A 50,293-nucleotide genomic window follows, 5' to 3' on the forward strand; every position below is an offset into this window, starting at 1 on the left:
AGCTTGGCAGCGCGCTTCGTTCGGGACGAAGAGGTCGTGGGTTCAAATCCCGCCACCCCGACAGCCGAAACAGCAGGTCAGGCCTGGTACTGAGAGATCAGTACCAGGCCTGATTTGCTTTGCGGCCCCATTTCGGGGGCCATTTGGGGGCCATTGGGGGGCCATTGGGGGGCCGACTTCGGGGAGCGGCTCCCTGCGCGAGGTGTTCCGCCTTCGAGCACGGCGTGCACTCTGCAAGAGAAGCCGACCCGGTCACGTCGGACAGCCCCATGCCCAAGCAGGATGGGAAGTGGCAGGCGGAGATCACTGGCCCGGGGCGCTTCCACCTGGAACACGGCTATCACCCGGACCGGCCGGAACCAGCTCAGCACAGACAGCGGTCAACGGACTCCGGCGAACGCAGCTCCGTCGGCCTCGCGTGGTAGGCCCAACGCTCGCCGATCTCGATGTGCCCATTGAGCCAGGCCCGTTGGACCCATCACTGGGCGTTTGCCATAACTACCGGCGCGAGTTGCTCATCAGCGGGTTGACGGCGCTCTGCGAGGCATCGCGCGAAATGGCTTCGCCCCGGCGGGGACCGCAAGGAGGCACAGCGGCACGTCCGGCCATCCGTGCTGTCCCTCGCAGCGCTTCTCACCGGACGACGCTCCCTCCACGGACGGGGCTCAGTGACTCGCCGACCGGTTCACCGGTCGGGGACTTCGTCGCGTTCCACCTGGAACCCGTGGCCCTCCTCCGGAGAGACCCTCACACATAGTCACAGTATGGTCACGAGGTGGAGTATGCGGTGATCAAGTGGCTGATCAGCAAGAAAATGTCACTCTACGTTTGCCGGGAATGTCCGGTGCCCTGTGTGCTGGGGAGCCTCAGGGGCGAGGGGGTGGGGAATGACTACTTACCGTTTCAATCCGCCGCCGGGTTGGCCTGTGCCACCCGCGGGATGGATGCCTCCGCCGGACTGGCGGCCCGACCCCACGTGGCCCCCGATGCCGGCGGGATGGCAGCTGTGGGTTCCTGAGGCCGGCTCCGACAGCGACGCCCTCGCTGTCGGCCCTGCCACGGTCGCTGCCGGGAGCACGACCGCGGTGCCGGCGCCTCGGAAGGGGGGGCTGTTCGGGCGCCGGCGTTCGGATGCCGTGTCCGAGGCCGAAGAACTGCGGGCGTGGATCGAGAGGACACAGGGGCTGGATGCCGTGCGGGTCGCCGGTCTTGTGCGGCAGACCGAGGCGGAGGCCGCTGCACTGCGTGAGCAGATGTCCGCCGAAGCCGCCGAGGAGGCCGAGGGGATCCTCAAGGACGCCCGTGAGACGGCGAAGGAGATTCTCGGCGACGCGCGCCGGACGGCGAAGGAGACCGAGCGGGTCCGCAAGGAGGCCGACCGGCACCGCAAGGACGTCTTCGACGCCGAGCGGCGGCTTGCCGAACTGCAGGCCCGGATCGTCAACGCCGACGAGACCGCCATGCTGCAGGAGGCCGGGATCTATGCCTACCGGCATGCGCTGCACGACGCGATCGCCTACCGCAGCCGGCTCGACACGCTGCAGAACGAGATCAAGGCGCTCGCCCGTGCGGGCCGCGCCGTGCAGGCGGCCACGGACTGGACGGTCAACGGCTCCAAGCGCGAGGGCCAGAAGATGGTCCGCGACTTCTCCAAGCTCATGCTGCGCGCCTACAACGCCGAAGCCGACTACGCCGTGCGGTCCATGCGGCCGCACCGGCTGAGCTCCCTCGTCGACCGTCTCTACAAGAGCCGCGAGACGATCGCCCGGCTCGGTGCCACCATGCGCATCCGGATCACGGACGAGTACCACAACGCGCGCGTGCGGGAGTTGAAGCTGACCGCCGACTTCCTGCAGAAGAAGGAAGAGGAGAAGGAGGCCCAGCGCGAGGTGCGCGCCCGGGAGCGTGAGGAGGCGGCGGTCCAGCGGGAACTCGACCGGCAGCGCGAGAAGCTGAACAAGGAACTCGGCCACTATCAGTCAGCCCTTGACCGCCTGCGCGAGCGCGGTGACGACGCGGGTGTGGCGGAGATGGAGGCCAAGCTGGCCGAGATCGAGAACGCTCTGCAGGACGTCGAGTCCCGCGCGGCGAACATCCGCGCCGGCTATGTGTACGTCATCTCGAACATCGGCGCCTTCGGCGATCGCATGGTGAAGATCGGCATGACCCGGCGGCTCGAACCTCTGGAGCGCGTCTACGAGTTGAGCGGCGCGGCCGTACCCTTCCGGTTCGACGTGCACGCGCTGATCTTCAGCAAGGACGCGGTCGGCCTGGAGACGGAACTCCACCGCCAGTTCGCCTCGAAGCGGGTCAACCAGGTCAACAGCCGGAAGGAGTTCTTCTATGCCACCCCGGCGGAGGTGCGCGATGCGCTGCAACGGTTCGCCGGACAGCACCTGATCGAGTTCACCGAGGAACCCCAGGCGCTGGAATGGCGGGCCGGCAGGCGAACGGGCGGAGCCGGTACGCCCGTCGCAGGCGCAGCATGAGCTGCCACCGGGCATCACTACGATCACCGTCATGGACTGGCTGGAGCGGGCCGCGAAGCTGAGGCAGTGGAGTCGGGACGGGGTGCGGGCGCCGCACAAGCCGTTGCTGCTGCTGTACGCGCTGGGCCGGTTTCAGGCGGATGCCGCGGACGAGCTGCCGTACAGCGCGGTGGAGGCGGATCTGAAGCAGCTGCTGGCGGAGTACGGTCCGCCGCGCGGGACCACGCCCGCCTATCCCTTCCACCATCGCGCCCCTGCGCGCCGACGCCGGAGCTCCGACTTCCGGAGTGATCCACGTCCGCACCCGGCTCACCGCCGACTTTCCGACGCGGCCTAAGCCGGTGACTGGGTGTGGATGCTGGCAGGATGCGGGCTCGTGGGGACGAGAGGTGACAGTGACGAGGCGTACGTAGTCGGGCTGTGCAACCGGGTGCTCGGGGAGAGGGCGCTGACCCAGCACACGTTCGACTGGCTGCGGGGCGACCCCGGGGTGGGTGGGCGGCGGGCCAGGCTGCCGGTCGACGCGTACTGGCCCGGTCATCAACTCGTCGTCGAGTACCGGGAACTCCAGCACGACCGGCCCACGCCCCACTTCGACAAGCCCGACAGGCTCACTGTCAGCGGGGTCCACCGGGGCGAGCAGCGGGCGCTGTACGACGCCAGGCGTGAGACGGAGATTCCCGCGCACGGACTGCGGCTGGTCGTGATCCGGCCGGCCGATCTCGACGCGGACGGGCGCGGGCGGCTGCGTCGCCGTGACCAGGAGTCGGATCTGGGCGCGCTGGAGAAGATCCTGGCCCGTCCCAGCGACGAGGACCGGGTCACCGACGCCTTCCGTACCTGGCTGCTTGCCGAGGGCTGGACACCTGTCGATCCCACGGACCGGTGGACCGATCTCGAGGCCGTGCGCGGCGACGAGCGGCTGATCTGCGAGGCCAAGGGCCGCACCAGCGAGAAGGGGGTCGACGCCGACATCGCCTACGGGCAGTTGCTGCGGCGGATGACGAGCCAGGAACCCCGCATCCGGTACGCGCTGGTCGTGCCGTCGTCGTCCGTCGAGGCCGTCGAGCGTGTTCCGGCGCAGGTGCGCAGGCTGTTGCGCGTCGACGTGTACGAGGTGACGGACGACAACGCGGTACGCCGAAGGCCGCTCTACGTTTGAGTAACCCGTACGCCGTCGCTGAGCCCGCGTACTCATGAAGCGCCGGACGGTCTCCGCCAGCCTTGTGCTCACACCGACCGAGCACATCGCTGAAGGAGCTTCCACCATGGGCAAGCGCACACGAGCCGCGGTTCTCGCTTCCGGCCTGGCCCTTGCGGCCGGGTTGCTGTCCGCCTGTTCGTTCACCACGGCGGACGCCATCTGCAACACGGGTGAGGACCCGGTCATAGCCGTGGGCAGCACCGGCAGCGCCTGCGTGAAGAGCGGTGAGGCCGCGCCCAAGGGGTACCTGCGCTACCCCGCGGGGAAGGTGCCGGAGCACGTCGGGGACAAGTGGGACACGTACTGGGAGTCCCACACGCTCGACGAGAACGGGAAGATCGTCCCGGCCTCGTAGTCGATGCGCGGCGCATCGGGTCGGATGCCGGGACGTCTCTGCCGTGCCGAGGAGTTTTCGTCCGCGGTAGTCATCGGACCGGTGGGAGACGGCTAGAAGAGGCCTGCCGAAACGTGCTGGGCCAGGTTGTCGTGGATCTCGCGCAGCCAGGGGCTGTGAACGGCCGGCAGGCGGGCCAGGGTGTTCCGGAACGTTCGCGGGTCCGCGCGGAACAGGTATGCGGGGCGCGGCGGGAGCGGGGCGTCGCGGAGGACGTCGGTGGGCAGGCTGCCCGACGCCGGTACCGGCAGGTCCGACCGGGGGAAGGCCATCCACTGCCACACCGCCAGGGGTATCGGCACCTGAGGGGCCGGTACCGGTGCCGCCGGGCTGTCGGGGGTCCAGTTGCGGCCCGTCTGCGGGTGGACCGGGACGAGGTGGATGTCCACGTCGGCGCCGGGGGCGGGCAGACCCGGGCCCGCCAGGGCGACGCGGCGCCGTGGCCCTCCCGTGGGCAGCAGGGTGTCGAGGGTGCGCCGGAACACGTCGGCGACCAGGCCGTCGGGGACGGTCACCGGCCGGCCTTCGGAGGCGGCCAGCAGGTGCGCGAGCGCCCGGCCCGCGGCCGCCTCCCACCGTGGGCTCCACGACCAGAAGTGGTCGGATCCGAACCGTCCGCCCCAGGTGGCGATCGGCTCGTACGGGGGCGTGCTCCGGTCCTCCGCCAGCAACTCCGTCCAGGTGAGCGCTGCAGCGCCGGCGCCCTCGACACGACGACGGCGCACCGCGTCCGGGGCGAGCCACACCGCCTGCCAGAGCGAGCAGTCGTCGATCCTGGTCGCCACGGCCAGGCCGCACGCCTCGCACGCCATGTTGGGACCGTCGGCCCCGTCGAGGCCACAGCAGTAGCCGCTGTCCTTCCCGGGTATCAGCCTGGTTCCGCGGGTGTCCCCGGGTGCGACCACGGTCGCGCCGGGCGCTCCGCCGGACAGGGTGAGGACGGGCGCGTGGATTCCGCGGGCCTCGGCCTCACCCGGGGTGATCTCGTCCCAGGGCCGCCACGGAGGTCCCCACGGGTCGGGGTCCACGGCGAAGGTCCCCGGTTCCATCAGTACCGGCAGCTGGATCCCGTTCCCGTAATGCTGATGGGCGTGGGCCGGAAGGCAGACCTCGGACAGCGGTGCCGTCAGCTCGGCGTCACACCGCGCGCAGACGAAGACGAAGGCGAAGACGAACAAGAACCCTCCGCAGGGGCAGGGGAATCGGCCGCATCGTCGCACCTCGGTCACGTCCGGCCAACGGGTTTTCCCGGCCGGCACCGACGGTCGTCCCCCCCGTGCGCCGGAGCGCCCTGCCGCCGACGACGCCGACGCCGACGCCTGCGCCCCCGCCTGCGCCGTCGTCGGCGCCCGTGGCGGATCTGCGGGACCGGCCCCCTCGGGAATAGCCTGAAGAGGAGAGCGGTACCGGATGGAACGGGCCCTCCAGCGGCATTCCCTTCGCCGAAGGGGAGGTAGAGCGATGCCCTGGAATCTGAACGGCACGTATCTGGAGAGTTGCAACTGCGACGTGGTCTGTCCCTGTACCACGTCGGGGCTCACCGCGCCGGCCGATCACGAGCGCTGCCAGGTGACCTTCGCCTTCCACGTGGACAGCGGGAACGTGGACGGCGTGGACGTCTCCGACCACACCGTCGCCGTCGTCGTCGACGCGCCCCGGGTGATGGCCGAGGGCGGCTGGCAGGTGGCGCTGTATCTCGACGCGTCCGCCGACGACAGCCAGGCCGATGCCCTGGGCAGGGTCTTCTCGGGCGAGGCCGGCGGGCCCATGGCGGCGCTCGCCCCGCTCATCGGCAAGGTGCTCGGCGTGCAGCGCGTTCCCATCGAGTACGGCGACGACGGCCGCCGCCACACCGCGCGGGTCGGCGACGTCATCGACATCGAGATCGAGGACCAGGTCGCCCCGCAGTTCGGCGAGGACGGTCCGGTCATGCACCTGACCGGCATGTTCCACCCGGCGAACAGCACGCTGGCCATCGCCCGGTCCACCCGGGCCCGGGGCGGCGGCGTGTACGGCCGGTCCTGGGACTTCTCCGGCGGCAACGCGCACTCGGCGCCCTTCGCGTGGTCCGCGTGACCGGTCGGCCGGTCACCGTCGGCCGCGGGGCGGCGCCCGCCGGGCTGCTCCTGGTCGCGGCGGCCGCCGCCTGGGTCTGGGTGGTGGCGCGCTGGGGCGGCATGGCGGCGATGCCGGGCACGATGGGCCTGGGCCTCCCCGCCTTCCTGGCCGTGTGGACCCTGATGATGGCCGCGATGATGCTGCCGGGCACGGCGCCCGTCGCCGCGTTGTACGCGCGCACCATCACCGTGCACCGGACGCCGCGCATGGTCGTCTTCACGGTCGCCTACCTGCTCGTCTGGGCCGCGGCCGGGCTGCTGGCGTACGGGCTGGTCACCGGCCTGGGCCGGGTGGCGAGCCTGCCCGCCGCGACGGGGACCGCGGTGGCCGCGGCCGTCTTCCTCGTCAGCGGCGTCTACCAGCTCACGCCCCTCAAGGACCGCTGCCTGGCGAGGTGCCGCTCGCCGGTCGGGCAGCTGCTGCGCTACGCCTCGTACCCGGGGCGCTCCCGTGACCTGCGGGCCGGAACCCACCACGGGGCCTTCTGCCTGGGCTGCTGCTGGTCGCTGATGGTGCTGCTGGCGGCGTTCGGCGTGATGAACCTGTGGGCCATGGTGGTCCTGACCGCCGTGATCACCGCCGAGAAGCTGGCCCCGGCCGGCCACCTGGTGGCCCGTGCCGTGGGGATCGCCTCGCTCGCGCTGGCCGTCGCCGTCTTCTGGTTCCCGGAGCTGGCTCCGGGGCTCACCGGCGGCGGTGCGGGTACGGGTATGACCGGGATGTGATGCCGGGGTACGCATGACCGGTCGGGACCTCCGGCGGCGGCTGCCCGGCGCCACGACGCCGCGGAAAGGTCCGTACCGGATGCGTCAAGGGTTGTAGAAACGGTCCGGTCGTGTGCCGTCCGAGCGGTCGGAAATCTAATGCGGTGGACGGCGGTGGCGCGACTCCAGGGCCGGGATCAGCGGTGTGTCGTCCGCGGGGCCGCAACCCGACCGATTTCGGCTTCAGTTGTTGACGGCCGACGGGGACGGGTCTACAACCCGAGGGAGCGCTCTCACATCTGCCGTTGCTCCATCCCCACGCACGCCGAACCGGCCTGAGGAGACTTCGCATGCAGAGTTCCGTCGGCGCACCCACCCGCAGACCACCGACCGCCGCCGTACTCCCACGTCCACGTCCACGCCCGCGCCCGCGCCTGGCGCTCGGTCTGGTGGCCGCCCTGATCGCCGCCTGCTTCGCGGTCCTCGCCCCGTCGCCCGCGCACGCGGCCGACCAGTTGCTGTCCCAGGGCAGGCCCGCCACCGCCTCCTCGACCGAGAACGCGTCCTTCCCCGCGAGCGCGGCGGTCGACGGCAACACCGGCACCCGCTGGTCCTCCGCCTTCGCCGACCCGCAATGGCTCCAGGTCGACCTCGGCTCCGTCCAGCAGCTCAGCAGCGTCACCCTGAACTGGGAGGCCGCCTACGCGACCGCCTTCCAGATCCAGATCTCCACCGACGCCACCACCTGGACCACCGTCTACTCCACGACCACGGCCACCGGCGGGACCCAGAACCTCGCCGTCACCGGCAGCGGACGCTACGTCCGCCTCTACGGCACCGCGCGGGGCACCCCGTACGGCTACTCGCTGTGGGAGTTCCAGGTCTACGGCCCCGGGTCGACCACCCCGCCGGACGACTTCTGGGGCAGCACCGGTGACATACCCGCGGCGCACAACGCCGTCGAGGTGAAGATCCTCAACCGCACCAACGGCAAGTACCCCGACAGCCAGGTGTACTGGAGCTTCAACGGCCAGACGCACTCCATCGCCGAGCAGCCCTACCTCGACATGCCGGCCAACTCCGCGGGCCGCATGTACTTCTACCTGGGCTCGCCCACCAGTTCGTACTACGACTTCATCGAGTTCACCGTCGGGAACAACGTCTTCAACGGCAACACCACCCGGGTCGACGCCTTCGGCCTGAAACTGGCCATGCGGCTGCACAGCAAGGACGGTTACGACACCGAGGTCGGCGAGAACCGGCAGACCTTCGCCGAGGACCGCGCGACCACGTTCCAGCGGTTCGTCGACGCGGTGCCGTCCCAGTTCGACGTACTGGCCCAGACCCAGGCCCCGTACCGGATCATCGCGCCCGGCAGCGACCCGGGCTTCCGCGCGGACGGCGCCAACGCGAACTACTTCACCTCGTACGCCCAGTCGGTGGGAGTGAACGCCGCCACCTCCGACATCTTCGGCTGCGCGGCCTCCCTGGCGGCCGACCCGAACACCTGCGCCGCCCTCAACCGGCACGTCGCGACCCTGCCGGCCGCCCAGCAGTCCGACCCGGCCCGGTTCTACACGGCGGCCCCCGCCAACTACTACGCCAAGTTCTGGCACGACAACGCCATCAACCACCTCGCCTACGGCTTCCCCTACGACGACGTGGCCGGCCAGTCCTCCTTCGTCTCCCACGCCGACCCGCAGTGGCTCCTGGTGGCCGTCGGCTGGTAACCGCTCCCGAGGAGAAGGGCCGTGGGCCGGGGCAGTCGTCTCGGCCCATGGCCTGAACTCGGCCGCTTTGGCCAGAACCAGTACCGTTTCCCCTGCGTCGTACGGCATGTGTGCCGATGGCCTGACCTGTGGGGGGACCACATGAGCGCCGAGATCTACTTCAGCAACAACTACCGGGACCTGTGCGAGCGGAACGGGACCGGTGCCGGGTTCCAGTTCGAGTTCTCCTGCGCGCGCTGTTACGACACCTGGCGCTCGCCGTTCGAGCCGTACACCGGGGAGCGGGCCGCCACCTGGCTCCGCAAGGGCGTCGACGTGGCCTGGGGGCTGCTCGGCCGTACCGGCACCGGGCTGACGTCGGCGGCCGACGGGCTGGCGGGAGCCGGGTACGGGCGCTCCCGTGACGAGGCGTTCCAGCGGGCGATCAACAACGCGCAGGGGCACTTCAACCGCTGCGCGCGCTGCACCGACTACGTGTGCGGCCGTTGCTGGAACGCGGCCCAGGGCCTGTGCCTGCGCTGCGCTCCGGACACGGCCGCCGAGGCCATGGCGGCCCAGCAGCGCGGCCTCAACGACATGGCCTCGCAGCGCGCGTACGCGGCGGGACAGCAGGCCGGGCAGGGCTACGACCCCAGTACGCCCCGCCAGTTGGTCTGCCCGCAGTGCCGCACCGAGACGCACGGCGCCGCCTTCTGCTCCGGCTGCGGTTACCAACTGGCCCAGTCCGAACGGTGTTCGTCCTGCTCCGCGGACGTACCGAACGGGGCCGCCTTCTGCCCGGGTTGCGGTTCACGCAGGTAGCCGGCCGGCGCCGCGGCAGCGGGTGAGCCGGGCCGTCGGCGTGTGCGCGAGCCAACGGGCGTCGATCTCACGGCCGTTCGGGAGGGTGTGGCGTGGCGGTCCGTCGGCCGCCACGAAGCCGGCCTTCGCCAGGGCACGGCCGCTCGCGGTGTTCGCCGGTTCGTGTCCCGCCCGGAGTGTCTCCAGTCCGAGATGGGCGTGGCCGAGGATCGCGGCGGCCCGGAACAGTTCCGTGCCGAGCCCCAGGCCCCGCGCGTGCGGCGCCAGCCATCCGCCGACCTCCCCGGTGCCGGGGTCCAGCTCCGTGGCCCCGGCGTACCGGCCGTCGTCCAGGCGTACGCCGATCAGCACTTCCACCGCGCCGGGGCCGGGTTGGTAGGGCAGGGACAGCAGGCGCCGTGCCGTCCTGGACGCTCGCAGCTCGCCGGGGTCACCGGGGTGCAGCCGCAGCAGGTCCTCGCGGGCGTGGGCGCCGACGACGTCGCTCACCCTCCAGCCGAGCCAGCGCTGGGCCTCGGGGTCCGAAGCGGCGGCCATCGCGGCGACGAGGTCCAGCATCGTCTCCGGGGTGTAGAGCAGCAGGCGCTCCGTGCGCAGGGTGTGCCGCCGGTGCCCGCACGGGCCGGGCAGCGGAAGCCCAGGGGCGGCCGGCCGCCCGCGCCGGAACCGTGACCAGACCATGCGACTCTCCCCCCAGCAACCCGCGGCCGCGGCGGAGTCTACCCCCGGCCACACGGCCATCCCCGGATACCGTGGCACCACTGGCCAGATACCCTCCAGGGGTATATAAACAGAGGGTCGTGATCGGCTGCGAAGGGCGGACACCATGCACGCGGTCGGGCACGCGCTCTCCATCGCCGGGTCGATGACCTGGGAGATCACCTGGGCGCTGATCCTCGGCTTCACGCTCTCCGCGGTGGTGCAGGCGGTGGTGCGCCGGGAGACGGTCGTACGGCTGCTCGGCGACGACCGGCCCCGTACGCTCGCGCTCTCCGCGGGGTTCGGCGCCGCCTCCTCGTCCTGCTCCTACGCCGCCGTCGCGCTCGCCCGCTCCCTGTTCCGCAAGGGCGCGAACTTCACCGCGGCGATGGCCTTCGAGATCGCCTCCACCAACCTCGTGATCGAACTGGGCGTGATCCTGGCCCTGCTGATGGGGTGGCAGTTCACCGCGGCGGAGTTCGTCGGCGGCCCGGTCATGATCGTCGTCCTCGCCGTGCTCTTCCGCGTCCTGCTGCGCGAGCGGCTGCTGCGGCAGGCGCGGGAGCAGGCGGACGAGGGACTCGCGGGCTCCATGGAGGGGCACGCGGCGATGGACATGTCGGTGGGCGGCGAGGGCGGTTTCGCGCGCCGGCTGTTCTCCCGGGCCGGGTTCACGTCCGTCTCCCACATCTTCGTCATGGAGTGGGCGGCGATCCTGCGCGACCTGGTGGCGGGGCTGCTGATCGCCGGGGCGATCGCCGCCTGGGTGCCGGACGACTTCTGGCAGAGCTTCTTCCTGGCCGGCCACCCGCTCGCGGCGAAGCTGACGGGACCGCTGATCGGTCCCGTGGTGGCCATCGTGTCGTTCGTCTGCTCCATCGGCAACGTGCCGCTGGCCGTGGTGCTCTGGAAGGGCGGCATCAGCTTCGGCGGCGTCATCGCCTTCATCTACGCCGACCTGCTGATCCTGCCGATCCTCAACATCTACCGGAAGTACTACGGCGCCCGGACGGCCGCGTTCCTGCTGGGCACCTTCTACGCCTCGATGGTGGTGGCCGGCTATGTCGTGGAACTCGTCTTCGGGGGCCTCGGGCTGATCCCCGACCAGGCCGACGCGAAGATCCCCGACGAGGGGATCAGCTGGAACTACACCACCTGGCTCAACATCGCCTTCCTGCTGCTGGCCGCCGCGCTGGTCGTACGGTTCCTGCGCACCGGCGGCCCGATGATGCTGCGGATGATGGGCGGCTCGCCTGAGGCCGGGGAGCACTCCCACGGGCAGCACGCGGACTGAGGGGCCGGGGAAGGGGGGAGAACGTCCGGGTCGGACCCATTCACCCCGCATTCGCCGCGGAGCATCGCCGCGGAGCATCGCCGCGCAGAAGGAGATCAGGTTGGACCGCAGCCACGACCTCGCCGTCGCGCCCGCCGTGCGTGCCGTCTACGGGCCGCAGGACCTCAGCTCCGCACCGGCGTTCGCGGGCGGGTTCATCAACTTCGGCCACTGGGCCCGGATCCCGCTCGACCGTCCGCTGACCGCCGAGGACCGGGTGCGCAGCCAACGCGACCTCTACCGCCACCTGTTCGGCGCCCTCGACGGGGCGGACGCCCGTGCCGTCGAGGTCGGCTGCGGGCTGGGGGTCGGCGCCGCGCTCGCGCTGGAGGAGTTCGGCTTCGCCGCCGTGACCGGTCTGGACATCCACCCCGAGCAACTGGAACGGGCCCGCCGGGCCAACGCCGGCCTGCTCGCCCGGGCGCCGGAGCGGCTCGGTTTCGCGCACGGGGCGGCGGAGCGGATGCCGTTCGAGGACGGCCGCTTCGACCGGCTGTACTCGGTGGAGGCCGCCCAGCACTTCCGTGACCTGACCGCGTTCGCCCGGGAGGCCGCGCGCGTGCTGCGCCCCGGCGGCCGGCTGGCCGTCACCAGCTTCTTCCTGCCGGCCGGCGCCGAGGACGCGGGCGGGGAACTGGCCGCACGCCTGGAGAGCTTCGCGTCCGGCCTGGACGTGGCCCACCCGCTGGGGACCCTGCTCGACGCCCTCGGCGGCGCCGGCCTGACCGGCGTACGGGCCGAGTCGATCGGCGACCACGTCTGGCCGGGCCTGGACCGCTTCCTCGCCGGCATCGACCTGCCCGTGCAGTGGCCGCGCAACTTCCTGCCGGCCTACCGCGACGGCCTGCTGGACTACTACGTCGTCACGGCGGACCGCCCGACACCTGACCGCCCCGACGACGACACCTGGCCGTCCCGGCCGCCGACGCCTCACCGACCCGGCCGCCGACGCATGGCAGGCCCGCCGACCGACGCCTGACCGCCCCGACGACGACACCTCACCGTCCCGAACGACCGAGTCCCTACTGAGCGATCAGTGCCGCAATTCCTAATGAGCAGCCGAGTCGTCGTGGGGCGCCGAGCGGCGAATCGGACTAAGCCACAACCACGGCAGACGCCTGAAAGCCACACCCGGCACCCCTGGGTGAGCCAACCCTACGAATGGCTCGCTCATCCCGATCAACAAGGTAGGGACTCCTGACCGTCCTGGCCGCCGACGCCTCACCGTCCCGCCGGTCGGCGCGCGGCTGCGCTGCGCCCGCTCGGGTGGCTCTGTGGTGTGTGCCGCGTGGCTGTCCGGTCGCGGCCGGGCCGACTTGATGATCATCGGTCCGTGACGACCTACGACGGCGCTCGCACCGCCGGCCCCCCACGCCGCACGGCGCCCGCCGTCGCAGCCGCCTCCGGGCACCCGGCCCTCGCCCGCGTCCCCGCCCGTGCCCTCGCCGCGGTCCTGACCCTGCTCTGCTGCTGCCTGCTGGCCGGGCTCTCGGCCGCGGCACCCGCCGCCGCGCTGCCCCGCCCCCGAGCCGTGCCACGCCCCACGACGGAGGCCGAGGCCCGCACGGACGCATACCTGGCGTCGCTGCGGACGGCGGACCCGGACCGCGCCCGGGCCCTACGCGGGTTCTTCCTGAGGCTGCCCAAGGGCGGCGACCTGCACAACCACCTGTTCGGTGCGGTCAGGACCGAGTACCTGATCGAGCTCGCCGCGGAGGACGGGCTCTGCATCGAGACGGCGACGCTGACCGCCGTCGTACCGCCCTGCGGCCCCGGCACCCGGCCGGCCGCCGACGCCCGCGGCGACCGGGACTTCCGCGAGGCGATCCTGCGGGCCTGGTCGATGTACGGCTTCCCGCCCGACCAGAGCGGGCACGACCACTTCTTCGCCACGTTCGACAAGTTCGGGCTGGTGCCCGCGCTGCACCCGGGCGCTGTGCTCGCCGAGGTCGCCGACTCGGTGGCGGCGCAGCACCAGTTCTATCTGGAGACGATGGTCAACCCGGCCTCCGACCGCGCCGAGCAGCTGGCCGACGAGGTCGGCTGGGACCCCGACCTCGCCGAGATGTACGCGAGGCTCGCGGCGGGCGGCCGGCTCGACGAGGTGGCCGCCGAGGCGCGCCGGGCGACGGACGACGCGGAGGCCGGGTTCCGGGCCGCCGCCCGCTGCGGCACCGACCGGCCCCGCCCCGGCTGCCGCCTCACCGTGCGCTACGTCTACCAGGCCTTCCGCGGTGAGTCCCGCGAACGCGTCTTCACCGAGCTGGCCCTCGGCATGCGGCTCGCCGAGACCGACCCCCGCTTCCTCGCCGTCAACCTCGTCCAGCCCGAGGACGGACCCGTCGCGCTGGCCGACTACACCGTGCAGATGCGCATGGTGAGGTTCCTGCACTCGGTCTATCCGAGCGCCCATGTCACCCTGCACGCGGGCGAGTTGCGGCCCGGCCTGGTCGACCCCGAGGACCTGCGGTTCCACGTCCGGGAGGCCGTGGACATCGCCGGCGCCGAGCGCGTCGGCCACGGCGTCGACCTCCGGCACGAGGACGACTGGCAGCGGACGGCCCGCACGATGGCCGCCCGGCAGACCGCCGTCGAGGTGCCGTTCACCAGCAACGCCCAGATCCTCGGCGTGCGCGGCGCCGCGCACCCTTTCGACACGTACCGGGCGTACGGGGTGCCGGTCGTCCTGGCCACCGACGACCCCGGAGTCTCCCGCACCGACATCAGCCACGAGTACCAGTACGCGGCCGAGACGTACGGCCTGACGTACCCGGAGCTCAAGGACCTGGCGCGGGCCTCGCTGGAGTACGCCTTCCTGCCCGGCCGGAGTCTGTGGCAGGGCAACCCCACGCGCGAGGGGTACCGGCCGGTCGCCGCGTGCGCGGGGCAGCTTCCCGGCAGTGGGCGGGCGCCGGGCGCGGAGTGCCTGCGGCTGCTCGGCGCGAGCCCGAAGGCCGCCGTGCAGTGGCGCGAGGAGGCGGCCTCCGTTTCCTTCGAGCGGACCGTCGCAACCAGGCAAGTCGGGCGGTAGAAGCGCCCCAAAGGGGCGCGGGGAACTGCGCGACCGGCCACGAAGGCGCCGCAGTCGACGAACGGCCTGTCCCGGCGCTTCCAGCGGAGCGCCTAGTCTGCACGGGTGACCACCGACACCACCGAGCTCACCCTGCTGACCCGAGTTGCCTGTCGGGGGCGGGAGATCACCGCGCCGCGGCTGCGTGGGCTGTTGGCGCTGCTGGCCGCGGAGTTGCGCACCGGCTGCAGCACCGGGCGGCTGGTGGAGGGGCTGTGGCCGGACGAGTTGCCGGAGCGGCCGGGCAAGGCGGTGCAGATCCTGGTGTCGCGGCTGAGGTCGCAGCTGGGTGCCGAACTGGTCGTGAGCACGCCGACGGGGTACCGGCTGGGGCTCGGCGAGACGCAGGTCGACAGTTCCGCGCTGCTCGTGCACGAGCAGGCCGCCGCCGAACGGGCGCGGGCCGGGGACCACGAGGGCGCCCTCGCGCGGGCCGAGGCGGGGCTGGCGCTGTGGGACGGGAACGTGGGCGCCGGGGCGGACGAGGAGCTGCACGACCCGGTGGCGGCGCTGCGGGCCGAGCGGTTGCCGGCGTACCGGGCGCTGGCGCGCTCGCACGCCCTCGCGCTCGCCCGGCTGGGCCGCTGGGCGGAGGCCACCGCGCCGCTGACCGAGCTGAACCGGGAGCTGCCCCGGGACGAGGAGGTGCTGGCGGAGCTGCTGCGCTGCGAGGCGGCCGGCGCCGGGCGGGCCGCGGCACTGACCCGGTACGACGGCTACCGGCGCCGGCTCCGGGACGAGCTGGGCAGTGATCCGGGGGCCCGGCTCCGGGCCGTGCACCAGGAGTTGCTGAGCGCGGACGCGGCACCGGTCAGGCACGGGGTGCCGCACGAGCCGAACCCGCTGCTGGGGCGGGACGCCGACGTCGTCGCCGTGGCCGGGCTGCTGCGCGGTGCCCGGGTGGTCACCGTCGTCGGCCCCGGCGGGCTCGGCAAGACCCGGCTCGCGCACGCGGTGGGCCGGGCGGCCGAACAGCCCGTCGTGCACTTCGTCGCCCTGGCCGGTGTCACCGACGAGGACGTGGCCGACGAGGTCGCCTCGGCCGTCGGCGGCGTGGAGGGCGGCCGGCTCCCGGGCGGCGGCAAGGACGCGGGGAGCGGGATCGTCGCCGCGCTGGGTCCGGGCCCCGCGCTGCTGGTGCTCGACAACTGCGAGCACGTGATCGCCGGCGCGTCCGCTCTCGTCCAGACGCTGGTGTCGCGGTCGAAGGAGCTGCGGGTCCTGGCCACCAGCCGGGCCCCGCTCGGGCTGACCTCGGAGTCCGTGTACGCCCTGCCGGAACTGTCCCTGGCGACCTCCGTCGAGCTCTTCGGGCAACGGGCGCGGGCCGCCCGGCCCGGCGTGGAGCTGCCCGCGGACCGGGTCGCCGAGATCTGCCGGCACCTGGACGGGCTGCCGCTGGCGGTGGAACTGGCCGCGGCCCGGGTCCGGGTGCTCTCCGTGGCCGACATCGCGCACCGGCTGCGGGACCGCTTCGCGCTGCTGCGCGGCGGCCCACGGGACGCCCCCGAACGGCACCGCACGCTGCGGGCCGTGGTCGAGTGGAGCTGGAACCTGCTGGAGCCGGAGGGCCGGGCGGCGCTCCGCGCGCTGTCGGTGTTCCCCGGGGGCTTCGACGCGGACGCGGCGGAACACGTGCTCGGCGAAACCGAGGGCGAGGGCGAGGGCGGCGACGGGGGCGCGACGGAGCTGCTGGAGCAGCTGGCCGACCAGTCCCTGGTCAAGGTCGGTGAGAGCGGTGCCGGGGTGCGCTTCCACATGCTGGAGACACTGCGGGAGTTCGGCGCCGCCCGGCGGACCGAGGCGGGCGAGGACGAGGCCGTGACGGGCCGGTTCCTCGCCTGGGCCCGGGAGTTCGGCCGCGCCCACCACGCCGCGATGTACGGCGCCGAGGCGCCGGCCTCCTTCGACCGGGTCCGCGCCGAGCAGGACAACCTGGTCCTCGCGCTCCGGCACGCCCTGGCCCGCGCCGACGGGCCGGCCACCGCCGCCGTCACCGCCGTCCTGGCCTCCCTGTGGTCGGTCGGCAACAGCTACACCCGGTTCGTCACCCTCGCCACCGAGACCGGCGGGCCGCTCTCCCACTTCCGGCCGGACCCCGGGCACCCCGAGGACGTGGAGACCGCCCGGAGCGCGGCGGCCGTGTGCGCGGCCGGCCTCTTCATGGGCTACGGCCCGCATGCCGTACGCCAGCTCGTCACGCTGCGCCGCCTGCCGCCCGCCCCTGCGGACACCGTGCCGCGGGCGCTGGCCGCCGTGCTGTGCGCGGTCCCGGAGACGCGCCCGCCGGAGTACGCGCGGCTGGAGGAGCTGTGCGACGCCCGCGAGCCGCTGCTGTCGGGCCTCGCGGCGGGCGTCGCCAGCTACCTGTGGGAGTCCGCGTACGAGACGGAACGCGCGCTGCGGTACGCCCGCCGGATGCTCGCCGCGGTGGGGCCGCTCGGCAATCCGATCACGACGCTGCTCAGCCACGGGCGGATCGGCGAACTGTGCCTCAAGACGGAGCGCGGCGCGGAGGCGTACGACCATCTCCGGGCCGCCGACGCGCTCAGTGGGGCCGGCACCTGGTCGGACGCGATCGGCGTCCGCTACGGGCTGGTCTCCGCCTGTCTGCAGCGCGGGGAGATCGAGGAGGCGGAGTACTGGCTGGGCCGTGCCGCCCCGGACCGGCAGCCGGAGTCCGCGCAGGTCTTCAGTCCCGAACTGCTGCAGGCGCGGGCGGAGATCGCGCTGGCCCGGGGGCTGACCGAGGTCGGCCTGGGCCTGTGGCGGCAGGCGGCGACCGGGATACGGGAGGCCGGTGCGCTGGCCCCGGACGACCCCTTCCTGGACTCGTGGTCGCTCCAGGTGCAGGCCGCCGCGCTCGCCGCGCACGCGCAGCACGGCCGCCTCGAACCGGTGGCCGAGCTCGCCCGGCACCTGCGGGAACAGCTGCTCGGGATGCTGTCGGGCGACGCCTCCGGCGCCGGGGACCTGCTGGAACTGCCGGTCTACGGCTCGGTGCTGCTCGCACTCGGCCACGCCGGGCTGGCCCGGGGCGACACGGCGGCGGTCCGGCTGCTGGCGCTGGCGGAGGTGCTGCCGGTGATGCGGGACCTGCCCACGCTCTCCTCGGCCCGGTCCCGGGCGGCGGCCGGGAAAGCGGACGGGGCCGCGTACGCCGACGCGAGGTCGGGGTACGCGGCCCTGGGGCGGGATCAGCTGCGGGCTGCGGCCCGGCAGGCGCTGCACGAGGTCACTGCCGGGGCTCACGGCTGAACCGGGCCTTGGACCACAGGTAGCCGAGCACACTCAGCCCGAGGCCCCAGCCGAAGGCCAGCACCGCGTTCGTCGTGCCGATCCCGCTGCCCAGCAGCAGACCGCGCAGGGTCTCGATGAAGGGCGAGAACGGCTGGTACTCGGCGAACCAGCGGAACCAGCCCGGCATGGCGTCCACCGGCACGAACGCGCTGGACAGGAAGGGCAGCATCACCAGCGGGGTGCCGATGTTGCTGGCGCCCTCGGGGTTGGGGCTGATCAGGCCGATGCCGACGGCGAGCCAGGTGAGCGCGAGGCTGACCAGGGCCATCAGTCCGGCCGCGGCGAGCCACTCGACCGGCGAGGCGTCGGGCCGGAACCCGATGGCGAGTCCGATGCCCAGGACCAGGACCAGCGCCATCATCGTCTGGATCACGCTGCCGACCACGTGTCCGATCAGCACCGAGGCGCGGGAGATCGCCATGGTGCGGAAGCGGGCCATGATGCCCTCGGTCATGTCGGTGCACACAGCCACCGCGGTGCCCAGCGAGGTCATGGCCACGGTCAGCATGAGGATGCCGGGCACGAGGTAGGCGATGTACTCGGAGCGGTCGGCGTGACCGCCGGTGATGCCGGCGCTCATCACGTTGCCGAAGACGTACACGAACAGCAGCAGCAGGATGATCGGGGTGAGCAGGAGGTTGAGGGTGAGGGAGGGGTAGCGGCGGGCGTGCAGGAGGTTGCGCCGCAGCATGGTGAGGTTGTCGCGGAGGGCGTGGGAGAGCCGGGTCGGGCGGGCGGGAGCCAGGGGAGTGCTCATCGGACGGTCTCCTTGTCGGTCGAGGCCACGGGGTTGCCGGTCAGGGCGAAGAACACGTCGTCCAGGTCGGGGGTGTGCACGGAGAGTTCGTCGGCCTCGATGCCGGCGGCGTCCAGCCAGTCGAGGATGGCGCGCAGCTCGCGCTGGGTGCCGCCGCTGGGGATCTGGAGGGCGAGGGCCTCGTCGTCCCGGCTGGTCTCGCGCAGTTCGGTCGCCGCCCGCTCGTAGGCCGCCGGGTCGGAGAACCGCAGCCGTACGTGGCCACCGGGCACCAGCCGCTTCAGTTCTTCGGCGCTGCCCTCGGCGACGAGCCGGCCGCCGTTGAGCACCGCGATGCGGTCGGCGAGCTGGTCGGCCTCGTCCAGGTACTGGGTGGTGAGGAAGACGGTGGTGCCGCCGGAGACCAGCTCGCGGATGATCTGCCACATGGTGTGGCGGGAGCGCGGGTCGAGTCCGGTGGTCGGCTCGTCGAGGAAGATGATCCGCGGGCGGCCGACCAGGGTCATGGCGATGTCGAGGCGGCGCTTCATGCCGCCGGAGTAGGTGGAGGCGGGCTTCCTCGCGGCCTCGGTGAGGTCGAACCGCTCCAGCAGGTCGGCGGTGACCTGCCGTCCCTCGCTCTTGGAGAGGTGGTGCAGGTCGGCCATGAGGAGCATGTTCTCCTCGCCGGTGATCAGCCCGTCCACGGCGGAGAACTGGCCGGTGACCCCGATGGCGGCCCGTACCTTCTGGGCCTCGGCGGTGAGGTCGTGTCCGGCGATCCGGGCGGTGCCGCCGTCGGCGGAGATCAGGGTGGACAGGATGTTGACCGCCGTGGTCTTGCCGGCGCCGTTCGGTCCGAGGAGCGAGAAGACCGTGCCGGCGGGGACCCGGATGTCGATGCCGTCGAGGACGGTCTTGTCCCCGTAGGCCTTGCGCAGCCCGGTGGCCGCGATCGCGAGTTCGCGTTCGCCTTCGTGTCCGTGTCCGTGTTCGTGTTCGTTCGTCGTCATGCCGCAGAGCTTGCGGCCGGGGCGGTTCAGCCTGGCTTCAGCCCGGTTTCAGCGGGCCCTGACGCGGTTCCATACATTTCCCATAGGAAAGGTGGCTAAGGTCCCCCACCATGGATTCCACCCTTCCGATCGTCGTCGCGGGAGCCCTGGTCGGCTTCGCCGTAGGGCTCACCGGCATGGGCGGCGGAGCGCTCATGACGCCGATCATGGTGATGGTGTTCGGGGTGAATCCCACCGCGGCCATCGGCAGCGACCTGGCCGCGTCCGTGTTCATGAAGCCGTTCGGCGCGGTGGTCCACCAGCGGGCCGGGACCGTGCGCTGGGACATCGTGCGCTGGCTGCTGCCGACCGCCGTCCCGGCCGCCTTCGGCGGGGTGTTCCTGCTCCGGGCGCTCGGCGACGGCGCCGACCTGGAGCAGCGCGTCAAGTACGTCGTCGGTACGGCGCTGTTGCTCGCCGTCGCCGGCATGCTCGCCCGCATGTGGCTCGACCGTCGGCGCACCGCCGCGGACGGCGCGTCCGGGGAGGACGCGCACGTTCCCGTACGGCCGGTGGCCACGCTGCTCATCGGGCTGGTGGGCGGGGTGATCGTCGGGATGACCTCGGTCGGTTCGGGCTCCCTGATCATCGTGATGCTGATGCTGGCCCACCCGCGGCTCCGGGCCAACCATCTCGTCGGCACGGACCTGGTGCAGGCCATCCCCATGGTGGCCGCCGCCGCCCTCGGCCATCTGCTCGTCGGCGACGCCGACCTGGGGCTCGCGGCGACCCTCCTGATCGGCGCCGTCCCCGGGGTGGTCCTCGGCTCCCTGGTCTCCAGCCGGGTCTCGGGCTCCGCGGTGCGCTGGGCGCTGGTCGTGCTGCTCACCGGCTCCGGCCTGGCGATGCTGAAGGCGTCGTCCACCGTCGTCCTGCTCGGCTGCCTGGCCATGGCCCTGCTCGCCGCGGTCACCGTCGTACGCGACCGGCGCTCGGCGCGCTCCGCGTCGGCGGAGACGACCGAGACAGCGGACACGGTGGAGATGGCGGGCGTCCCGGGCCCCAGGTGACCGGGGGCTCCCGACTCGCGGGGGTCGCCGCTCCCGCGCGACCATGGGCAGAAGTCGAGTCGCCCCCTTAAGGAGCGGGCATGAGACGGAACCGACTGCTCACCTCGGCCGCGGTACTGGGCACGGCCGTCGCGCTGGGCCCGGCGCTGCCCCACACCGCGGCGGCCACCCCCGGCCAGAGCTGCTCGTACGTGGCGTCGGCCTACCAGCCGACGCTCGCGTACGGCGACACCGGAGCCGCGGTCAGGCAGGCGCAGTGCCTCAGCAACGCGTGGGGCGGAGAGCCGCCCAAGGTCGCCGCCGACGGGGTCTACGGCACGGTCACGCAGCGGAAGATCGAGTGGATCCAGACCTGCCACGGCCTGCCGGCGAGCGGAGTCGTCGAGGGCCGTACCTGGCACGTGCTGTACCACCCGGCCCTGGACTGCTACGTCCCCTACCCGTCCTGAGCTGCCCGTCGTCCTGAGCCACCCGTGGTCCTGAGCCGCCCGCCCCGCCGCCCCTCCCCCGCGGTTTCCCCCGCTCGCCCGTTAGGGTGTTGTTAAAGAAAACGCAAAGAACCAGCGGGACGAGACGACGAGACAGGGGAGACAGCCTTGGGGGCTCCACGCATGAGCAGGACGCCGTTGCCGGGAATCGGGGTGCGTTACGACCTCGCGACGCGTGAGCAGGGCCGGGTGTCCGTGGTCGCGCACCGGGACGGCTCACGGATCCTGAGCGCCTACCACCGGGACGACCCCGACGCCTGCGCGCTGTCGCTCAGGCTGTCCTCGGGGGAGACGGCGGCGCTCATCGACGCGCTGATGCCGACGCACCACAGCCCGAACCTGCTGTCCACCACCGACCTGGGGCTGGTGGCCGAGCGGATCGAGCTCTCCGCCACCTCGTACTGGAACGGCCGACTGCTCGGCGAGACGCGGATGCGGACCGAGACGGGGGTGTCCATCGTCGCCGTGCTGCGCCGCGCCGAGGCGGTGCCCTCCCCCACGCCCGGTTTCCGCCTCGCGGGCGGCGACACGCTCATCGTCATCGGCACCCGTGAGGGCGTCGACGCGGCCGCCTCCATACTCGGGCGGGAGTGAGGCCGGCGTGCACGACTCCTCCGTGTTCCTGATCGAGTTCGGTGCGATCATCCTCGGCCTCGGCCTGCTCGGCCGGCTCGCCGGGCGCCTCCGTTTCTCGCCCATCCCCCTCTACCTGCTGGCCGGGCTCGCCTTCGGCGAGGGCGGGCTCTACCCGCTCGGCACCAGCGAGGAGTTCGTCGCGATCGGCGCCGAGATCGGCGTCGTACTGCTGCTCCTCATGCTGGGCCTGGAGTACACCGCCAGCGATCTCGTCTCCAACCTCAAGACCCAGTACCCGGCGGGCCTGGTCGACGCGGCGCTGAACGCGCTGCCCGGCGCCGCCATGGCCCTGCTGCTGGGCTGGGGCCCGGTGGCGGCCGTGGTGCTGGCCGGCGTCACCTGGATCTCCTCGTCCGGGGTGATCGCGAAGGTGCTCGGGGACCTGGGGCGGCTCGGCAACCGGGAGACCCCGGTGATCCTGAGCATCCTGGTCCTCGAAGACCTCTCCATGGCCGTCTACCTGCCGATCATCACCGCGCTGCTGGCCGGCGTCGGCCTCGCGGCGGGCAGCCTCACCCTGGCGGTCGCCCTCGGGGTCGCCGGACTGGTCCTGCTGATCGCCGTCCGCTACGGCAGGCACATCTCCCGCTTCGTCTCCAGCGACGACTCGGAGAAGCTGCTCCTGGTGGTCCTGGGCCTGACCCTGCTGGTCGCGGGCATCGCGCAGAAGCTCCAGGTCTCCGCCGCGGTGGGCGCGTTCCTCGTCGGCATCGCGCTCTCCGGCGAGGTGGCGGAGGGCGCCCACCACCTCCTCGCTCCCCTCCGCGACCTGTTCGCCGCGGTCTTCTTCGTCTTCTTCGGCCTGCACACCGACCCGTCGAGCATCCCGCCGGTGCTGCTGCCCGCGCTCGCCCTGGCGGTCGTCACCTCGCTCACGAAGATCGCCACCGGCTACTGGGCCGCGAAACGCGCCGGCATCTCGGCCAAGGGCCGCTGGCGGGCCGGCGGCACCCTGGTCGCCCGCGGCGAGTTCTCCATCGTCATCGCGGGCCTCGCCGTCACCGCCGGCATCGAACCCTCCCTGGGCCCCCTGGCCACGGCCTACGTCCTGATCCTCGTCATCGTGGGCCCCCTCACCGCCCGCTACACCGAACCCCTCGCCCGCCGCCTCACCCGCCGCTCGGACACCGAGCAGCCCCTCGCCGTACCGGCCCCGGCCGCCCCGGCCGCCCCAGCCGCCCCGGTCGACGACCAGGACGCGGTCAACCGGGCGTGACCGTGGCCGACCACTGGAGCAGGAAGCGCAGGGCCTCCTGGGACGACGAGTCGGGGGGCGGGGTGTAGGCGATGAGCTGCTGGTCGGGGTGGGTGTCCACGGAGAACTGGTGGACGTCGAGGGTGAGCGGTCCGGCCAGCGGGTGGAGGTAGGTCTTCGTCAGCTGACGGGGGCCGCGCACCTGGTGGGTGGACCACCAGATGCGGAAGTCCTCGTCGTGGGTGGTCAGTTCGGTGACGAGGGCGGCCAGGGCGGGGTCGCGAGGCGATCGGCCCGCCTCCATGCGCAGGACCGCCACGCATTCGCGGGCCGCGCGCGGCCAGTCCGCGTAGCGGGCGCGGACGTCCTTGTCCAGGAAGGTGAGGCGGATGAGGTTGCGGGCGGCCGGCGGCAGCGCCGCGAAGTCGGTGAGGAGGGCCGCCGCCCCGGCGTTCCAGGCGAGTACGTCCATCCGGCGGTTCAGGATCATCGCCGGGACGTCGGGCATCGTCGCCAGCAGCTGCCGCAGACCGGGGGCCACGTCGGGGCGGCCCGGGCGGCGCTGTGCGGCGGCGGGGGCCACGTCGGCCAGGGTGAGCAGGTAGTCCCGTTCGTCCGGGGCGAGTTGCAGGGCGTCGGCCAGGGCGTCCAGGACCGGGCGGGAGACCCTGCGGGTGCGGCCCTGCTCCAGGCGGACCACGTAGTCGATGCTCACGTGCGCCAGCTGGGCCAGTTCCTCGCGGCGCAGGCCGGGGACCCGGCGCGGGCGTCCGTCGTCCGGCAGACCCGCCTGCCGCGGGGACAGGGCGGCACGGCGGGCACGCAGGAACTCGCCCAGTTCGTTGCCGGGGGCCGGGGCGTCGGGAACCGGGGCGTCGGGAACGGAGGCGTCGGGGGTCATGGGGCCAGTGTCCGCCGCGGCGGCGCCCGGTGCCTGGTACCGGCTTGCATAGGCACGGGTCGCACAGACACGGGTGCCTATGCACGGGGCGCACAGGCAAGGCCCTCCCTGGCACCCGGGTGGGGGTGGCGCCACGGTGGGGGCCATGAAGACTCACGTCACCTTCCCCAGCGCCGGCCTGAAGATCGCCGGCCATCTGTACACGCCCGACGCCGAGGCCACCGGGCCGCGTCCCGCCGTCGTCGTCGGGCACCCCGGCTCCGGGGTGAAGGAGCAGGCCGCCGGGGAGTACGCGCGGCGCCTCGCCGAGCACGGGTTCGTCACCCTGGCCTTCGACGCCGCCCACCAGGGCGAGAGCGAGGGCGAGCCGCGCGGAGTCGAGGACCCGGCCCAGCGGGTCGAGGACCTCAGGGCCGCCGTCTCCTTCCTCACCACCCGGCCGGAGGCGGACCCCGACCGGATCTCGGCGCTCGGGATCTGCGCCTCCGGCGGGTACGCCCTCGCCGCCGCCGCGACCGACCCGCGGATCGGGGCCGTCGCCACCGTCAGCGCCGTCGACATCGCCCGCCAGTTCCGGCACGGCGCCGACGGCGCCCAGGACCCCGCCGTCCTCCGGGGCATGCTGGCCGCGGCCTCGGCGGCCCGTACCGCGGAGGCCCGCGGCGAAGGCGCGCGGACCTTCCCGCTCTTCCCCGCGACCGAGGACGAGGCGCGCGCCGGCGGGCCGCACGCCCACGAGGGCTGGGAGTACTACCGCACGGCCCGCGCCCACCACCCCCGCGCGGCCGAGGAGCTCACCTGGGACAGCGTCGACCGCATCGCCGGCTTCGACGCCTTCCACGCCCTCGGGCTGCTCGCCCCGCGCCCGCTGCTGATGATCGTCGGCCGGGAGGCGGTGACGTCCTGGATGAGCGTGGCCGCGTTCCAGCGGGTCACCGGCCCACGGGAACTCTTCTGGATCGAGGGTGCCACGCACGTCGGCCTCTACGACCGGGACGAGTACGTCACCCCGGCCGTCGCGAAACTGGCCGCGTTCTTCGGGGAGCGGTAGGAGCGGGGACGGTCCCGCGGGCGTCAGTTGTTCCAGGTCTCGTCGTACGGGTCGGCCGGGGTCGGGATCGGCTTGGCCTCGGTGACCTGGAGGTACGGGATCGGGCCGTTGTTCACCGGGTCGTGGGTACGGCGGGCGGTGTAGGTGCCGGTCACCTGGAGCCAGGCGTCCGGCTGGAGGACCGGGGGGATCTTGCCGGTCAGGGCCACCTTCACCGGCTGGGCGTCCGCCGCGCAGCAGTTCAGCGCCATCCGGACGAGATACGGGGTGCCGGCCGAGTCGACGGCCACGAAGCCGGCGATCCGGACCTGGTGGCCGGCGAGCGAACGCCCGTGGTCGTAGACGGCGCGGCCCGCGTAGTCGACCAGGTTCAGCGGTATCGGGTCGGACTTGGGCAACTTGTTGTAGCCGTACGGCTGTTGCAGGGCCGTACCGGTGCGCATCGCGCTGTAGGAGCCGAGCGCGGGCGGCGCGATGAGGATCAGGGCGAGGAGGGGGAGGACCAGCAGCCAGGAGATGCGGGGTTCGCGGTGGACATGCCCCTCGGACGCGGCCTCCCGCACGGCCGCCCCTGCGGCTTCCGGTACGGCCTCCGGTACGGCCTCTGGCACGGCCTCTGGCACGGCCTCCTTGCAGGTGCGGGCGCGCTTCCACTCGTACCACGCCGTCGCCAGCGCCGAGACGATCAGGACCACGCCCGCGGCCAGCAGCAACGGCTGCAGGCCCGCCTTGACGTAGCGGAGGTACAGGTCGGTCAGGCCCGCGTGCAGCAGGGCCGCGCCCACCAGGAACATCACCGCCGCCTGCGCCTGCCGGTTCACAGCAGCACCGCCCCGGTCAGGACCGCGCCCGCGATCGCCGCCGCGAAGGTGGCCGGGGCGAAGCGCAGGGCGAAGCCGCGGCCGAAGGTGCCGGCCTGCATCGCGAAGAGCTTGAGGTCGATCATCGGGCCCACGATCAGGAAGGCCAGCTTCGCGGTGAGCGAGAACTGGGTGAGGGAGGCCGCCACGAACGCGTCCGCCTCCGAGCAGATGGACAGGAGCACGGCCAGGACCGACAGCGCGAGGATCGCGACCACCGGGTTGGCGGCAGCGGTGCGCAGCCACTCCGCCGGGGCCACCGCCTTCAGCGTCGCCGCGGCCATCGCGCCGAGCACCAGGAAGCCGCCCGCCTGCATGGTGTCGTGCCGGACCGAGGACCAGAACGCCTCGCCCTTGGTCTCGCCCTCGTGGTGCGCGTGCGCCGGCAGCCGCAGCCAGTCGGTGCGGCCGAGCCGCTGCCACAGCCAGCCCATCGCACAGGCCACCAGCAGGCTGCCGGCGAACCGCCCCACCACCATCTCGGGGTTGCGCGGGAACGCCACCGCCGTCGCCGTCAGCACGATCGGGTTGATCGCGGGGGCGGAGAGGAGGAAGGCGATGGCCGCGGCGGGCGTGACGCCCCGGCGGACCAGGGCGCCGGCCACCGGGACCGACGCGCACTCGCAGCCCGGGAGGATCACCCCGGCCAGGCCCGCGACGGGTACCGCGAGGGCGGGGTGGCCGGGCAGGGCGCGGGCGAAGAAGGACGGCGGGACGAAGACCGCGATCGCCGCGGAGAGCAGCACGCCGAGGACGAGGAACGGCAGCGCCTGGACGACCACCGCCACGAACACCGTCATCCAGCTCTGCATCACCGGCTTCGACAGCGCGCCGCGCACCGGGCCCTGGAACACCACGACCAGGAGCAGGAGCAGGGTCAGCGCCAGCGGGGAGTTGAGGTGCCAGCCATCCCGGTCGGGCGGGGTGCCGGTGCCGTCGGCGCCGGGGGTCCCGTCCGCCGGCGCGGCGCCGGGCAGGGTGCCGGGCGGGGCGGCTTTCTCGGTGATGGCCACGGGTCGGATACCTCCGGCACTTCGGTCAGATCCGGGATTATGCTCCCTTCCCTTCCCGTACGGGCGGTCAGGGGCGGCTGTTCAGTTCGTTGCTGGAACCATGCGTTGCGTTGAGGCAGTCTTTCCCCTCGTGGCGAGCGTTCCGTATCAGGCGTATCAGGGTGGTGGGACTCGGGCGCCCATGGTGGTGTGCGGGGACGACGGGCTCGCGCACCGGCTGGCCGCCGAGTTGCGCACCGTGTACGGAGAACAGGTCACCCTTGTCGTACCGCCGAACGTGCGCGTCGCCCGGCCGCCGGTCGTCGGCCGCGCCCGGGCCGCCTCGGCCGCGCTGTTCGACCGGGTGGTCAGTGCGACCGTGGGGCGGACGGGCGGGAACGGGGGCGGGGCCGGTGGCGGCGGTGCTTTCGGCGGCGGTGCCGGTTCGGTCTCCGGGGTCGGTGAAGGGCCGCGCGGGGAACGGGTGCTGGAGGCCGACGAGGCCAGTGAGGCGGTGCTCGCCGAGGCGGGGGTGGAACGGGCCGCGGCGCTCGCGCTCGTGTACGACGACGACGAGACCAACATCCGGGCCGCCCTCACCGCCCGCCGGCTGAATCCGCGGCTGCGGCTCGTACTGCGGCTGTACAACCGGCGGTTGGGGCAGCACATCGAGGAACTTCTCGACCAGGCCGCCGCGTTGGCGGTCGGAGATGCGAACGGCGGCGACGGCGGTGACGGCAGCGGCGGCGGGGGTGCGGTGGGGGACGCCTCCACGATCGTGCTGTCCGACGCCGACACCGCGGCGCCCGCGCTCGCCGCCACCGCGCTCGCCGGGCGCGGCAAGGTCATCCATACGGACGGCCTGGTGCTGCGGGCGGTGGATCTGCCGCCGGGTGCCGACGCGGGGCAGGACGCCGCCGAGCGGGGACTGTTCCCGCTGGCGCTGCTCTCCCCGAACGGCACCGGGCCCGAGCCGGCCGAGGGCGGCCGGGAGCGGGGGCCGCTGCTGCTGCCGGACGGGGAGCAGGTACGCGCGTCCGCGGGTGAGCGGGGCGTGATGGTGCTGGAGCACGTGTCGTCGTCGGCGGGGGCCGCGGAGCCGGCCGGGCGCGGGGTCGGGGTCGTACCGCCGCTCGCCTCGCTGTTCTCGCGGCGGCTCCGGTGGTCGCTGGCCGGGATCGTGGGGTGCGTGGTCGCGCTCGCGGTCGCGTTGTCGGTGGTGACGCACATGCATCCGGTACGGGCCTTCTACTACACGCTCCTCGACCTGTTCGCCATCGACAATCCCGCGATCGGCGCGCCGCTCGGCCGGCAGCTCCTGCAACTCCTTTCGGGTCTTGTCGGGTTGCTGCTGCTGCCGGTGCTCCTGGCGGCGGTGCTGGAGGCGCTCGGCACCTTCCGGACCGCTTCCGCGCTGCGCAAGCCGCCTCGGGGTCTGGGGGGTCATGTGGTGCTCCTCGGGCTGGGGAAGATCGGTACGCGGGTGCTGACGCGGTTGCGGGAGCTGCACGTGCCCGTGGTGTGCGTGGAGGCCGATCCCGAGGCGCGCGGTCTTGCGGTGGCGCGGCGGCTGCGGGTGCCGGTGGTGCTCGGGGACGTGACCCAGGAGGGGGTCCTGGAGGCCGCCAAGATCCATCGGGCGCAGGCGCTGCTCGCGGTGACCAGCGCGGACACGACGAATCTGGAGGCCGTGCTGTACGCGCGGTCCGTGCGGCCCGACCTGACGGCGGTGCTGCGGCTGTACGACGACGACTTCGCGACCGCCGTGTACCGGACCCTGCGGGCGGCGCATCCGCGCGCGATCACCAGGAGCCGGAGTGTCTCCTACCTGGCGGCGCCGTCCTTCGCGGGGGCGATGCTGGGGCGGCAGATCCTCGGGGCGATCCCGGTGGAGCGGAAGGTGTTGCTGGTGGCGGTGGTCGAGGTGGGCGGACATCCGCAGTTGGAGGGGCGGACGGTGGAGGGGGCGTTTCGGGCGGGGGCGTGGCGGGTGCTGGCGCTCGAGGGCCGGCAGGGGGTTGCCGCGGGGGAGTACGTGTTGCGGGGCGGGGACCGGGTGGTGGTGGTCGCCACCCGCAGAGGCCTGGCGGAGCTCTCCGGCCGCCGCCCCTCACCCACCTGACTCGCCCGGTTGAGGGCGGGGGCCCGCCCGCGCCCCTTCCCCGCCGCGACGACGCCCAGCCACGACGGTGCGACTCGGCGGTGCCGACCGGCCGCCACCCGCCATCGGCCTGACGGCCGGTCGCGGAGTGACACACCGTCGTGGTTGCTCGCGCAGTTCCCCGCGCCCCTTACGGGGCACACCCCGCCGTGATCCGCGAACGCACCGTCGTGGTTGCTCGCGCAGTTCCCCGCGCCCCTCTCGGGGCGCACCCGCCGTGGTCCGCGAACGCACCGTCGTGGTTGCTCGCGCAGTTCCCCGCGCCCCTGACGGGGCGCGGGGGTGGTGGGCTCGCCTCTTGACGGGGCGAGTCGGGTGGGTGGGTGGGAAAGTGGGGTCAGTCTGTCGGGGCTGTCGCCGTAGGCGTGAGGTGGCGTTCGGCGAACTCCATTTCCAGGCGGAGTTGCTTGATGCGCTCGTCGACCACCAGGGAGCCGTGGCCGGCGTCGTAGCGGTAGACCTCGTGGGGGGCCGAGCGGGCCGCCAGGCGGTTGACGTAGTTGTCGATCTGGCGGATGGGGCAGCGGGGGTCGTTGAGGCCGGCCGAGATGTAGACCGGGGCCTTGACGTCGTCGACGTAGGTGAGGGGGGAGGAGGCGGCGAAGCGCTCGGGGACCTCTTCCGGCGTGCCGCCCAGCAGCGTGCGGTCCATCGCCTTCAGGGACTCCATCTCGTCGTGGTACGCCGTGACGTAGTCGGCGACCGGGACGACCGCGATGCCCACCGCCCAGGAGGCCGGCTGGGTGCCGAGGCCCAGGAGCGTGAGGTAGCCGCCCCAGGAGCCGCCGGTCAGGATCAGGCGGTCCGGGTCGGCGAGGCCGGACTCGACCGCCCAGTCCCGGACCGCCGCCACGTCCTCCAGCTCGATCAGACCGACGCGGTGCTTGAGCGCGTCCGTCCAGGCCCGGCCGTAGCCCGTGGAGCCCCGGTAGTTGATGCGGACCACCGCGTAGCCGTGGTCGACCCAGGCCGCCGGGCCCGCCGCGAAGCCGTCGCTGTCGTGCCAGGTCGGGCCGCCGTGCAGGTCGAAGACGGTGGGCAGGGGGCCGGTGGCCCCGGCCGGCTTCTGGATCAGGGCGTGGATGGGGCCGCCGGGGCCCTCCACCCACGCGTCCGAGACCGGGACCGACGGCGGGCACTTCATGCCGGGCGGGTCGAGGACGACCTCGCCCGTCGTCGAGCGGACCACCGGCGGCTCGGCGGCCGACGACCAGAGGTACTCGACGGTGCCGTCGGGGCGGGCCGTGGCCCCGGAGACGGAGCCCTGCGGGGTCGGGATGCGCACCAGCTCGCCCGTGGCCAGCTCGTAGCGGAACAGGTCGCTGCGGGCCTTGTGGCTGTGCGCGATGAGCAGCGCGCCGCCGTCCGGGTACCACTCCGCGCTCACGTCGCCCGGCAGGTCGAGGGTCAAATCCGTCTGGGTGCCGGAGACGACGTCCCAGACCAGGGGCTCCCAGCGGCCCCTCCGCTGGTGGCCGATGAGCAGCCGCGGGTCGCCCTCGACGGGGGCGAAGCCCAGCACCTCCAGGCCCAGTTCCTCGGTGCCGCCGTCGGTGTCGTCGAGCTCGGCGACCGTCGAACCGTCCGGGCGGACCACGCGCAGTGCCGAGTGCATCGCGTCGCCGTGCTCGGTGTGCTCGATCGCGATCAGCGAGCCGTCGTGGGAGAGGTCGCCGACCCCCGCCGACTCGGCGTGCCGGTAGATCTCCAGCGGCTCCTCCCCCACTCTGACCAGGTAGATCGTCGTACCCTCGTCGTCCGTCGAGCGGCCCACGACCGCCGTACGGCCGTCCCGGCCCAGCGCGAGACCCGAGGGGTAGGACGGCTCCAGACCCGGCGCCGCCTCCTCGTCCGCGCCGCCGCCGAAGGGCTGGCGGCGCCAGACGCCGAACTCGTCGCCGTCCTTGTCGTCGAACCACCAGATCCACGCGCCGTCCGGGGAGAGCAGCCCGTCCGTCGTGCCGTTCGGCCGGTTCGTCGCCTGGCGCTGCTCTCCGCCGACGCGGTCCCAGGCGTACAGCTCGTACGTCCCCGTCGCGTTCGACACGAACAGGGAACGGTCGGGGGCGTCCTCCGCCCAGTCCGGCAGGGAGACCCGAGGGGCGCGGAAGCGCTTCTCCCAGTCCGGCATGTCGCTCTCACTCATGGCCGCAGTCATGGCCCCATAGTGCCTGCACCCGCCCACAACGCGCTGGTGCGTGTCCGCAGCCTGTGGATAACTTTGCGAGGCCCGGAGTCGGACACGCACGAAGCGCCCCGTACCGTGGACGGCGTGTACCGCTTCCTGCTGACACCCCGCTGGTGGGGCATCAACGTCTTCGTGCTGCTCGCCATCCCGTTCTGCATCTTCATGGGGTCCTGGCAGCTGAGCCGCTTCGAGGCGCGGGTCGAGGCGCATCGCAGTGCCGACAGACAGGTGGAGACGGCGAAGACGGAAGCCGCCCGGCCGCTGGCCGACCTGCTGCCCGTCGACCAGTCGACGTCCGGCAAGCGGGCCACCGTCACCGGCCGGTACGCCAGGCAGCTGCTCGTGCCCGACCGCCAGGTCGACGGGAAGAACGGCTTCTACGTCCTGACCCTGCTGCGCACCGACTCCGGAAAGGCCCTGCCCGTCGTACGCGGCTGGCTGCCCGGCAGGGCGGATGCCGCCCGGGTGCCGGCGCCGCCCGCGGGCGAGGTCACCGTCACCGGCGCGCTGCAGGCCTCCGAGACGCCGGGGGACAACGGCGTCAGCAACCAGGGCGGCCTGCCGTCGGGGCAGACGGCGGCGATCAGCGCGGCCTCGCTGGTGAACCTGGTGCCGTACCCGGTGTACGACGCGTGGATCACCCTGGAGAAGGCCGACTCGGGGATGACGGCCGTGCCGGCGACCGCGCCGGACAACTCGGGGCTCGACCTGAAGGCGTTCCAGAACCTCGGCTACACCGGTGAGTGGTTCGTGTTCGCGGGGTTCGTGGTGTTCATGTGGTTCCGGCTGCTGCGCCGCGAGGCGGAGTTCGCCCGGGACGCGGCGCTCGGCCTGGTCCCGGACCCGGAAGAGGAAGCCCGGCAGCAGCCGACCGCCGTCTGACGGCCGCTGCCGGTACCGCCGGTCACTGGGCGGCCAGGACCCCGGTCCAGTAGACCGTCCCGGCGCAGGCGTTCGTCACCGTGGCCGAGCCGGTCGGTGATCCGGCCTGCGGGGTGTACGAGACCGCGACGCTCCCGTCGGCCGTGCCGCCGTCCTCGGTGAGCAGCTGGGTGGTGGTGCCGTCCGACGTCCCGGAGGTGGTCGTACCGGCGCTGCTGCTCGCGCCCTCGGAGGGGCTCGGCGAGGCCGTGCCGCCGGTGGTGCCGCCCGTGTCGGTGGAGCCGCCGGTGCTGGTGCCGCTGGTCGGGCAGGTCGCCGAGGGGACGAAGCCGAACTTCTCCGCGTAGGCCGCGCCGGGCGCCAGGACCAGGCCGGTGAGCTCGGTGGTCGGGTCGGGCAGCCCGGCCGCCGCGTCGCCCGAGATGTGCCGGGCGGTGAGGACCTTCGTGCTGTCGGCCGCGCCCTGCGCGAGGACGCCCACGCTGCCGGGGCCGCCGACGGTACAGCTCGTCGTCGAGACGTTGACGACGCGGAAGGTGCCGTAGACGACGCCCGCCGAGTCGGGGGCGTCGACGCTGGAGGTCGGGGTGCCGAGCTGGGCCGAGGTGCAGACGGGGGCGCTGCTGGCGGCGCTCGCGGTGGGGACGACCTTGGTGCCGGAGACGGCTCCGGTGCTCTCGTTCTTGTCGCCGTCCTTGGTACCGCCGGGGCTCTGGTCGGCGGCCTGGCCGCCGCTGCCGCCCGCGGTGTTGGCACCGCCGTCGGGGTTCTTGCCGCCGGTCGCGCCGCCCTGCGCCTGGGAGGCCTGGCCGGCCATGGAGGTGTTGGGGTCGGTGCCGCCGGCGTTGGAGACGTGGATGAGGGCGGGGATCGCGGTGCCGATGAACAGGGCCGCGGCCGCCATGCCGACGGCGGCCTGCCGCTTGCGGGCCCGGCGGGCGGGCACCGCGCGGCGCAGGTGGTCGAGGCTGCCGTCGCGCGGCGCGAGGTCGTCGACGGCGGAGTGCAGCAGCCGGCGCAGCGCCAGCTCGTCCGTCTCCAGCCCGTCCAGGGCTTCGGGGCCGGGGCCGTCGGCACCGGCCCCGGAGCCGGGGCCGAGCCCGCTCCGGAGCCCTTCAGGGCCCTGTTCCAGGCCCTCGGGGCCCTTTTCGTCGGGGCCGTGGTTCACAGTTCCGTTCCCAGCGTGCGATTGCGTGTGCTCTTGCTCGTGCTGCTGTTCCGGCATCGGCTCGTGCCAGGCGTAGGGCTCGTGGCGATCATGTGAGTCGCCTCCCTCGGGGCTGTCCGTCATGCCGCCGACTCCATCGCCACCCGGAGCGCGGCGATGCCGCGCGACCCGTACGCCTTCACCGAGCCCAGCGAGATGCCGAGGGTCTCGGCGACCTGGGCCTCGGTCATGTCGGCGAAGTAGCGCAGGACCAGGACCTCGCGCTGGCGGCGCTGCAGGCCCTTCATCGCCTTGATCAGGTCGCGCCGCTCCAGCTGGTCGTAGGCGCCTTCCTCGGCGCTGGCCGCGTCCGGCATCGGCTTGGAGAGGAGCTTGAGGCCGAGGATGCGGCGGCGCAGCGCGGAACGGGAGAGGTTGACGACCGTCTGGCGCAGGTAGGCCAGGGTCTTCTCCGGGTCGCGGACGCGTTTGCGGGCGGAGTGGACGCGGATGAACGCCTCCTGGACGACGTCCTCGCAGGAGGCGGTGTCGTCGAGGAGGAGCGCCGCGAGGCCGAGGAGCGAACGGTAGTGCGCCCGGTAGGTCTCGGTGAGGTGGTCGACGGTGGTGCCGGCCGCCTCCGCCGACTCCTCGGCGCCGTCGCGCTGGCTGGGTATGCGGGTGGGCCGCGCTGCGGGCATGGGCGCGATCACCGGCATGCCGCCGGGCGCGCCGGGCATGCGGGGGCGCAGGCCGGCGCGGGGCGGCCGTAGGGCCGTCGCGCCGCGGGGCGCACTGAGTTCGAGTACCTCTGCCACGTCAGTTGGACACGGCTACCCCCCGTGGGGTTGTACGTGCCGGGCATCACTTTTGCATCGGGCGCGGTAGGCGCCGTTCTGTGCGCGTCCGGCAGCACACCCGACGGTGCGTCAATTGCCGCCATGCGTCCCGCTCTTCCCTTATATCCCATTATGAACGGGCGTCCCCACGCCCCGATCACAGCGTCCCCACGCCAGGATCATGCGTCTCCGCGCCCCCAAGGCCCGGTCGCGTAAGCGCCCGGTAAGTGGGCGACCGCAAAGACGCTCCCCGCCGCCCGCATGGTTGCGGAGGACGGGGAGGAAAATCTTCGAACGCGGACGGGTCCCGGTTCAAGAGGTTTGGACCATGCTCCGGGACACATTTCTTACATGGATCCTACTCGTGGGCCCGCTCCCACCCAGGGTCCGTCACAGGACGTTTGCCGTGGTCACCGGGTGTTCACACGGTGTCCGCCGTACCTGAACGGCCGGTCAGTTCCGCGGCCACCAGCTCGGCGATCTGCGCGGTGTTCAGAGCGGCCCCTTTGCGAAGGTTGTCCCCGCACACGAAGAGCTCCAGCGCGGTCGGGTCGTCGAGCGCCCGCCGCACCCGCCCGACCCAGGTCGGGTCGGTGCCCACCACGTCGGCGGGCGTCGGGAACTCCCCGGCGGCCGGGTTGTCGAAGAGGACGACGCCAGGCGCCGTGTCGAGGATCTCCCGGGCCCCGTCGACGGTGACCGCGCCCTGGAACCTGGCGTGGACCGTGAGGGAGTGCGTGGTGACCACCGGCACGCGGACACACGTCACCGCGACCGGCAGCTTCGGCAGCCCGAGGATCTTGCGGGACTCGTCCCGCACCTTCATCTCCTCCGACGACCAGCCGTCCTCCCGCAGCGACCCGGCCCACGGCACGACGTTGAGCGCGACCGGCTCCGGGAACGGCCCGGTCAGGTCCCCGACCGCCCGCCGCACGTCACCGGGCTTGGTGCCCAGCTCCGTACCGGCGACCATCGACAGCTGGGCCCGCAGCGTCTCCACGCCGGCCCGGCCGGCCCCGCTCACCGCCTGGTACGACGACACCACCAGCTCGCGCAGCCCGAACTCGGCGTGCAGCGCGCCCAGGGCGACGATCATCGACAGGGTGGTGCAGTTGGGGTTGGCGATGATCCCGCGCGGCCGGCTGCGGGCGCAGTGCGGGTTGACCTCGGGGACGACCAGCGGCACCTCGGGGTCCATCCGGAAGGCCCCGGAGTTGTCCACCACGACCACACCGCGCGCGGCGGCGACCGGCGCCCAGCGCGCGGACACCTCGTCGGGCACGTCGAACATCGCGACGTCGATGCCGTCGAAGGCCTCCTCCGACAGCGCGACGACCTCGACCTCCGCCCCGCGCACGGTCAGTTTGCGGCCGGCCGAGCGCGGGGTGGCGATCAGGCGGATCTCGCCCCAGACGTCCGCCCGCTGGGACAGGATCTGGAGCATGACCGTGCCGACGGCCCCGGTCGCACCCACGACCGCGAGCGCCGGCTTGCCGGTCATCGGCCGGTGCCTCCGTAGACCACGGCCTCGTCGGTGTCGGAGTCGAGGCCGAAGGCGGTGTGCACGGCGCGCACGGCCTCCGGCACGTCGTCGGCCCGGGTGACGACGGAGATACGGATCTCGGAGGTCGAGATCAGCTCGATGTTGACCCCGGCGTCGCTGAGCGCCTCGAAGAACGACGCGGTGACCCCCGGGTTGGTCTTCATCCCGGCGCCGACCAGCGAGATCTTGCCGATCTGGTCGTCGTAGCGCAGCGAGTCGAAGCCGATGCCGGGCCGGTTGCGCTCCAGCGCGTCGATGGCCTTGCGGCCCTCGGTCTTCGGGAGCGTGAAGGAGATGTCCGTCAGGCCGGTGGCCGCGGCGGACACGTTCTGCACGACCATGTCGATGTTGATCTCGGCATCGGCGATGGTCCGGAAGATGGCGGCGGCCTCGCCCGGCTTGTCCGGTACACCGACGACCGTGACCTTGGCCTCGGAGGTGTCGTGCGCGACACCGGAGATGATGGCCTGTTCCACCTTCTTGTCCCCAATCGGCTTGCTGCTGACCCACGTGCCCTGAAGTCCGCTGAAGCTGGACCGGACGTGGATCGGGATGTTGTAGCGGCGCGCGTACTCCACACAGCGGTGGAGCAGCACCTTGGAACCGGAGGCGGCGAGCTCCAGCATGTCCTCGAAGGAGATCCAGTCGATCTTCCGCGCCTTCGTCACCACGCGCGGGTCGGCGGTGAACACACCGTCGACGTCGGTGTAGATCTCGCAGACCTCGGCGTCGAGGGCGGCGGCGAGCGCCACGGCGGTCGTGTCGGACCCGCCGCGCCCCAGCGTGGTGATGTCCTTCTTGTCCGCGCTGACGCCCTGGAACCCGGCCACGATCGCGATGTTGCCCTCGTCGAGCGCCGTCCGGATCCGCCCCGGCGTGACGTCGATGATCCGGGCTTTGTTGTGGACCGAGTCGGTGATGACGCCTGCCTGGCTGCCGGTGAACGACTGGGCCTCGTGGCCCAGGTTTTTGATCGCCATGGCCAGCAGGGCCATGGAGATACGCTCTCCGGCGGTCAGCAGCATGTCGAACTCACGCCCGGCAGGCATCGGGGATACCTGCTCGGCGAGATCGATCAGCTCGTCCGTCGTGTCGCCCATCGCGGAAACGACGACAACCACCTGGTTGCCGTTCTTCTTCGCTTCCACGATTCGCTTGGCGACGCGCTTGATGCCCTCGGCATCGGCAACGGAGGAGCCTCCGTACTTCTGCACGACAAGGCCCACGTGCGCTCCTCGCTCGGTTTGTTGTGTCGGCTCAGTTTAACGAGCGTCCGAATTCCACCAGCCTGCTCCCGCATGGTGAGACCGGCGGGACCTCGGCGCTCGCGACCGGAACCTGCCCAGCGATCAGCAGACCACGCGGAAAGTGCCCTGCCTCACATTCCACTCCGTGCATGAATTTTCAAGAATTAAGGTACGGGGCGTGCGCGTACTCCTGGTGGAAGACGACGAACCGGTCGCGGAGTCCCTCCGGCGCGGCCTGAAGCGGTACGGCTTCGAGGTCGAGTGGGTCACCACGGGCGCCGCCGCGCTCGCCCACACCGGCCCCTGTGACGTCGTGCTCCTCGACCTCGGCCTGCCCGACACCGACGGCCTGGACGTCTGCAAGGCGCTCCGCAGCCGTGGCCCGGGCGGCGACGTGCCGATCATCGTGATCAGCGCCCGCAGCGACGAGACGGACCGGGTGGTCGGCCTGGAGCTGGGCGCGGACGACTACGTCTCCAAGCCGTTCGGGGTCCGCGAGGTGATCGCCCGGATCAGGGCGGTGCTGCGCCGGACGCAGCCCCGGCCGCCGGACGCCGGCCCCGACCGCTACGGCTCCCGGCTCACCGTCGACCGCAAGGCCGCCCGCGTCCGCCTGGACGGCGCGGAGGTCGCCCTGGCCCCCAAGGAGTACGACCTGCTGGCCTTCCTCACCGAGGAGCCGGGCGCGCTGATGTCGCGCGAGCAGATCATGGAGGCCGTCTGGGACGCGAACTGGTTCGGCCCGACCAAGACCCTGGACGTGCACGTGGCGGCCCTGCGCCGCAAACTCGCCGGCGCGATCACCATCGAGGCCGTCCGGGGCGTCGGCTTCCGCCTGGAGATAGCCGGAGACGACGGCAACGACAGCAACGACAGCAACGGCGGCACCTCCGGCGGCACCCGTGGCGTGGACAGCTCGTGAACCGCCAGCTCATCCGCAGCTACATCCTGCTCGTGGCGGTCGCCATCCTCCTCTTCACGGTCCCGGTCGCCTTCACCCTCACCAAGCAGCTCCGCGACGACACGGAACTCTCCGTCCTGCGCGAGGCCAAGACGATGGCGCTGCTGCTGGGCGGCAGCGACAGCGTCTCCTGCGAGGCCCTGACCGAGGTGGCCAGGGCGTACGACCTGGAGACCCCCGGCACGGTCCAGGCGACCCCCACCCGCACCTGCGCTCCGGCGCTCCCGGCCCCCGCCGCCGACCCGGCGCTGACCCGGGCCGTGACGGACAACACCCCGACCACCGACTGGGGTTCGGACTTCATCTGGGGCGAGCACCTCACCGTGACCGTCCCCGCCGAGGGCGACGCGGCCGTACGGATCGTCTACTCGACGTCGGACATGACCACCCGGTTCTGGCAGATCTGGGGCTTCCGGGCCGGCCTGGCCGTGCTCGTCCTGGCGGCGGCCGCGGCGATCGGCGCGGTGGCCGCCCGCCGGATCACCCGCCCGCTGCGCGAACTCAACTCCATGGCGAGCAGGTTCAGCGACGGCGACCTCACCGCCCGCTCCCCCGTGACCGGCCCGGCGGAGACCCAGACCCTGGCCCGCACCCTCAACCAGGGCGCGGAACGCCTGGACACCCTGGTCGCCTCGCAGCGCATCTTCGTCGCCGACGCCTCCCATCAACTGCGCACCCCGCTGACGGCGTTGCGGCTGTCCCTCGACAACATCGCGGACGGCGTCGACGACGAGTTCGTCCGCGAGGACGTGGAACAGGCGACGGCGGAGGTGGTCCGGATGAGCCGCCTGGTGAACGGCCTGCTGGTGCTGGCGCGGGCGGAGGCGAAGGTGACGGCGCCCGAGCCGCTGCCCCTGACGGACATCGTGTCGGAACGCCTCGCCGTCTGGAGACCGGCCGCCGACGAGCGCGGAGTCCACATCGCGCTCAGGGGGAGTGCCGGCGGCCGGCCGTTCGTGCTGGCCAGTCCCGGTCACCTGGAGCAGGTACTGGACAACGTGCTCTCCAACGCCCTGGAGGTCTCCCCGGACGGCGCCACGATCACCGTGCGCATCGAGGCCGACGCCGGCGAGGTGACGCTCTCCGTCCTGGACGAGGGCCCCGGGATGACCGACGCGGAGAAGTCCCGCGCCTTCGACCGCTTCTGGCGCGGCCAGGGCCTGACCGGCCGCTCGGGCTCGGGCCTGGGGCTCGCCGTCGTACGCCAGTTGGTGACGGACGACGGCGGCACGGTGGCCCTGCGGGACGCGCCCGGCGGCGGCCTGTGGGTGGCGGTCACCCTTCGGGCATCGCCGAGGAGTGGTGGTTGACGATCAGCCACTTCCCGCCGCGCTTCTCGTACTCGTAGGTGTAGCGGGCCTCGACGACCCGCTCGGCGCCGGTCTTCGGGTCGGTGAGGGTGAACGCGTAGACGCCCGTGTCGATGGCGGAGTTCGCGTCGAGGACGTTGACGATGGTCCGCTTCTTCTCGCCCACCGGCTTGTTCTGCAGGAAGTGCTCGAAGTAGTCGACGATCTCGGCATGGTTGGTGCGGATCTTGTTGCTGACGGTCGGCAGCAGCACCGCGTCCTTGGCGTACAGGTCGGCGACCTTCTCCGGGTCTCCGGTCCGAAGTGCCGCGTTCCACCTGTCGAACAGGCCGGCGATCTGCTTCTTGCTGGGCTCGTGCGCGGTCCGCGAGCCACCGGCCTGGCTCACCCCCACGCTCACCGTGGCGGCGGTGACGACGGCGGTGGCGGTGACGACGGCGGCGCGTATGCGGTTCGTTCTGGTCATGACCCAAGACTCGCTTTCCGCTGGTTAACGCCCGTGCAGCCGACGTACAGCGCAGGTGCAGGGCTGGGCCAATTCCGTCAGCCGCGCAGCAGACTGACGCCGGCACCGAGCGAGACGACCCCCATGCCGACGGCCGTCAGCACGCCCTGCGTGCCGTCGACGACGAACGGCGCGACGGCGGCGACGACGAGGTTGAAGAGGAAGAGGAACCACAGGACGGGACGGGAGGAGAGCAGCGGCTTCACGGCGGGATCCTTGTTTCTCGGCTTGGCTGTCGGCTTGGCTGTCGGCTTGGCTGCCGACTTGGCTGACCTGGCGAGATCAACGATCCCGGCTCCCGGTGACCGCAACGAGGAAGCGCACTCCCGAACCGTGGGTGTAGGCAGGTACACCATGACGGCGCTGATCCTTCTCACCGGCATCGTGCTGCTGGGCGCGAGCGTGCAATGGCTGACCGGCATGGGCTTCGCCCTGGTCGCGGTCCCCGCCCTGATCCTCCTCCTCGGCCCGGCCGAGGGCGTCGCGCTCGCCAACTGCGCGGCGGGCGCGATCAGTGTGGTGGGCCTGGCCGGCGGCTGGCGCCGGGTCCGCCCGGCCGCGATGGTCCCGCTGTGCGCGGCGGCGGCCTGCACGGTCCCGGCGGGCACCTGGCTGACCCACCGACTCCCGCCGCCGCTGCTCCTCCTGACGATGGGTGCCCTGGTGACCGCGGCCGTGCTCCTGGTGATGCGGGGCGCCCGGCTCCCCGCCCTCGGCGGCCGGGGCGGCGCGCTGACGGCCGGCGCGGTGGGCGGCTTCATGAACTCCGCGGCGGGCGTGGGCGGCCCGCCGGTCTCCCTCTACGCCCTCAACGCGGGCTGGACGGTACGGGAGTTCGTCCCCAACGCCCAGTTCTACGGCGTCGTCGTCAACGCCTTCTCGGTGACCGCGAACGGCGTGCCGGGGCTGAGCACGGCGCAGTGGACGGCGGTGGGCGCCGCGATGCTGACGGGCGGGCTCACAGGCACCGTGGTGGCCGACCGCATACCCGAACACCACGCCCGCCGTCTGGTCCTCCTCCTCGCCCTGACGGGCGGGGTCACCGCGGTGGCGAAGGGGGTGTGGACGCTGTGACCCGTACGGGAACGCCGCGACGAAGGACAGGGGCTGTCCTACCTGCCTACTTGGCGGGGGACCGCACTCCCAGTGAGTCGCCGATCTCCTGCTGCATGACCTGGCCCGCCTCGAACTCCAGGGTCTCGTCGCCCATGGTGGCCTGGTCGGTGTCGAGGCCGTCCAGCTCCTCCAGGGGCTGGTTGAGGCGGACGTGGATCAGGACGGACTGGAGGGCGCGGAGGACCGCGGAGGCCGTCGGGCCCCAGTTGGAGAAGTAGGAGAACTGCCACCACCACAGGGCCTCCGTGGTGCGGCCCGCGCGGTAGTGGGCCATGCCGTGGCGGAGGTCGGTGATGATGTCGGCCAGGTCGTCCGAGATGCGGGCCGGGACGGGCGCCTTGCGGGGCTCGTACGGATCGAAGACCTCGGAGTAGACGTCGATGGGGTCGAGGAGGCGCGCGAAGTTCTCGCGGAGCTGGTCGACGTCCGGCTCCGGGCCCAGGTCCGGCTCGTAGCGCTCGTCGGGGACGATGTCCTCGTGCGCGCCGAGACGGCCGCCGGCCAGCAGCAGCTGGGAGACCTCCAGGAGGAGGAAGGGGACCGTCGAGTCCGGCTCGTCGCCCTTCGACACCTCCGTGACGGCCACCAGGAAACTCTCCACCTGGTCGGCGATCTGGACCGCGAAGTCGTCGGGGTTCTGCGCGGTCGCGTGCAGCGTGGCGTCAGACATCTAGGAGTCGTCTCCCCTCGAAGGCGCGGCCGAGCGTGACCTCGTCCGCGTATTCCAGGTCGCCACCCACCGGGAGGCCGCTGGCCAGGCGGGTGACCTTCAGGCCCATGGGTTTGATCATGCGGGCGAGGTAGGTGGCGGTCGCCTCGCCCTCCAGGTTCGGGTCCGTGGCGAGGATCAGCTCGGTGACCGAGCCGTCGGCCAGGCGGGCCAGCAGCTCCCTTATCCGCAGGTCGTCGGGGCCGACGCCCTCGATCGGGCTGATCGCGCCGCCGAGGACGTGGTACCGGCCGCGGAACTCGCGCGTGCGCTCGATCGCGACGACGTCCTTCGGCTCCTCCACGACGCAGATCACCGTCGGGTCGCGGCGGCTGTCGCGGCAGATGTTGCACAGTTCCTCCTGTGCCACGTTGCCGCAGGTCGCGCAGAAGCGGACCTTCGCCTTCACTTCCAGGAGAGCCTGCGCGAGACGCCGTACGTCCGTCGGCTCCGCCTGGAGGATGTGGAAGGCGATCCGCTGCGCGCTCTTCGGACCGACGCCGGGCAACCGCCCCAGCTCGTCGATGAGGTCCTGGACCACGCCTTCGTACAACGGACTGCCCTTCCTGGAGTCTTTCGGTACGTACCGTAGTTGGCTGCCGCCTGTCCTAGGAAGGCGGTGCGGGTGTCGCGCGAGCGACGAACATCAGAACGGCAGGCCCGGGATGCCGCTGCCGCCGCCCAGGCCCTGCGCCAGCGGGCCGAGCTTCTGCTGCTGGAGCGCCTGGGCGTTCTCGTTGGCCGCCTGGACCGCCGCGATGATCAGGTCGGCGAGGGTCTCGGTGTCCTCAGGGTCCACCGCCTTCGGGTCGATCTTCAGCGCGCGCAGCTCGCCGGAACCGGTCACGGTGGCCTTCACCAGACCGCCGCCGGCCTGTCCGTCGACCTCCGTGCCCGCCAGTTCCTCCTGGGCCCGTGCCAGGTCCTGCTGCATCTTCTGGGCCTGCTGGAGCAGTTGCTGCATGTTGGGCTGGCCACCACCGGGGATCACGATCAGCTCCTGGGTCGGGTCCGGATTTTCTCTGTTGTGGATGAGCCTACGTGGTTGACGCAGCCATCGCCCCGCCACTCTTTCGAGTGAGATTCCCCGGGGCCCTATACCTGATCAAGGCCCACTTCCGGGCGGAAAAGAGGCGAAAGCAAGGCCTTCGCCACCCATTGGGCGGTAGGAAGGGTTCCCGTCGTCAGCATCCATTGTCAGGTCCAGTGCCAGATCCGTTGTCACGGAAAGTGACCGCCCGGGATCAGTTCCGGAGTCGGTCTCGGGATCAGTTCGGGATCAGTTAGGGAGTGCCGGGTGGGACAGCCGGAGATGCAGCCCGAGGGACCGCCTCAGGACGGGCGGGGCGACGAGGGTGCGGCCGGACTGCGGCCGGGCGATCTGACCGGGCGGGCGTTCCCGCTCGGGGACTGGGGCGAGCCGGCCGAGCGGCTCGACGAGCTGTACCGGTGGGTGGAGCGCGGGGCGCTGCAGACGGCCGGGTGGTATCTGGCGGACCGGATCTGGAAGCGGCGCGGGGCGCGGGCGCTGCGGTGCGGGGCGGCGGTGGGAGCGATGCTGGGAGCCGCGCTGCCGCTCCTCGACCTCACCGGGGTGGTGGGCGGGGTGGCGCCCTGGGGGTATCTCGCGCTGCTGCTTGCGGTGTCCTGCGTCGGCATCGACCGGTTCTTCGGGGTGACCTCCGGGTGGATAAGGGACATGGCGACGGCGCAGGCGGTGCAGCGGCGGTTGCAGGTGCTGCAGTTCGACTGGGCGTCGGAGAGCGTGCGGGAGGTGCTGGGTCCTGCGGAGGGTACGGCGAGCGAGGCGGCGGATCGGTGTCTGGGGGTGCTGCGGAGGTTTTCGGAGGACGTGACGGAGCTGGTCCGTACGGAGACGGCCGACTGGATGGTGGAGTTCCGGACGGGGTCGGCGCCGCTGGGCATGCAGGCGACGGTGGCGGCGGGGCCGCGGGCGGACGCGGGACACCTGAACGGACGGTTTCCGCTGCCGCCGGGCACGAACGGGGCTCGCCCGAACATGCCCAGGCAAAGGCCGCCGGAACCTCGGTGAGAGGGGGGTGCGTGTCGTCGGTCGGGTGCGGCGCCGCGGGGGTTCTCGCACAGTTCCCCGCGCCCCTGGGGGGTGGGGGCTGCGCGCCGTGGTTCGGTGCGGCGCCGTTGTGGCTGAGCGCGCAGTTCCCCGCGCCCCTGGCGGGGCGCTGAAGCCGACGGTGCCGCGGAGGTGCCCCTTTAGGGGCGCGGGGAACTGCGCGGGCAACCACGATGGCGGCGCACACGGGATTGTCCGGACGCCCGAATGTCTTGACATCTTTTGAGGCGGCGCCGCATCGTGGGCACGCAGGCTCTGGACGGTCCAAGGAGGGGCAGCCCCATGGTGCGTACGCTCGGCGTCGCCGTCGTCGGATTCGGCTGGATGGGGCGGGTGCACTCGCAGGCCTACCGGCGGGTCCCCCACCACTACCCGGAGCTGCCGGTACGCGCCGAACTGGTGGCCGTTGCCGAGGAGGTGCCCGGGCGGGCGGAGGAAGCCGCCGCGCAGTTCGGCTTCGCGTCCACCACCCGGGACTGGCGCGAGGTCGCCGCCGACCCGCGGGTGCACGCCGTCAGCATCACCGCCCCGAACTTCCTGCACCGCGAGATCGGCGTCGCCATGGCGGAGGCCGGCAAGCACGTGTGGATCGAGAAGCCGGTCGGGCTGACCGCGGAGGACGCCCGCGCGGTCGCGGAGGCGGTCGCGAAGGCCGGGGTGCAGGGAACCGTCGGGTTCAACTACCGCAACGCCCCCGCCGTCGCCCACGCCCGCGAACTGATCGCCTCCGGCGAGCTCGGCACCGTGACGCATGTCCGCGTCCGGCTGTTCAGCGACTACGCCGCGCATCCCGACGGCGCCCTGACCTGGCGGTACGAGCGCGCCCGCGGCGGTGGCGGGGTGCTCGGCGACCTCGCCTCGCACGGCGTCGACCTGGCCCGCTTCCTGCTCGGCGACATCGAGTCGCTGACCGCGGACACCGCCGTGTTCATCCCGGAGCGCGCCCGGCCCGCCGGCGCCACCGCCGGCCACACACTCGCCACCGGCGGCGAACTCGGCCCGGTCGAGAACGAGGACTACGTCAACTGCCTGCTGCGCTTCGCCTCCGGCGCCCGCGGTGTCCTGGAGGCCTCCCGCGTCTCGGTCGGCGAGCAGAACAACTACGGCTTCGAGGTGCACGGCACCAGGGGCGCCGTCTTCTGGGACTACCGGCGGATGGGTGAGCTGGGCGTCAGCCTCGGCACCTCCTACCAGGACCAGCCCGTCTCCACGGTCTTCGTCGGCCCCGGCCACGGCGAGTACGGCGCCTTCCAGCCCGGCGCCGCCAACGCCATGGGCTACGACGACCTCAAGGTGATCGAGGCCCGCAACTTCCTGCGGTCCGTCGCCGAGGGCACCCCCCACGGCCCGACCCTCGATGACGCCGTGCGGAGCGCGACCGCCCTCGACGCGATGAGCCGCTCGGCCGCGCAGGGGACGTGGGTCACCCTCGGCTGAGCCCCGACCGGGGAGCGCTCACGCGCAGAGTTTCATGCCCACCGGCGCGTAGCAGGCCACATGCCCGTGCGAGCGGATCACGTCCTGGCCGTTGCCCTTCTCGACGTACGACAGGAAGCTCGACGCCAGCGAGTCGGCCGCCGGCCGGCGGTAGGTGTACGCGTACTCGATCTCGCGATACGGGTACGTGCTGACGCCCCGCTCGATCGCGTCCACCGACGGGGCGATGGCGTCCAGGGAGAGGATGTGCAGGCCCCTCGCGCCCTCCGCCACGTTGAGCTCGGCGTAGCCGACCGCGCCCTTCAGCTCGGCCACCTCCGACAGCACCTGGTCGGTGGAGTCCAGTTCGCAGCGGATCACCTTGGCCGTCGGGTCGTCCTTGTGCACGCAGTCCACGGAGGAGTTGGCGATCTCGCCGCGCTTCAGCACCCGCCGCTGGAAGACCTGCCGGGTCCCGGAGTTGGCGTCCCGGCTGACCAGCGCCACCGGCAGGTCGGGGCCGCCCAGCTGCTTCCAGTTGGTGATCTCGCCCCGGTACAGCCGCCGTACGTCGGCCGTGGTGAGGTTCCGCAGCGGCACGTCGTCGTTCACGACCAGGGCGAAGACGACCAGGGCGACCCGGTTCTCCTTCAGTTCGGGCATGCCGGTGGGCTTGGGCCCGTCGGAGAGGGCGATCACCGACGGTGAGCCCTTCTTCATGGCCGCGCCGTCGCCGTTCAGCTCCCGGATCCCGGCGGTCGAGCCGTGCGCGTCCACCGTGATCGAGGCGCCCTCGCAGTCCTTCTCGTACTTCTTCGCCGCGTCCTGCATCACGGGGGCGAAGGCGGTCGAGCCGATGACCCGCAGCGAGCCCTTCGCGCAGCCGATCGGCGGCGGGGAGTCGTCGCGGGCCACCACGATCGTGGCGAGGGTGAGGACGCTGAGCGTCAGCATGATGGTGATCAGCCGGGAGGCGCGGCTGAACAGGGGCGTGGCGTCGTCGGGCGTGGCGCTGCGGTTGGGGTGCACCTCACCGTCGTGGATCCCGCCGACGATCCTGATCTCCCGGCCGACGTCACCGCCGGAGAGCAGCACGAGCAGTTTGAAGTGCTCGCCGTGGTTGAGCGGGACCCGTGGGATGCGCAGGGTGTTGCCCGAGTAGCCGAAGCCGCGGTCCGGGGTGAAGTGCGGCATGAGGTGGTCGCTGTCGGTGGGCTGGGTGACCGAGACGCCGCGGATGATGCGGTCGGTGAACACCGCGGTGAGTCCGTGCAGTTCGGGGCTGGTGTAGTCGTCGCGCCCGATGCCCTGGGAGCCGTCGTTCTCGATGCGCAGCAGGACCAGGGTCGCGTCGGCCATGTCCGGGGCCTCGTCGAAGAGGCCCAGCCGTCTGCCGATGCGGCCCGAACGGGCGTCGTCGCCGATCGGGTTGTCCATCTGGACGCGGTAGCCGATGCGTTTACGGCGCGGGACGCGGCGCTCATACCAGAAGATGCCCGCGGACGCGACGATGCCGAGCACCGCGGTGCCCACGGCGACGATGTTCTCCGCGCTCAGCCACTCCATGTGGGTGCCCCCGCCACTCCCCGGAGTCGAATGGTGGGGTCACCGTAAGGGGCCGGATGCGGCCGTGAAGGGACATACCGGTCACCCGCACTGTTGTTCGCCGAACGTTCAACTGATGCGGGGAGACCGGCAGTTCACTGCTTGCTGTAGGTCAGGCTCTCGTCGCCGTCCTTCGTCACGCGCTTCAGCTTGCCGGCCGAGACCAGGGTCACCTCGGTGGCCTCTCCCGCGGTGCACGACGAACGGGGCTTGCCCGCCGTGACCGTGGAGGGACCGATCTCCAACGGGCCGTCCGAGCCCGGCTTCTCGGCGAGCTTTGCCGTGAACTCGCAGTGGTAGCCGGGGCCGTCCGCGACCAGGGTGAGGACCGTGTCGCCCACGGCGCCCTGGCGGATGGTGAGTTCGCGCGTGTTGTGGCCGGTGTCGTTGTCTATCGAGGTGGCCCAGGTGCCGAGGAAGCCGCTCGGGACGGTGCCCTTCGGGGCGGCCGAGGAGGAGGGCGGCCCGCTGGGCGTCGACTCCCCGGAGGCGGTCGGGGCGGTGGCCGACGGGGTGGCGGTGCCCCGGCCGGCCGCCTTGTCGTCCGCGCCGTCACCGCCGCCGCTGTTCATGAGCCCGTAGACCGAGCCGCCCGCGGCGAGCAGCACGATCAGGGCGATGGTGACGAGGAGGGCGGTGGAGCGGGTGGTGCGGCGGGGCTCGTCGGCGGGGAGGGGGTCGTACAGCGGGGGCGGGGGGACGGGCGGGTAGATCTGGGTGTGGTCGGGGGCGGGTTCCGGGGCGGTCGCGGCGTAGGGGTTGTACGGGTTCGGCGAGGACTGCGGGTGCTGGTGGGGCTGGTTCGGGTAGCCGTAGGCCGGGTGGGCGGGGGCGTGTTCCGGGGACGGCGGGTTGAGTGTCGGCTGCGGGTAGGCGGGAGCTGGTCGCGCCCCCGCGGCGGCAGCCGCAGATTCAACACCGCCCCGCGCCCCTTGGTTGGTTGCCCCTTCCGCCCATTGGCCGGTCGCCCCCTCTCTGGAACCCGCCGTCGGCGCATCCTGCAACGCCCCGTGGACCGTCGGGTCCTCCACCTCCAGCAACTCCACGGCATGGCGGCCCAGTTGCGCCACCAGCGCCCCCGGGAGCCACGGGTCCCTGGAGCGGCCCTCCCAGACCGTGGCGCCCGCGCCCGTCCGGGTCAGGATCGCGTCCAGGGACGGACGGGCCGCCGGGTCCTTGCGCAGGCAGTCACGGACCACGTCGGCGATGTCCTCGGGGAGGCCGGAGAGGTCCGGGTCCTCCTGGGCGATCCGGAACATCAGGGAGTGCGCGCCGCCCTCCGTGGAGCCGAAGGGAAGCCGGCCGGTGGCCGCGTAGGCGAGCACCGAGCCGAGGCAGAAGACGTCGCAGGCCGGCGTGATCCGGTCGCCGCGGACCTGCTCGGGGGCCATGAACCCGGGCGAACCGAGGAGGGAGCCGGTCTGGGTCAGCCGTTCGCCGGGCAGTGTCTCCAGCGCCCGGGCGATGCCGAAGTCGATGACCCGGGGGCCCTCTATGGTGAGCATCACGTTGGACGGCTTGAGGTCCCGGTGGATGATCCCGGCCGCGTGGATGTTGCCCAGCGCGTGCGCGAGCCCGGCGGCGAGGATGCGCACCGACCGCTCGGGCAGCGGCCCGTGGTCGTGCTCGACGACCCGCTGGAGGCTCGGCCCGGCCACGTAGCCGGTGGCCACCCAGGGCACGGCGGCCTCGGTGTCGGCGTCGAGCACCGGCGCGGTCCAGAACCCGCCGACCCGCTGCGCGTTGCGGACCTCCTGCCGGAAACGCGCCCGGAACTCCTCCTGCTCGGCGAGTTCCGCCCGCACCAGCTTCACGGCGACGGTACGGCCGCGCGCCGACCGGGCGAGGTACACGTGCCCCATCCCGCCCGCGCCCAGCCGCGCCAGCAGCCGATAGCTCCCGATGTGCTGCGGATCCCCCGGCCCCAGCTTCTCCATGGCAGATCCGCCCCTCGCTCACACTTGTGATCGAGCCGAGAATAATGCGGCCCTTCCGGGGATCGCGCGGCGCCATGTCTACGGTTACGTAACAGGCACCGGACGCGGGCCATGTCCCCAGGCTGTGGACAACCTGTCGCGGAATCCCCCCGGCCACGGAACAGGTCGCCGATACCGCTCCCCCACCGGTCGCTCCTACGCTCCCCCGCATGACCCCTCAGCCCAATCCCCAGGCCGGCGCCGCCGTGAAGGCGGCCGATCGTGCGCATGTCTTCCACTCCTGGTCCGCGCAGGACCTCATCGACCCGCTTGCCGTGGCCGGCGCCGAGGGGTCGTACTTCTGGGACTACGACGGCCGCCGCTACCTGGACTTCACCAGCGGGCTCGTCTTCACCAACATCGGGTACCAGCACCCGAAGGTCGTCGCCGCCATCCAGGAGCAGGCCGCGAGGATGACGACCTTCGCGCCCGCCTTCGCCGTCGAGGCGCGGTCGGAGGCGGCCCGGCTGATCGCCGAGCGGACGCCCGGCGACCTGGACAAGATCTTCTTCACCAACGGGGGCGCGGACGCGATCGAGCACGCCGTGCGGATGGCCCGGCTGCACACCGGCCGCCCGAAGGTGCTGTCCGCCTACCGCTCGTACCACGGCGGCACCCAGCAGGCGATCAACCTCACCGGCGACCCGCGCCGCTGGGCCTCCGACGGGGCCGCCGCCGGGGTCGTGCACTTCTGGGCGCCCTTCCTCTACCGCTCCCGTTTCTACGCGGAGACCGAGGAGCAGGAGACCGCGCGGGCGCTGGAGCACCTGGAGACGACCATCGCCTTCGAGGGGCCGGGGACGGTCGCGGCGATCGTGCTGGAGACCATCCCCGGCACCGCCGGGATCATGGTGCCGCCGGCCGGGTACCTCGCCGGGGTCCGGGAGATCTGCGACAAGTACGGGATCGTCTTCGTCCTGGACGAGGTGATGGCCGGGTTCGGGCGGACCGGTGAGTGGTTCGCCGCCGACCTGTTCGGGGTCGTACCCGATCTGATGACCTTCGCCAAGGGCGTGAACAGCGGTTATGTGCCGCTCGGCGGTGTGGCCATCGGCGCGAAGATCGCCGAGACCTTCGCGAAGCGGCCCTACCCGGGCGGGCTGACGTACTCCGGGCACCCGCTGGCCTGTGCCGCCGCCGTCGCCACCATCAACGTGATGGCGGAGGAAGGGGTCGTCGAGAACGCGAAGCGGCTGGGGGCCGACGTGGTCGGACCCGCGCTCGCCGCGCTCGCCGAGCGGCACCCGAGCGTCGGCGAGGTCCGCGGGGTCGGCATGTTCTGGGCGCTCGACCTGGTGAGGAACCGGGAAACCCGGGAGCCGCTGGTGCCGTACAACGCGGCCGGGGAGGCCAACGCGGCGATGGTCGCCTTCGGCGGGGCGGCGAAGGAGCACGGGCTGTGGCCGTTCGTGAACATGAACCGGACGCATGTCGTGCCGCCGTGCAACGTGAGCGAGGCCGAGCTGAAGGAAGGGTTCGCGGCGCTGGACGCTGCGCTGAGCGTGGCCGACGAGTTCACGGTGGCTTGAGGCGCGCTTCGGGTGCGGGCCGGTGGGGGCCGAGCGCGCCCACGCGGCGGCAGCCGCATCCGACACAGCCCCGCGCCCCTGGCGGGGCACCCCGCGCCGTGGGTCAGTGCGGCGCCGTGGGGGCTGAGCGCGCCCACGCGGCGGCAGCCGCAAATCCGACACAGCCCCGCGCCCCTGGCGGGGCACCCCGCGCCGTGGATCGGTGCCGCGCCGTGGGGGCTGAGCGCGCCCACGCGGCGGCAGCCGCAAATCCGACACAGCCCCGCGCCCCTGGCGGGGCACCCCGCGCCGTGGATCGGTGCCG

43 protein-coding genes, 1 tRNA gene and 1 pseudogene (1 of these 45 running past the window's edge) are annotated in these 50,293 nt (G+C 72.5%); 26 read left to right on the forward strand and 19 right to left on the reverse strand.

Annotated elements, in window-relative coordinates:
- The 5 genes and pseudogenes from ACGF5O_RS42605 to ACGF5O_RS42625 all read left to right on the forward strand — a co-directional run.
- Positions 1-61 (forward strand) — tRNA-Pro (locus ACGF5O_RS42605); it begins 13 nt to the left of the window's first position.
- A gap of 1,075 nt (positions 62-1,136) precedes the next feature.
- Positions 1,137-2,489, forward strand: a complete 1,353-nt coding sequence (locus ACGF5O_RS42610) for a DUF4041 domain-containing protein (RefSeq protein WP_393815311.1) — start codon at positions 1,137-1,139, stop codon at positions 2,487-2,489.
- Positions 2,490-2,520: 31 nt separating this feature from the next.
- A pseudogene (locus tag ACGF5O_RS42615) lies at positions 2,521-2,736 on the forward strand (restriction endonuclease); the annotation flags it as partial.
- A 129-nt stretch (positions 2,737-2,865) separates the two neighbouring features.
- Positions 2,866-3,651, forward strand: a complete 786-nt coding sequence (locus ACGF5O_RS42620) for a hypothetical protein (protein ID WP_393815312.1) — start codon at positions 2,866-2,868, stop codon at positions 3,649-3,651.
- Positions 3,652-3,757: 106 nt separating this feature from the next.
- Positions 3,758-4,048 (forward strand): SCO0607 family lipoprotein, encoded by a 291-nt coding sequence (locus ACGF5O_RS42625; RefSeq protein ID WP_393815313.1) that lies wholly within the window; start codon positions 3,758-3,760, stop codon positions 4,046-4,048.
- Between the two features lie 92 nt (positions 4,049-4,140).
- Here ACGF5O_RS42625 and ACGF5O_RS42630 read toward each other — a convergent pair whose 3' ends face one another.
- On the reverse strand, positions 4,141-5,265 hold the full coding sequence (locus ACGF5O_RS42630) for a hypothetical protein (protein WP_393815314.1): 1,125 nt from the start codon (positions 5,263-5,265) through the stop codon (positions 4,141-4,143).
- Between the two features lie 283 nt (positions 5,266-5,548).
- Between ACGF5O_RS42630 and ACGF5O_RS42635 the strand changes: the two genes are divergently transcribed.
- The 4 genes from ACGF5O_RS42635 (at position 5,549) to ACGF5O_RS42650 (ending at position 9,440) form a co-directional block, all read left to right on the forward strand.
- A complete protein-coding gene (locus ACGF5O_RS42635; protein ID WP_393815315.1) occupies positions 5,549-6,163 on the forward strand; it encodes a DUF1326 domain-containing protein in 615 nt (204 codons plus the stop codon).
- Positions 6,160-6,930: a DUF2182 domain-containing protein gene (locus tag ACGF5O_RS42640; protein WP_393815316.1), complete on the forward strand. Its 771-nt coding sequence runs from the start codon at positions 6,160-6,162 to the stop codon at positions 6,928-6,930. The genes ACGF5O_RS42635 and ACGF5O_RS42640 overlap by 4 nt, the downstream gene beginning before the upstream one ends.
- A 329-nt stretch (positions 6,931-7,259) precedes the next feature.
- A complete protein-coding gene (locus ACGF5O_RS42645; RefSeq protein ID WP_393815317.1) occupies positions 7,260-8,639 on the forward strand; it encodes a beta-1,3-glucanase family protein in 1,380 nt (459 codons plus the stop codon).
- A gap of 141 nt (positions 8,640-8,780) precedes the next feature.
- On the forward strand, positions 8,781-9,440 hold the full coding sequence (locus ACGF5O_RS42650; protein ID WP_393815318.1) for a zinc ribbon domain-containing protein: 660 nt from the start codon (positions 8,781-8,783) through the stop codon (positions 9,438-9,440).
- Here the strand turns inward: ACGF5O_RS42650 and ACGF5O_RS42655 are convergent.
- The gene (locus ACGF5O_RS42655) at positions 9,429-10,121 is read right to left on the reverse strand and encodes a GNAT family N-acetyltransferase (protein ID WP_393815319.1); all 693 of its coding nucleotides are present in this window, start codon (positions 10,119-10,121) and stop codon (positions 9,429-9,431) included. The two genes, ACGF5O_RS42650 and ACGF5O_RS42655, sit on opposite strands and share 12 nt — an antisense overlap.
- 145 nt (positions 10,122-10,266) lie before the next feature.
- Between ACGF5O_RS42655 and ACGF5O_RS42660 the strand changes: the two genes are divergently transcribed.
- From ACGF5O_RS42660 to ACGF5O_RS42675, 4 genes are all read left to right on the forward strand, one after another.
- Positions 10,267-11,433, forward strand: a complete 1,167-nt coding sequence (locus ACGF5O_RS42660; protein WP_393815320.1) for a permease — start codon at positions 10,267-10,269, stop codon at positions 11,431-11,433.
- Between the two features lie 100 nt (positions 11,434-11,533).
- Complete coding sequence (locus ACGF5O_RS42665; RefSeq protein ID WP_393815321.1) at positions 11,534-12,451, forward strand: class I SAM-dependent methyltransferase; 918 nt, start codon at positions 11,534-11,536, stop codon at positions 12,449-12,451.
- Between the two features lie 474 nt (positions 12,452-12,925).
- Complete coding sequence (locus tag ACGF5O_RS42670; RefSeq protein ID WP_393815368.1) at positions 12,926-14,503, forward strand: adenosine deaminase; 1,578 nt, start codon at positions 12,926-12,928, stop codon at positions 14,501-14,503.
- 105 nt (positions 14,504-14,608) lie between these two features.
- Positions 14,609-17,800: an ATP-binding protein gene (locus ACGF5O_RS42675; protein ID WP_393815322.1), complete on the forward strand. Its 3,192-nt coding sequence runs from the start codon at positions 14,609-14,611 to the stop codon at positions 17,798-17,800.
- Here ACGF5O_RS42675 and ACGF5O_RS42680 read toward each other — a convergent pair.
- Both ACGF5O_RS42680 and ACGF5O_RS42685 read right to left on the reverse strand, forming a co-directional pair.
- Entirely contained in the window at positions 17,778-18,599 is an 822-nt protein-coding gene (locus ACGF5O_RS42680) for an ABC transporter permease (protein ID WP_393815323.1), read from the reverse strand. The genes ACGF5O_RS42675 and ACGF5O_RS42680 overlap by 23 nt on opposite strands.
- A complete protein-coding gene (locus ACGF5O_RS42685; protein ID WP_393815324.1) occupies positions 18,596-19,591 on the reverse strand; it encodes an ATP-binding cassette domain-containing protein in 996 nt (331 codons plus the stop codon). Before ACGF5O_RS42685 ends, ACGF5O_RS42680 begins: the two co-directional genes overlap by 4 nt.
- 110 nt (positions 19,592-19,701) lie before the next feature.
- On the opposite strand from ACGF5O_RS42685, the gene ACGF5O_RS42690 reads away from it, so the two are divergent.
- From ACGF5O_RS42690 to ACGF5O_RS42705, 4 genes are all read left to right on the forward strand, one after another.
- Positions 19,702-20,640: a sulfite exporter TauE/SafE family protein gene (locus ACGF5O_RS42690; RefSeq protein ID WP_393815325.1), complete on the forward strand. Its 939-nt coding sequence runs from the start codon at positions 19,702-19,704 to the stop codon at positions 20,638-20,640.
- A gap of 80 nt (positions 20,641-20,720) precedes the next feature.
- Entirely contained in the window at positions 20,721-21,089 is a 369-nt protein-coding gene (locus ACGF5O_RS42695) for a peptidoglycan-binding protein (protein WP_393815326.1), read from the forward strand.
- A gap of 162 nt (positions 21,090-21,251) precedes the next feature.
- Positions 21,252-21,722: a cation:proton antiporter regulatory subunit gene (locus ACGF5O_RS42700; protein ID WP_393815327.1), complete on the forward strand. Its 471-nt coding sequence runs from the start codon at positions 21,252-21,254 to the stop codon at positions 21,720-21,722.
- A 7-nt stretch (positions 21,723-21,729) separates the two neighbouring features.
- The gene (locus tag ACGF5O_RS42705; protein WP_393815328.1) at positions 21,730-22,980 is read left to right on the forward strand and encodes a cation:proton antiporter; all 1,251 of its coding nucleotides are present in this window, start codon (positions 21,730-21,732) and stop codon (positions 22,978-22,980) included.
- Here ACGF5O_RS42705 and ACGF5O_RS42710 read toward each other — a convergent pair.
- Positions 22,967-23,860, reverse strand: coding sequence for a helix-turn-helix transcriptional regulator (locus ACGF5O_RS42710; RefSeq protein ID WP_393815329.1), 894 nt, complete (start codon positions 23,858-23,860; stop codon positions 22,967-22,969). The genes ACGF5O_RS42705 and ACGF5O_RS42710 overlap by 14 nt on opposite strands.
- 145 nt (positions 23,861-24,005) lie before the next feature.
- Between ACGF5O_RS42710 and ACGF5O_RS42715 the strand changes: the two genes are divergently transcribed.
- Positions 24,006-24,911 carry an alpha/beta hydrolase gene (locus tag ACGF5O_RS42715; RefSeq protein ID WP_393815330.1) on the forward strand — a complete coding sequence of 302 codons (906 nt, stop codon included), beginning with the start codon at positions 24,006-24,008 and terminating at the stop codon, positions 24,909-24,911.
- Between the two features lie 23 nt (positions 24,912-24,934).
- Here the strand turns inward: ACGF5O_RS42715 and ACGF5O_RS42720 are convergent, their stop codons facing one another.
- Together ACGF5O_RS42720 and ACGF5O_RS42725 are read right to left on the reverse strand one after the other, a co-directional pair.
- The gene (locus ACGF5O_RS42720; protein ID WP_393815331.1) at positions 24,935-25,732 is read right to left on the reverse strand and encodes a TIGR03943 family putative permease subunit; all 798 of its coding nucleotides are present in this window, start codon (positions 25,730-25,732) and stop codon (positions 24,935-24,937) included.
- A complete protein-coding gene (locus ACGF5O_RS42725) occupies positions 25,729-26,784 on the reverse strand; it encodes a permease (RefSeq protein ID WP_393815332.1) in 1,056 nt (351 codons plus the stop codon). Before ACGF5O_RS42725 ends, ACGF5O_RS42720 begins: the two co-directional genes overlap by 4 nt.
- 181 nt (positions 26,785-26,965) lie before the next feature.
- On the opposite strand from ACGF5O_RS42725, the gene ACGF5O_RS42730 reads away from it, so the two are divergent.
- Positions 26,966-28,885 (forward strand): NAD-binding protein, encoded by a 1,920-nt coding sequence (locus ACGF5O_RS42730; RefSeq protein WP_393815333.1) that lies wholly within the window; start codon positions 26,966-26,968, stop codon positions 28,883-28,885.
- Positions 28,886-29,261: 376 nt separating this feature from the next.
- Here the strand turns inward: ACGF5O_RS42730 and ACGF5O_RS42735 are convergent, their stop codons facing one another.
- Positions 29,262-31,070, reverse strand: coding sequence for a prolyl oligopeptidase family serine peptidase (locus ACGF5O_RS42735; protein ID WP_393815334.1), 1,809 nt, complete (start codon positions 31,068-31,070; stop codon positions 29,262-29,264).
- Between the two features lie 126 nt (positions 31,071-31,196).
- On the opposite strand from ACGF5O_RS42735, the gene ACGF5O_RS42740 reads away from it, so the two are divergent.
- Positions 31,197-31,994, forward strand: a complete 798-nt coding sequence (locus tag ACGF5O_RS42740) for an SURF1 family protein (RefSeq protein ID WP_393815335.1) — start codon at positions 31,197-31,199, stop codon at positions 31,992-31,994.
- Positions 31,995-32,016: 22 nt separating this feature from the next.
- Here the strand turns inward: ACGF5O_RS42740 and ACGF5O_RS42745 are convergent, their stop codons facing one another.
- The 4 genes from ACGF5O_RS42745 to ACGF5O_RS42760 all read right to left on the reverse strand — a co-directional run bounded on the left by ACGF5O_RS42745 (position 32,017) and on the right by ACGF5O_RS42760 (position 36,749).
- Positions 32,017-33,162, reverse strand: coding sequence for a hypothetical protein (locus ACGF5O_RS42745; protein WP_393815336.1), 1,146 nt, complete (start codon positions 33,160-33,162; stop codon positions 32,017-32,019).
- Positions 33,163-33,281: 119 nt separating this feature from the next.
- Complete coding sequence (locus tag ACGF5O_RS42750) at positions 33,282-33,959, reverse strand: SigE family RNA polymerase sigma factor (protein ID WP_393815337.1); 678 nt, start codon at positions 33,957-33,959, stop codon at positions 33,282-33,284.
- Positions 33,960-34,401: 442 nt separating this feature from the next.
- Positions 34,402-35,481, reverse strand: a complete 1,080-nt coding sequence (locus tag ACGF5O_RS42755; protein ID WP_393815338.1) for an aspartate-semialdehyde dehydrogenase — start codon at positions 35,479-35,481, stop codon at positions 34,402-34,404.
- On the reverse strand, positions 35,478-36,749 hold the full coding sequence (locus tag ACGF5O_RS42760; RefSeq protein ID WP_393815339.1) for an aspartate kinase: 1,272 nt from the start codon (positions 36,747-36,749) through the stop codon (positions 35,478-35,480). Before ACGF5O_RS42760 ends, ACGF5O_RS42755 begins: the two co-directional genes overlap by 4 nt.
- Before the next feature lie 199 nt (positions 36,750-36,948).
- Here ACGF5O_RS42760 and ACGF5O_RS42765 point away from each other — a divergent pair, with 199 nt between their 5' ends.
- Both ACGF5O_RS42765 and ACGF5O_RS42770 read left to right on the forward strand, forming a co-directional pair.
- Positions 36,949-37,692 (forward strand): response regulator transcription factor, encoded by a 744-nt coding sequence (locus ACGF5O_RS42765; RefSeq protein WP_393815340.1) that lies wholly within the window; start codon positions 36,949-36,951, stop codon positions 37,690-37,692.
- Entirely contained in the window at positions 37,689-39,041 is a 1,353-nt protein-coding gene (locus ACGF5O_RS42770; protein ID WP_393815341.1) for a sensor histidine kinase, read from the forward strand. The genes ACGF5O_RS42765 and ACGF5O_RS42770 overlap by 4 nt, the downstream gene beginning before the upstream one ends.
- Here ACGF5O_RS42770 and ACGF5O_RS42775 read toward each other — a convergent pair.
- Together ACGF5O_RS42775 and ACGF5O_RS42780 are read right to left on the reverse strand one after the other, a co-directional pair.
- Positions 39,007-39,507 carry an SgcJ/EcaC family oxidoreductase gene (locus ACGF5O_RS42775; protein ID WP_393815342.1) on the reverse strand — a complete coding sequence of 167 codons (501 nt, stop codon included), beginning with the start codon at positions 39,505-39,507 and terminating at the stop codon, positions 39,007-39,009. The two genes, ACGF5O_RS42770 and ACGF5O_RS42775, sit on opposite strands and share 35 nt — an antisense overlap.
- 77 nt (positions 39,508-39,584) lie before the next feature.
- Complete coding sequence (locus ACGF5O_RS42780) at positions 39,585-39,752, reverse strand: hypothetical protein (protein WP_393815343.1); 168 nt, start codon at positions 39,750-39,752, stop codon at positions 39,585-39,587.
- Positions 39,753-39,900: 148 nt separating this feature from the next.
- Between ACGF5O_RS42780 and ACGF5O_RS42785 the strand changes: the two genes are divergently transcribed.
- Entirely contained in the window at positions 39,901-40,620 is a 720-nt protein-coding gene (locus tag ACGF5O_RS42785; protein ID WP_393815344.1) for a TSUP family transporter, read from the forward strand.
- A gap of 46 nt (positions 40,621-40,666) precedes the next feature.
- Here the strand turns inward: ACGF5O_RS42785 and ACGF5O_RS42790 are convergent, their stop codons facing one another.
- From ACGF5O_RS42790 to ACGF5O_RS42800, 3 genes are all read right to left on the reverse strand, one after another.
- The gene (locus ACGF5O_RS42790; RefSeq protein WP_393815345.1) at positions 40,667-41,332 is read right to left on the reverse strand and encodes a DUF5063 domain-containing protein; all 666 of its coding nucleotides are present in this window, start codon (positions 41,330-41,332) and stop codon (positions 40,667-40,669) included.
- Positions 41,325-41,924, reverse strand: a complete 600-nt coding sequence (gene recR / locus ACGF5O_RS42795) for a recombination mediator RecR (RefSeq protein ID WP_393815346.1) — start codon at positions 41,922-41,924, stop codon at positions 41,325-41,327. The genes ACGF5O_RS42790 and recR overlap by 8 nt, the downstream gene beginning before the upstream one ends.
- Positions 41,925-42,017: 93 nt before the next feature.
- Positions 42,018-42,362 (reverse strand): YbaB/EbfC family nucleoid-associated protein, encoded by a 345-nt coding sequence (locus tag ACGF5O_RS42800; protein ID WP_393815347.1) that lies wholly within the window; start codon positions 42,360-42,362, stop codon positions 42,018-42,020.
- Between the two features lie 306 nt (positions 42,363-42,668).
- Between ACGF5O_RS42800 and ACGF5O_RS42805 the strand changes: the two genes are divergently transcribed.
- Positions 42,669-43,424 carry an SLATT domain-containing protein gene (locus ACGF5O_RS42805; RefSeq protein WP_393815348.1) on the forward strand — a complete coding sequence of 252 codons (756 nt, stop codon included), beginning with the start codon at positions 42,669-42,671 and terminating at the stop codon, positions 43,422-43,424.
- Positions 43,425-43,745: 321 nt separating this feature from the next.
- Positions 43,746-44,900, forward strand: coding sequence for a Gfo/Idh/MocA family protein (locus tag ACGF5O_RS42810; RefSeq protein WP_393815349.1), 1,155 nt, complete (start codon positions 43,746-43,748; stop codon positions 44,898-44,900).
- Positions 44,901-44,918: 18 nt separating this feature from the next.
- On the opposite strand, the gene ACGF5O_RS42815 is transcribed toward ACGF5O_RS42810, so the two are convergent.
- Positions 44,919-46,445: a substrate-binding domain-containing protein gene (locus tag ACGF5O_RS42815; protein ID WP_393815350.1), complete on the reverse strand. Its 1,527-nt coding sequence runs from the start codon at positions 46,443-46,445 to the stop codon at positions 44,919-44,921.
- 134 nt (positions 46,446-46,579) lie between these two features.
- The gene (locus ACGF5O_RS42820; protein WP_393815351.1) at positions 46,580-48,421 is read right to left on the reverse strand and encodes a protein kinase; all 1,842 of its coding nucleotides are present in this window, start codon (positions 48,419-48,421) and stop codon (positions 46,580-46,582) included.
- Positions 48,422-48,630: 209 nt separating this feature from the next.
- Between ACGF5O_RS42820 and ACGF5O_RS42825 the strand changes: the two genes are divergently transcribed.
- A complete protein-coding gene (locus ACGF5O_RS42825; protein ID WP_393815352.1) occupies positions 48,631-49,989 on the forward strand; it encodes an aspartate aminotransferase family protein in 1,359 nt (452 codons plus the stop codon).
- Positions 49,990-50,293: the final 304 nt, after the last annotated feature.

Origin of the sequence: Streptomyces sp. NPDC048291, assembly GCF_043201715.1 — a bacterium.
Lineage (GTDB): Bacteria > Actinomycetota > Actinomycetes > Streptomycetales > Streptomycetaceae > Streptomyces.

Coding starts and splice junctions, on each gene's coding strand:
- ACGF5O_RS42625 (WP_393815313.1), top strand. CDS start 3,758: ATGGGCAAGCGCACACGAGCCGCGGTTCTCGCTTCCGGCCTGGCCCTT.
- ACGF5O_RS42635 (WP_393815315.1), top strand. CDS start 5,549: ATGCCCTGGAATCTGAACGGCACGTATCTGGAGAGTTGCAACTGCGAC.
- ACGF5O_RS42645 (WP_393815317.1), top strand. CDS start 7,260: ATGCAGAGTTCCGTCGGCGCACCCACCCGCAGACCACCGACCGCCGCC.
- ACGF5O_RS42650 (WP_393815318.1), top strand. CDS start 8,781: ATGAGCGCCGAGATCTACTTCAGCAACAACTACCGGGACCTGTGCGAG.
- ACGF5O_RS42655 (WP_393815319.1), bottom strand. CDS start 10,121: ATGGTCTGGTCACGGTTCCGGCGCGGGCGGCCGGCCGCCCCTGGGCTT.
- ACGF5O_RS42660 (WP_393815320.1), top strand. CDS start 10,267: ATGCACGCGGTCGGGCACGCGCTCTCCATCGCCGGGTCGATGACCTGG.
- ACGF5O_RS42680 (WP_393815323.1), bottom strand. CDS start 18,599: ATGAGCACTCCCCTGGCTCCCGCCCGCCCGACCCGGCTCTCCCACGCC.
- ACGF5O_RS42685 (WP_393815324.1), bottom strand. CDS start 19,591: ATGACGACGAACGAACACGAACACGGACACGGACACGAAGGCGAACGC.
- ACGF5O_RS42690 (WP_393815325.1), top strand. CDS start 19,702: ATGGATTCCACCCTTCCGATCGTCGTCGCGGGAGCCCTGGTCGGCTTC.
- ACGF5O_RS42695 (WP_393815326.1), top strand. CDS start 20,721: ATGAGACGGAACCGACTGCTCACCTCGGCCGCGGTACTGGGCACGGCC.
- ACGF5O_RS42700 (WP_393815327.1), top strand. CDS start 21,252: ATGAGCAGGACGCCGTTGCCGGGAATCGGGGTGCGTTACGACCTCGCG.
- ACGF5O_RS42710 (WP_393815329.1), bottom strand. CDS start 23,860: ATGACCCCCGACGCCTCCGTTCCCGACGCCCCGGTTCCCGACGCCCCG.
- ACGF5O_RS42715 (WP_393815330.1), top strand. CDS start 24,006: ATGAAGACTCACGTCACCTTCCCCAGCGCCGGCCTGAAGATCGCCGGC.
- ACGF5O_RS42730 (WP_393815333.1), top strand. CDS start 26,966: ATGGTGGTGTGCGGGGACGACGGGCTCGCGCACCGGCTGGCCGCCGAG.
- ACGF5O_RS42735 (WP_393815334.1), bottom strand. CDS start 31,070: ATGAGTGAGAGCGACATGCCGGACTGGGAGAAGCGCTTCCGCGCCCCT.
- ACGF5O_RS42755 (WP_393815338.1), bottom strand. CDS start 35,481: ATGACCGGCAAGCCGGCGCTCGCGGTCGTGGGTGCGACCGGGGCCGTC.
- ACGF5O_RS42775 (WP_393815342.1), bottom strand. CDS start 39,507: ATGACCAGAACGAACCGCATACGCGCCGCCGTCGTCACCGCCACCGCC.
- ACGF5O_RS42785 (WP_393815344.1), top strand. CDS start 39,901: ATGACGGCGCTGATCCTTCTCACCGGCATCGTGCTGCTGGGCGCGAGC.
- ACGF5O_RS42790 (WP_393815345.1), bottom strand. CDS start 41,332: ATGTCTGACGCCACGCTGCACGCGACCGCGCAGAACCCCGACGACTTC.
- ACGF5O_RS42810 (WP_393815349.1), top strand. CDS start 43,746: ATGGTGCGTACGCTCGGCGTCGCCGTCGTCGGATTCGGCTGGATGGGG.
- ACGF5O_RS42815 (WP_393815350.1), bottom strand. CDS start 46,445: ATGGAGTGGCTGAGCGCGGAGAACATCGTCGCCGTGGGCACCGCGGTG.
- ACGF5O_RS42820 (WP_393815351.1), bottom strand. CDS start 48,421: ATGGAGAAGCTGGGGCCGGGGGATCCGCAGCACATCGGGAGCTATCGG.
- ACGF5O_RS42825 (WP_393815352.1), top strand. CDS start 48,631: ATGACCCCTCAGCCCAATCCCCAGGCCGGCGCCGCCGTGAAGGCGGCC.